Source organism: Ruegeria sp. HKCCA5463 (genome assembly GCF_013034175.1).
In the GTDB taxonomy this organism is placed as follows: Bacteria; Pseudomonadota; Alphaproteobacteria; order Rhodobacterales; family Rhodobacteraceae; genus Ruegeria.
Genome location: NZ_WQFL01000015.1, coordinates 1 through 43,674 on the forward strand (window position 1 = coordinate 1; position 43,674 = coordinate 43,674).

The 43,674-nt window shown below is 56.3% G+C and carries 43 protein-coding genes, 1 tRNA gene and 1 pseudogene; 31 read left to right on the forward strand and 14 right to left on the reverse strand.

Features of this window, described 5'->3' with window-relative positions:
• Window positions 1-144 precede the first annotated feature (144 nt).
• Both GOW09_RS21120 and GOW09_RS22440 read left to right on the forward strand, forming a co-directional pair.
• Complete coding sequence (locus GOW09_RS21120) at window positions 145-348, forward strand: hypothetical protein (RefSeq protein ID WP_171120730.1); 204 nt, start codon at window positions 145-147, stop codon at window positions 346-348.
• Between the two features lie 619 nt (window positions 349-967).
• Entirely contained in the window at window positions 968-1,219 is a 252-nt protein-coding gene (locus GOW09_RS22440; RefSeq protein WP_217360300.1) for a hypothetical protein, read from the forward strand.
• A 20-nt stretch (window positions 1,220-1,239) separates the two neighbouring features.
• Here the strand turns inward: GOW09_RS22440 and GOW09_RS21125 are convergent, their stop codons facing one another.
• The 3 genes from GOW09_RS21125 to GOW09_RS21135 form a co-directional block, all read right to left on the reverse strand.
• The gene (locus tag GOW09_RS21125) at window positions 1,240-2,301 is read right to left on the reverse strand and encodes a YeeE/YedE family protein (RefSeq protein ID WP_171120733.1); all 1,062 of its coding nucleotides are present in this window, start codon (window positions 2,299-2,301) and stop codon (window positions 1,240-1,242) included.
• A gap of 41 nt (window positions 2,302-2,342) precedes the next feature.
• Window positions 2,343-2,651 carry a metalloregulator ArsR/SmtB family transcription factor gene (locus GOW09_RS21130; RefSeq protein ID WP_152459831.1) on the reverse strand — a complete coding sequence of 103 codons (309 nt, stop codon included), beginning with the start codon at window positions 2,649-2,651 and terminating at the stop codon, window positions 2,343-2,345.
• Between the two features lie 100 nt (window positions 2,652-2,751).
• Window positions 2,752-3,126 carry a hypothetical protein gene (locus GOW09_RS21135; RefSeq protein WP_171120735.1) on the reverse strand — a complete coding sequence of 125 codons (375 nt, stop codon included), beginning with the start codon at window positions 3,124-3,126 and terminating at the stop codon, window positions 2,752-2,754.
• A gap of 80 nt (window positions 3,127-3,206) precedes the next feature.
• On the opposite strand from GOW09_RS21135, the gene GOW09_RS21140 reads away from it, so the two are divergent.
• The 14 genes from GOW09_RS21140 to GOW09_RS21205 all read left to right on the forward strand — a co-directional run bounded on the left by GOW09_RS21140 (window position 3,207) and on the right by GOW09_RS21205 (window position 16,129).
• The gene (locus GOW09_RS21140; protein WP_171120736.1) at window positions 3,207-3,947 is read left to right on the forward strand and encodes a cytochrome c biogenesis CcdA family protein; all 741 of its coding nucleotides are present in this window, start codon (window positions 3,207-3,209) and stop codon (window positions 3,945-3,947) included.
• A 14-nt stretch (window positions 3,948-3,961) separates the two neighbouring features.
• Window positions 3,962-4,540, forward strand: coding sequence for a thioredoxin family protein (locus tag GOW09_RS21145; RefSeq protein ID WP_171120738.1), 579 nt, complete (start codon window positions 3,962-3,964; stop codon window positions 4,538-4,540).
• 131 nt (window positions 4,541-4,671) lie between these two features.
• Entirely contained in the window at window positions 4,672-5,148 is a 477-nt protein-coding gene (gene soxX / locus GOW09_RS21150) for a sulfur oxidation c-type cytochrome SoxX (RefSeq protein ID WP_171120740.1), read from the forward strand.
• A gap of 46 nt (window positions 5,149-5,194) precedes the next feature.
• A complete protein-coding gene (gene soxY / locus GOW09_RS21155) occupies window positions 5,195-5,611 on the forward strand; it encodes a thiosulfate oxidation carrier protein SoxY (RefSeq protein ID WP_171120742.1) in 417 nt (138 codons plus the stop codon).
• Window positions 5,612-5,647: 36 nt separating this feature from the next.
• Window positions 5,648-5,977, forward strand: a complete 330-nt coding sequence (gene soxZ / locus GOW09_RS21160; protein WP_152457371.1) for a thiosulfate oxidation carrier complex protein SoxZ — start codon at window positions 5,648-5,650, stop codon at window positions 5,975-5,977.
• A 70-nt stretch (window positions 5,978-6,047) separates the two neighbouring features.
• Window positions 6,048-6,893 carry a sulfur oxidation c-type cytochrome SoxA gene (gene soxA, locus GOW09_RS21165; RefSeq protein WP_171120744.1) on the forward strand — a complete coding sequence of 282 codons (846 nt, stop codon included), beginning with the start codon at window positions 6,048-6,050 and terminating at the stop codon, window positions 6,891-6,893.
• 87 nt (window positions 6,894-6,980) lie between these two features.
• The gene (soxB, locus tag GOW09_RS21170) at window positions 6,981-8,678 is read left to right on the forward strand and encodes a thiosulfohydrolase SoxB (RefSeq protein WP_171120746.1); all 1,698 of its coding nucleotides are present in this window, start codon (window positions 6,981-6,983) and stop codon (window positions 8,676-8,678) included.
• A 24-nt stretch (window positions 8,679-8,702) separates the two neighbouring features.
• A complete protein-coding gene (gene soxC, locus GOW09_RS21175) occupies window positions 8,703-9,965 on the forward strand; it encodes a sulfite dehydrogenase (protein WP_171120748.1) in 1,263 nt (420 codons plus the stop codon).
• Window positions 9,949-11,274: a c-type cytochrome gene (locus GOW09_RS21180; protein WP_171120750.1), complete on the forward strand. Its 1,326-nt coding sequence runs from the start codon at window positions 9,949-9,951 to the stop codon at window positions 11,272-11,274. Before soxC ends, GOW09_RS21180 begins: the two co-directional genes overlap by 17 nt.
• 2 nt (window positions 11,275-11,276) lie before the next feature.
• Window positions 11,277-11,984: a c-type cytochrome gene (locus tag GOW09_RS21185; RefSeq protein WP_371808065.1), complete on the forward strand. Its 708-nt coding sequence runs from the start codon at window positions 11,277-11,279 to the stop codon at window positions 11,982-11,984.
• A 24-nt stretch (window positions 11,985-12,008) separates the two neighbouring features.
• Entirely contained in the window at window positions 12,009-13,271 is a 1,263-nt protein-coding gene (locus tag GOW09_RS21190; protein ID WP_171120752.1) for an NAD(P)/FAD-dependent oxidoreductase, read from the forward strand.
• Between the two features lie 81 nt (window positions 13,272-13,352).
• Window positions 13,353-13,787, forward strand: coding sequence for a DUF302 domain-containing protein (locus GOW09_RS21195; protein WP_171120755.1), 435 nt, complete (start codon window positions 13,353-13,355; stop codon window positions 13,785-13,787).
• A 1-nt stretch (window position 13,788) separates the two neighbouring features.
• A complete protein-coding gene (hemA, locus tag GOW09_RS21200) occupies window positions 13,789-15,012 on the forward strand; it encodes a 5-aminolevulinate synthase (protein ID WP_171120757.1) in 1,224 nt (407 codons plus the stop codon).
• Between the two features lie 58 nt (window positions 15,013-15,070).
• Complete coding sequence (locus GOW09_RS21205; protein WP_171120759.1) at window positions 15,071-16,129, forward strand: YeeE/YedE family protein; 1,059 nt, start codon at window positions 15,071-15,073, stop codon at window positions 16,127-16,129.
• Window position 16,130: 1 nt separating this feature from the next.
• Here GOW09_RS21205 and GOW09_RS21210 read toward each other — a convergent pair whose 3' ends face one another.
• Window positions 16,131-17,075, reverse strand: a complete 945-nt coding sequence (locus GOW09_RS21210) for an MBL fold metallo-hydrolase (RefSeq protein ID WP_171120761.1) — start codon at window positions 17,073-17,075, stop codon at window positions 16,131-16,133.
• The gene (locus tag GOW09_RS21215; protein WP_171120763.1) at window positions 17,072-17,998 is read right to left on the reverse strand and encodes an MBL fold metallo-hydrolase; all 927 of its coding nucleotides are present in this window, start codon (window positions 17,996-17,998) and stop codon (window positions 17,072-17,074) included. Before GOW09_RS21215 ends, GOW09_RS21210 begins: the two co-directional genes overlap by 4 nt.
• 386 nt (window positions 17,999-18,384) lie before the next feature.
• Between GOW09_RS21215 and GOW09_RS21220 the strand changes: the two genes are divergently transcribed.
• Together GOW09_RS21220 and GOW09_RS21225 are read left to right on the forward strand one after the other, a co-directional pair.
• Window positions 18,385-18,470: transfer RNA gene (locus tag GOW09_RS21220), tRNA-Leu, on the forward strand.
• Window positions 18,471-18,818: 348 nt separating this feature from the next.
• Window positions 18,819-19,610, forward strand: a complete 792-nt coding sequence (locus GOW09_RS21225; RefSeq protein ID WP_171120765.1) for an inositol monophosphatase family protein — start codon at window positions 18,819-18,821, stop codon at window positions 19,608-19,610.
• 3 nt (window positions 19,611-19,613) lie between these two features.
• Here GOW09_RS21225 and GOW09_RS21230 read toward each other — a convergent pair whose 3' ends face one another.
• The 5 genes from GOW09_RS21230 to GOW09_RS21250 are packed head-to-tail and all read right to left on the reverse strand — an operon-like array spanning window position 19,614 to window position 24,971.
• Window positions 19,614-20,180 carry a histidine phosphatase family protein gene (locus GOW09_RS21230; RefSeq protein WP_171120767.1) on the reverse strand — a complete coding sequence of 189 codons (567 nt, stop codon included), beginning with the start codon at window positions 20,178-20,180 and terminating at the stop codon, window positions 19,614-19,616.
• Window positions 20,181-21,251: an ABC transporter ATP-binding protein gene (locus GOW09_RS21235; protein WP_171120769.1), complete on the reverse strand. Its 1,071-nt coding sequence runs from the start codon at window positions 21,249-21,251 to the stop codon at window positions 20,181-20,183.
• Window positions 21,248-23,464 (reverse strand): iron ABC transporter permease, encoded by a 2,217-nt coding sequence (locus GOW09_RS21240; protein WP_171120771.1) that lies wholly within the window; start codon window positions 23,462-23,464, stop codon window positions 21,248-21,250. Before GOW09_RS21240 ends, GOW09_RS21235 begins: the two co-directional genes overlap by 4 nt.
• Window positions 23,465-24,490: an ABC transporter substrate-binding protein gene (locus GOW09_RS21245; RefSeq protein WP_171120773.1), complete on the reverse strand. Its 1,026-nt coding sequence runs from the start codon at window positions 24,488-24,490 to the stop codon at window positions 23,465-23,467.
• Window positions 24,491-24,548: 58 nt separating this feature from the next.
• The gene (locus GOW09_RS21250; RefSeq protein ID WP_253283925.1) at window positions 24,549-24,971 is read right to left on the reverse strand and encodes an NUDIX hydrolase; all 423 of its coding nucleotides are present in this window, start codon (window positions 24,969-24,971) and stop codon (window positions 24,549-24,551) included.
• Window positions 24,972-25,257: 286 nt separating this feature from the next.
• On the opposite strand from GOW09_RS21250, the gene GOW09_RS21255 reads away from it, so the two are divergent.
• The 6 genes from GOW09_RS21255 to GOW09_RS21280 are packed head-to-tail and all read left to right on the forward strand — an operon-like array spanning window position 25,258 to window position 30,484.
• The gene (locus tag GOW09_RS21255; protein WP_171120777.1) at window positions 25,258-26,067 is read left to right on the forward strand and encodes a DeoR/GlpR family DNA-binding transcription regulator; all 810 of its coding nucleotides are present in this window, start codon (window positions 25,258-25,260) and stop codon (window positions 26,065-26,067) included.
• Window positions 26,068-26,125: 58 nt separating this feature from the next.
• A complete protein-coding gene (phnD, locus tag GOW09_RS21260; protein ID WP_152457390.1) occupies window positions 26,126-27,100 on the forward strand; it encodes a phosphate/phosphite/phosphonate ABC transporter substrate-binding protein in 975 nt (324 codons plus the stop codon).
• Between the two features lie 60 nt (window positions 27,101-27,160).
• On the forward strand, window positions 27,161-27,955 hold the full coding sequence (phnC, locus tag GOW09_RS21265; protein ID WP_171120780.1) for a phosphonate ABC transporter ATP-binding protein: 795 nt from the start codon (window positions 27,161-27,163) through the stop codon (window positions 27,953-27,955).
• Window positions 27,952-28,767 (forward strand): phosphonate ABC transporter, permease protein PhnE, encoded by an 816-nt coding sequence (gene phnE, locus GOW09_RS21270; RefSeq protein WP_171120782.1) that lies wholly within the window; start codon window positions 27,952-27,954, stop codon window positions 28,765-28,767. Before phnC ends, phnE (GOW09_RS21270) begins: the two co-directional genes overlap by 4 nt.
• A complete protein-coding gene (gene phnE, locus GOW09_RS21275; protein ID WP_171120783.1) occupies window positions 28,767-29,582 on the forward strand; it encodes a phosphonate ABC transporter, permease protein PhnE in 816 nt (271 codons plus the stop codon). The genes phnE (GOW09_RS21270) and phnE (GOW09_RS21275) overlap by 1 nt, the downstream gene beginning before the upstream one ends.
• Complete coding sequence (locus GOW09_RS21280) at window positions 29,546-30,484, forward strand: HAD family hydrolase (protein ID WP_171120785.1); 939 nt, start codon at window positions 29,546-29,548, stop codon at window positions 30,482-30,484. Before phnE (GOW09_RS21275) ends, GOW09_RS21280 begins: the two co-directional genes overlap by 37 nt.
• Window positions 30,485-31,457: 973 nt before the next feature.
• Here GOW09_RS21280 and GOW09_RS21285 read toward each other — a convergent pair.
• On the reverse strand, window positions 31,458-31,955 hold the full coding sequence (locus tag GOW09_RS21285; protein ID WP_152457395.1) for a hypothetical protein: 498 nt from the start codon (window positions 31,953-31,955) through the stop codon (window positions 31,458-31,460).
• Window positions 31,948-32,538 carry a response regulator transcription factor gene (locus tag GOW09_RS21290; protein ID WP_171120789.1) on the reverse strand — a complete coding sequence of 197 codons (591 nt, stop codon included), beginning with the start codon at window positions 32,536-32,538 and terminating at the stop codon, window positions 31,948-31,950. Before GOW09_RS21290 ends, GOW09_RS21285 begins: the two co-directional genes overlap by 8 nt.
• A 764-nt stretch (window positions 32,539-33,302) precedes the next feature.
• Between GOW09_RS21290 and GOW09_RS21295 the strand changes: the two genes are divergently transcribed.
• The 6 genes from GOW09_RS21295 (at window position 33,303) to GOW09_RS21320 (ending at window position 42,004) form a co-directional block, all read left to right on the forward strand.
• Window positions 33,303-35,585 carry a hypothetical protein gene (locus GOW09_RS21295; RefSeq protein ID WP_171120791.1) on the forward strand — a complete coding sequence of 761 codons (2,283 nt, stop codon included), beginning with the start codon at window positions 33,303-33,305 and terminating at the stop codon, window positions 35,583-35,585.
• A gap of 131 nt (window positions 35,586-35,716) precedes the next feature.
• Entirely contained in the window at window positions 35,717-37,657 is a 1,941-nt protein-coding gene (locus GOW09_RS21300) for a type I secretion protein (protein ID WP_171120792.1), read from the forward strand.
• Between the two features lie 39 nt (window positions 37,658-37,696).
• Window positions 37,697-39,913, forward strand: a complete 2,217-nt coding sequence (locus GOW09_RS21305; protein WP_171120794.1) for a type I secretion system permease/ATPase — start codon at window positions 37,697-37,699, stop codon at window positions 39,911-39,913.
• A 2-nt stretch (window positions 39,914-39,915) separates the two neighbouring features.
• The gene (locus GOW09_RS21310; RefSeq protein ID WP_171120796.1) at window positions 39,916-41,268 is read left to right on the forward strand and encodes an HlyD family type I secretion periplasmic adaptor subunit; all 1,353 of its coding nucleotides are present in this window, start codon (window positions 39,916-39,918) and stop codon (window positions 41,266-41,268) included.
• Between the two features lie 79 nt (window positions 41,269-41,347).
• Window positions 41,348-41,725: a rhodanese-like domain-containing protein gene (locus GOW09_RS21315; RefSeq protein ID WP_171120798.1), complete on the forward strand. Its 378-nt coding sequence runs from the start codon at window positions 41,348-41,350 to the stop codon at window positions 41,723-41,725.
• Between the two features lie 93 nt (window positions 41,726-41,818).
• A complete protein-coding gene (locus tag GOW09_RS21320) occupies window positions 41,819-42,004 on the forward strand; it encodes a hypothetical protein (protein ID WP_171120800.1) in 186 nt (61 codons plus the stop codon).
• Here GOW09_RS21320 and GOW09_RS21325 read toward each other — a convergent pair whose 3' ends face one another.
• On the reverse strand, window positions 42,005-42,763 hold the full coding sequence (locus GOW09_RS21325; RefSeq protein ID WP_171120802.1) for an alpha/beta fold hydrolase: 759 nt from the start codon (window positions 42,761-42,763) through the stop codon (window positions 42,005-42,007).
• Window positions 42,764-42,854: 91 nt separating this feature from the next.
• Here GOW09_RS21325 and GOW09_RS21330 point away from each other — a divergent pair, with 91 nt between their 5' ends.
• A complete protein-coding gene (locus GOW09_RS21330; protein ID WP_171120804.1) occupies window positions 42,855-43,229 on the forward strand; it encodes a hypothetical protein in 375 nt (124 codons plus the stop codon).
• Window positions 43,230-43,504: 275 nt separating this feature from the next.
• On the opposite strand, the pseudogene glyA reads toward GOW09_RS21330, so the two are convergent.
• Window positions 43,505-43,674, reverse strand: a pseudogene (gene glyA, locus GOW09_RS22730) (serine hydroxymethyltransferase); the annotation flags it as partial.

Consider the following 43,674-nt stretch of genomic DNA (forward strand, 5'->3'; position numbering starts at 1 on the left):
ATCAGTGGACGACTTTTGCTCCGCCCCATGGCAGGTTTTTACGCCGCCGTTGACACTCTGCATTGGGGAAAAGCCGCAATTTCTACACCTGAGATTAATTTTTGGCGTGCGATAGTTAACCGATATTCAACATGAGGATTTAGCATGAAAAAACTTGCAACCATCGACCTGCCAAGAACAAATACTAACGCCCTTGAAGTGCTAGCATGCTGCCAGGCCGCAGCCGAGAGAGCCGGAGCCGAGCAAGCCAAAATTCAGACCTTTTTGGAGGATGCCGTACAGGGTGACTTTGAGCACTTGTTGCGTGTGGTGAACACCCACTTTGAGATCTCTATCGCAGGGTCTTGATTGGAGAGGACCTGGCATGCCGCCACGAGACCATGAACCAGCAATTGAACGGCGCATTTAGTCGTCTTTTATTTCGGATGCGCAGGTAAATAATACGAGGCCTCAGACAACAGCGATGCCAGATCACTCAGTTTTACCAGTACACCAGGTGTCCTGGCGTCATCTTACCTTCCATTTGGCACCATGTGTCTCAAGTCTGCAAGTCAGCTATGATGCGGTCGCGAACCGATTCAAAGCTGGCGCAAGTAATGGAAATAGCTACGACTCGGATTGTTAGCCAACATAATAAGGAAGCCTTGGGCATGAACTAAGGCAGGTTCTTGGCCAAGCGCCAATTCAGTCAAGCTGACGAAAGCTTTGCGAAGAAAAGCGTGTCACTGGCCAAGGCTGCAACATGTACAGCCAGACAGGGCGGAGATTTCAAAAATCGCAGACTTGGCTGGCTGTCCGGTGATTGCTTTTTTGCCTCGGTGGCCTTGTGGGATTGCAGGGTCCTTGCTGACGACCAAATCTCGTTTTCGCTGGCAGGTCTTCAATGTGTCAGAAAGCCGAAACTGCGGTTGCTGAAGTCCTTGTTGCCTTTTTTGATAGTTTATCCGAGGCAAGACCTGCCTCGTGATTGCCTGAAGGCTTGCGGCTCAAAGGCTGGGTTCTTTTGGCATTGAAGATCGTTGAAGATTCCTGTTCCGCCTTTTGCGGAGTGACGCATGCGATTGGGCTGTGCAGAATTCTCGACCGACCCTGGGACATTGCGGGTGCGAGCGCCGCAAACCATTCTTTAGATCAACCAAAAGACCAGTCATGTACCAACCAACAAAGCCTGACCACTCAAGTGGGGCTACTCGGCGCGACCGACACCTTTTTGGCATAAGGCATGGTGGTGTTAAGAACTCAGCGCTCGGTAATGAAGGACAGCCCGGACACGAGTTGTCTCAGTCCAAGCGCCGCGCCTGCAAAGATCGCGGCGAATGTCACAGGCGCGCTGTAGGCCAGAAGTGAGAAGGCAGATATGCCTTGTCCGACGCTGCAACCTACTGCAATGATCGCTCCGGGGCCCATGATCGCCGCGCCCAGCATCTGCCGTTTCAATTCGCGCGGATCTTCGCAGGCTTCCCAGCGAAAATGACCCTTTGACCAGGACCCCAAAAACGCGCCGATCAGAACGCCCGAGACTGATCCGACGGCAAAAGACAAAGTGTTTCCGGACGCTGTCATCAAATAGAATATCGTGTCACCCAAGGGTGCCGCGAAGGTATGGGTTTGCACCGGCTCACCGTCAAAACCGTGGGTTGTTACCCAGTTTGTGCCAAGCCAGCCCGAGACGATCGCCAGTCCAACCACAGATCCCCAGAACACCTGCGCTGGCGTGCGGCGGAACTGCTGGTTCGCCAAAGCGAAGACCACCAAAACGACACCGACGGCAGAACCGACGAACCACGCCGGAACAGAGGTCAACCGTTCAGCTAGAAAGCTGACGCTTTGGGGCGCGCTGATATCCATTTCCACTGGAAACAGCCAAACCCGCAGATATGCCAGGGGGCCGGACATTACGACATACGCCGAAAGGCCCATGATCAGGACGATGACGAAGGATCGAAGGTCGCCACCTCCCAGCCTTGCCAGCGCCCCATAGCCGCAGTTCCCGCTGATGGCCATTCCATAACCGAACATGAGGCCGCCCACGATCGAACCGATCGGGTTCCAGGTCTGGGCAAGGTAGCGTGTTCCTACAGGGTCAAGCCACCCGAACGCCATGGCGGCATGGCTTCCAACAATCGCGACGCCAATCGCAACCGCCCACATGCGAAGTCGCCGATCATCGCCTGCGTAAAGGAAGTCTTCGATTGCACCCAACGTGCAAAAGCGACCGATGCGCGCAGCCAGCCCCAAAGCGATGCCCCCAATCAAACCGATCAGAGCAACGGCATTTGCGTCTCCCAATGCTTCGAACATTGCCAGTCTCCTCCCAAAGCTGGCGGCGTCTTGACCGGCTTCTACGTCTCCCGGCAGAAAAGATCGTAAACGACTTCCAGTATTTGCGTCGAACGATCATCAGCCAATCTGTAATAAATTGTCTTACCCTCGCGCCGTGTTTTGACCAAGCCTTCAAAGCGCAGTCGGGATAATTGTTGGGATACGGCGGCCTGTCTCGCCGACAGCATCTCTTCCATCTGGGTGACGGACTTTTCACCCGATGACAGATAGCACAAGATCATCAGACGCCCCTCGTGGCTGATGGCCTTCAGGAAGTTTGATGCCGTCTGGGCATTCTCCATCATTCGGTCCAGATCTTCCGCACACATGTCCTTTGTGAACACCGGCAGTTTCGATGGTTTGTCCAAAAGGATCGCCTCGCTTTCTCAGCTTCACGCATTCAAAACAGTTTATGTAATTTGCCGCCGATTAGCCAGAGGTCTCAACCTGTACCCCTGCGTCACGCAGCATCACGCCCAACAACCCCCAGAAAAAGTCTTCGCCGGGGTAGCCTTCGATCCGGCCGACTTCGTGGCCGTTGTCCAGCAAAACAAAGGTCGGAGTGTAGTAGAGAGGTCGTTTTAGGCTGATTCCATCCGGCAGGGTTTCATGGATGTCGACACGCCGAAGCGGGGCGGCAACTCCTTCTTGTGTTTTCGGGTAGATCCCCGAGATTTCGGAATCCCATCGGGCACACCACATGCACCCATCTTCTTCGGCCATCAGAAGCGCCATTTCCGCCCGTAAAGCCAGGGGCGAAATAAGCAACGTGACCGCAAGCACAAGCAGGAAAAGGTGGCGCATCTCAAGCTCCGATTGACCGCAGCGTCATATCTTTATTACTTTGAATGTATGAATGATAGCGTGCCAGGACGGGTTTGACCATGCTCGACATCACATTTGCAGGGGCTTTGGTCGCAGGGCTGTTGTCATTTCTGTCCCCGTGCATCCTGCCGATTGTGCCGTTTTACCTCAGCTACCTGGCGGGTGTCGGGATGGAGCAGATTTCTGCCAGATCAGTCATTTCCGGCAACGTTCGCCGCAGGGCAACGCTTTCTGCAATCGCTTTTGCAGCAGGGATCATAACGATATTTATGGCGCTTGGGGCCACGGCTTCGATATTCGGTCAAATGATCCGCGAATACTTCGATATCCTTCGTTGGATTGCCGCGGCCATCATCATGGCGATGGGCTTGCATTTCCTGGGGCTGATTCGCATCGGATTCCTGTATCGCCAGTTTCGGGCAGATGTCGGTGAAACATCAAACCCGAGCCTGATTGGTGCGTATGTTCTGGGACTGGCATTTGCTTTTGGCTGGACGCCCTGTGTCGGGCCCGTGCTTGCTGCAATCCTGTTTACGGCGGCCGGAACCGAGACGGCTTGGCGCGGTGCGATGCTTCTATTCGTTTACGGGGTGGGAATGACCGCCCCCTTTGTTCTGGCGGCCTTTTTGGTGCGCCCCTTCATGCAGTGGATGGCGCGGTTCAGAAAGCATTTGCCTCTGATCGAGAAGGCCATGGGCTGTCTGTTGATTCTGTTCGGCGCTCTGATCGCAACCAACTCGATCAATCGCGTGGCTCAATGGATGCTGGACCATATGCCCTGGCTTGCGACCATCGGATAATACGGGAGGACAACATGAAGCGAACATTGTCAGTTTTGATGGCGTGCTTAGTGGGCGTAGCGGTTTCCGCCGCCGAGCTTGGCGACGACGGGTTGCATAAAACACCGTGGATGCGCGACACGTTCAAAGACCTTCGCGAGGATCTTGACGAGGCGTCAGATGAAGGCAAGCGCCTAGTTTTGTTTATCGAGCAACAGGGCTGCATCTATTGCAAGAAAATGCATGAAGAGGTTTTCCCCCAGCCCGACCTGGCGGCGTACATTGAAGATAACTTCTTTGTCGTCCAACTGGATCTGCACGGAAGCACCACGGCCACCGACTTTGACGGGGAAGAGAGTGAGCAAAGAGCGCTGATGCGCAAATGGGGGATTCTGTTTACGCCGACCCTTGTATTTCTGCCGGAAGAGGTTCCCGAGGACGCCACCGCCATTGATGCAGCGGTTGCAGTCATGCCGGGGGCGTTTTCGAAAGGAACAACCTTGGATCTGTTCACCTGGGTCTTCGAAAAGCGGTACGAACTTGAAAATGGTGAAGATTTTCAGCGTTACCACGCACGGCGCATTCAGGAGCGAAACAATGTTTCGCAAGACTGAGGTCGGGGGATATAAATAAAAAAATTCATTGTAATGAATTTAATGTTGCGACAGACCGCCCTCGTCGACTACGGTACACAAATGCTTTGGGTCGCAAAGCGCCGTCGGCGTGTTAGCAAATGGGAGGGATCATGAAGCTGAGACTCTTAACATTGGTCTGCGCAATGACAGGGGGTGCCGCGTTTGCCGCGGATACCGACCCGAAAAACGTAACCTATGGTGAATATGGTGCCGTAGAGGTCTCGTTGACCGGCGCGGCCGGTGACGCGGCAAATGGCGCGCTTATCGTTGGCGACAAGTCAAAAGGCAATTGCGTGGCGTGCCATGCGGTCTCGGCTTTGGCCGATATTCCGTTCCATGGCGAGGTTGGCCCGGCGCTGGATGGTGCCGGTGATCGTTGGTCCGAGGCCGAGCTTCGCGGATTGGTTGCAAACGCGAAAATGACGTTCGAAGGCACGGTGATGCCGGCATTCTACAAGGATGACGGCTATATCCGACCAGGCGACGCCTATACCGGCAAAGCCCCGACCGAGCCTTTGACGCCGATCCTGACAGCGCAGGACATCGAAGACGTGGTCGCGTTTCTTGCGACCCTGAAAGAGCAATAATCGCGCTTCGCTAGTGTGATTGTCGAAGATTCAAAGGAGATTGAAAATGGAACTCTCTCGCCGCGAAACTCTGGCCCTTGGGCTGGGCGCCGCGTTCCTGACAATGATGCCGTTTCGTGCAAATGCGGCCGCTGAGGATGCGATTGCCGCGTTTACCGGTGGGGCGGATGTGGCTGACGGCGGTGTTACACTGACGGCACCTGAAATCGCCGAAAACGGAAACACCGTTCCGATCGAAGTAAGCGCCCCGGGTGCGGAGTCGATTCTGATCGTTGCAGCAGGCAACCCCGAACCGGGCGTCGCAACGTTCAACTTCGGCCCGTTGGCCGCTGAACAGGCTGCTTCAACCCGTATCCGCCTTGCCGGAACGCAGGATGTCATTGCCGTGGCGAAGATGGCAGATGGCAGCTTTGCCAAGGCATCCGCGACCGTAAAAGTGACAATCGGCGGCTGCGGCGGCTGATAGCCACGCGCGCCTCGAAGAACAGGAGACTAACCAATGGCATCCGGTGTGAAACCCCGCGTCAAGGTTCCGAAGAAAGCCGCAGCTGGCGAAACCGTCACGATCAAGACATTGATCAGCCACAAGATGGAAAGCGGACAGCGCAAGGACAAAGAAGGCAACGTCATACCTCGGTCGATCATCAACCGTTTCACCTGTGAGTTTAACGGCGAAATGGTGATCGATGTGACGATGGAGCCGGCAATCTCAACCAACCCGTATTTCCAGTTTGAGGCAACCGTGCCCGAGGCAGGTGAGTTCGTGTTCACCTGGTACGATGACGACGGCTCTGTCTACGACGAGAAGAAATCGATCGAGATCGCCTGACGGCTCGACCACTAAGGCAGATCAGCGCCGGGCATGACGTTTGGCGCTGGTCCACCAAGGGAGGAACGTAATGAATACAAAGGCATTAACGGCGATCGCGGCAGTTCTGGTTTTCCCAGTGGCAGCAATGGCCGGACCTGACGAAGACAATCTTGTGATCAATGACGAGCTGGACATGACCTCGGTCACCGAAGCGCCGGCGCATTTGGAAAACCTGGACACGATCTATTCCGGTTGGCATTTCCGTACGGATGAAACCCAGGCCCTTCAGATTGATGATTTCGACAATCCGGCGATGATCTTCGTCGACCAGGCTGCCGACCTTTTTGAGACGGTCGATGGGGCTGCCGGCAAAAGCTGTGCCTCGTGCCACGACGGGGTGGAAAGCTTCAAGGGATTGCAGGCTTCCATGCCGAAAGTTGATGCCGAAACCGGCAAGCTGGTGGTCATGGAAGATCTGATCAACGCGTGCCGGACCGAGCACATGGAGGCCGATGCCTGGAAATGGTCCGGCGGCGATATGCAGGGCATGGTCGCTTTGATCGGACTACAGTCACGCGGGATGCCCATGAACGTTGCCATCGACGGTGATGCCGCCCCGTATTGGGAACAGGGCAAGGAAATGTACTATACGCGCTATGGCCAGCTGGAGCTGAGCTGTGCCAACTGTCATGAAGACAATTGGGGCAACATGATCCGGGCAGATCACCTGAGCCAGGGAATGATCAACGGGTTCCCGACGTATCGCTTGAAACAGGCCAAGCTGATTTCGCGACACAATCGTTTCCGCGGTTGTATTCGTGATACGCGGGCGGAAACCTTTGCCGAAGGTTCAGACGAATTCCGTGCGCTGGAGCTTTATGTTGCCTCGCGTGGCAACGGGCTTTCAGTCGAAACCCCGGCCGTGCGCCAATAACGAACGACCCGCGCCGGCTATGTCCGACGCGGGTTTTTCAAGAATATAACATTCACACATTAATATGTGTAATAGGAAAGCCGAAAGATGATTTCTCGACGTGACTTCTTACAGGTTTCAATGGCGGCATCGGCTCTGTACGGAGCGTCCGGGTTTGGCAATTGGGCCAGGCTTTCCGCGCAGCAAAGTCTGACGCAGGATCAGCTGCTGGAGTTTCAGACCTTTGGCAATATCAGCCTGATCCATGTAACTGACATCCACGCGCAACTCAAACCGATTTACTTCCGTGAACCCGAGATAAACCTGGGTATCGGCGAGGCGAAAGGGCAGATGCCGCACGTCACGGGGGCCGCATTCCGCAAGGCCTACGGGATCGAGGATGGCAGCCCGTCCGCCTATGCGCTGACATACGACGACTTTGCGGCCCTGGCAAAGACCTACGGTCGGGTCGGTGGTTTGGACCGGGTCTCGACGGTGATAAATGCCATCCGTGCGGACCGGCCCGATGCCCTGCTTTTGGATGGCGGCGATACCTGGCACGGGTCTTACACCTGTTTTCAGACGGCCGGTCAGGACATGGTCAATGTCATGAACGCGCTGAAACCTGATGCAATGACCTTTCATTGGGAGTTCACGCTGGGCAGCGACAGAGTCAACGAAATCGTCGAAGGGCTGCCCTTTGCCGCCTTGGGTCAGAACATTTTTGATGCCGAGTGGGATGAACCAGCGGAATTGTTCAAGCCCTACAAGTTCTTTGACCGGGGCGGTGCAAAGGTTGCCGTGATCGGGCAGGCGTTCCCTTACATGCCAATTGCGAATCCGAGTTGGATGTTCCCTGAATACTCTTTCGGCATTCGGGATGAGAACATGCAGGCAATGGTCGACGAGGTTCGCGATGCCGGTGCCGATGTCGTCGTCGCCCTCAGCCATAACGGCTTTGACGTGGACAAGAAAATGGCCGGCCGGGTGCAGGGGATCGACGTGATCCTCAGTGGCCACACCCACGATGCGCTGCCCGAGCCGGTTCTGGTGGGCAAAACGCATATCATCGCGTCAGGCTCGAACGGCAAATTCGTCAGCCGCGTGGATCTGGATGTGCGGGATGGGCAGTTGATGGGGTTGAAGCACAAGCTGATCCCGATCTTCTCTGATGTTATCGCTCCGGATCCTGCGATCACCGCCCTGATAGATGAGCAGCGCGCGCCCTATGAGGAGACGCTCAGCGAAGTGATCGGCAGAACGGACTCGTTGCTCTATCGTCGCGGCAATTTCAACGGAACCTGGGATGACCTGATCTGTGATGCCCTGCTTAAGGAGCGGGAGGCAGACATTGCCATGTCCCCCGGTGTTCGTTGGGGGCCGTCGATCCTGCCGGGGCAGGAGATCACGCGCGAGGACATCTGGAACGTCACTTCGATGTCATATCCGAATGCCTATCGCACGGAAATGACGGGTGAGTTCATCCATGTGATCCTCGAGGATGTTGGCGACAACCTGTTCAACCCTGATCCCTACTACCAGCAAGGCGGCGACATGGTCCGTGTCGGTGGGCTGGGCTACCGCATCGATGTGACCAAGCCGCAAGGACAGCGGATCAGCGAGATGACCCTGCTCAAGACAGGTGAAGCGATTGATCCGTCGAAAACCTATGTCGTGGCCGGCTGGGCCAGCGTCAACGAAGGCACCGAGGGTCCGCCGATCTGGGATGTCGTCGAAAACCACATTCGCAACCTTGGAACCGTAACGGTGCAAGAGAACACCAGCGTCGATGTCGTCGGCGCCTAAGAAACAGATGGAGACCTAAGAGATATGGATGACGCGTTCAAACCATCCCGCCGGGCCTTCCTGAAAGGCAGTGCCGCGGTCGCCGCGGGGTCAGTTGCAGGTGCGGCAGTGGCAGAAACGCCCGACCCCCTGATAACAGAGCTTCAGGATTGGGCATCGTACACGGGTGCAGGCGTTGACGAGACACCTTATGGCATGCCGATCAGCTATGAATCCCATGTCGTGCGCCGCAATGTGGAATGGCTGACCGCCTCTCCGGTTTCGTCGATCAACTTCACGCCGATCCACGCGCTTGATGGTACCATCACACCCCAGGGCTGCGCCTTTGAACGGCACCACTCGGGCGCAATCGAACTGCGCAAGGAAGACTATCGGCTGATGATCAACGGGCTGGTCGATCGCCCGCTTGTCTTTACGTATGACGACATCGAACGTTTCCCGCGCGAAAACCACGTGTACTTCTGCGAATGCGCGGCGAACACCGGGATGGAGTGGGCGGGTGCGCAGCTCAACGGCGTGCAATTCACCCATGGTATGATCCACAACATGGAATACACCGGTGTTCCGCTGCGCACACTGTTGCAAGAGGCCGGCGCCGATATCTCGCCCGACAAATGGGTCTATGTCGAGGGCGCGGACGCGTCGTCCAATGGCCGCTCCATTCCGATGGAAAAAGCGCTGGATGATGTGTTGGTGGCCTTCAAGGCAAATGGCGAGGCCCTGCGGATGGAACATGGCTATCCTGTGCGCCTGGTCGTGCCAGGCTGGGAAGGCAACATGTGGGTCAAATGGCTGCGCCGGATCGAGGTCGTCGACAGGGCGGTCGAAAGCCGCGAAGAAACATCAAAGTACACCGATGTCTATTCCGATGGCACGGCCCAGAAATGGACTTGGGTGATGGATGCGAAATCCGTCATAACCTCGCCCAGCCCGCAAATGCCGATCAAACATGGGCCCGGGCCGCTGGTGATTTCAGGGCTTGCATGGTCAGGCCACGGACAGATTACCCGTGTCGATGTATCCAAGGACGGCGGCATCACTTGGGAGACGGCACGCCTTGGCAAGCAGGGCGACACCAAGGCTTTGACACGTTTCTATCTCGACACGAATTGGGACGGGGCGCCCATGCTCCTACAGGCCCGAGCAATGGATGAGACCGGCTATGTACAGCCAACCAAAGACCAGCTGCGCGAAAAGCGCGGCGAGAACTCGGTCTATCACAATAACTGTATCCAGTCGTGGTACGTAAGCGCAGAGGGGATCGCCGAGAATGTCGAAGTCTCTTAGTCATGTTTTCCTGCCCGTATTTGGCGGCACGGCGTTGGTGCTTGCGGGGGCGTTGGTGTTCGCCAACCGAAGCTTCGGCCAATCGAAGATCGAAATTTTGGAAACCCGGATTGGTCAGGTTGAGGCCCACGCAGCAGCCGCACAGGAAAAAGCGAAGACAGAAGCCGAACGAGCAGCCCAGCTTGAGCTCAAAGTCCAGGAAATTCAGGCCGCCGCAGCGGAACGGGTTGCGAATGGCGCGAACCTGACCTCACCTGCGCCCAGCCACGAGGGCACCTATGGGCTTGGACGGCCTGCGCTGGAGGAAGAGATCGCGGCGTGGGACGTTGACGTTTTGCCGGACGGGCGGGGCTTGCCTGTCGGATCGGGCGACGTTTGGACCGGGGAAGAAGTGTTTGCCGACCGCTGCGCGTCATGTCACGGAGAGTTCGCGGAAGGTGTGGACAACTGGCCCGTTCTTGCCGGTGGGTTCGATACGCTTGCAAACGAAGATCCCGTGAAGACCGTGGGGTCATACTGGCCGCATTTGTCTACTGCCTGGGATTACATTTCCCGATCCATGCCATTTGGCGAGGCGGGCACTTTGACCGCGGATGAGACCTATGCGATTGTTGCCTACATCCTTTATTCAAATGATTTGGTGGATGACGATTTCGAACTGGGCAACGAAAACTTCGCCGAATTCGAGATGTACAATAAGGACGGTTTTGTCGTCGATACACGACCCGAGACCGAGTACGCCGAATGGCGCAAAGAGCCTTGCATGGAAAACTGCAAGGCAGAGTCCGCTGTCACGATGCGTTCCGTTTTTCTGGTCGAGACGCCGCCCGAAGGTGGGTCGAACTCGGTGATGAATGATGCCACCGTTGAGGGGTTGCCGACATTCACTGCGGACGGCCCGTCGTTCATTCCGGCAGCGGCACCCAAGCCCGAGGAAGAAGCCGCTGCGGAGCCAGCCGTTCAAGAGGCCGAAGAGACCGACGAAGCAACGGAACTGGTTGCCGCCGGAGCGAAAGTCTTCAAGAAGTGCAAAGCCTGCCATCAGGTGGGTGAAGGTGCAAAGCACGGTACCGGGCCGGCGTTGAACGGAATAGTCGGGGCCAATGCAGGATCGGTCGAGGGGTTCAAATACTCCAAGGCGATGAAAGCCGCATCCGAAGCCGGCCTTGTTTGGACGGATGAGGAAATGGCGGCCTTCCTGACGAAACCCAAGGATTACATGAAGGGCACGCGAATGTCTTTTGCAGGGCTCCGGAAGCCAGACGACGTTGAGGCCGTGATTGTCTACCTCAAATCGTTCGGAAGCTGATCGTGCGGTGGTCGGGCATAGTGGCGTGTGCGGCGGTTGTGGCGGCTTTCGCCACATCGACCTACGCAACCGAAGACCTTGGTGATGCCGAGGCCGGGAAAACAGTGTTCGCCAAATGCAAAGGCTGCCATCAGGTTGGCGAAGGCGCGGAAAACAAAATCGGTCCGCATCTGAATGGTGTCTTTGGGCGCAAGGCCGCAGGTCTCGATGATTTCAATTATTCCAAAAGCCTTATGCGCGCGGGAAATTCGGGTTTGGAATGGCACGCTGACACCTTGTCAGCCTATATCGAAAATCCCCGTGCATTCGCCTCGGGCACAAGGATGAGCTTTCGCGGTCTGAAAGACCCGGAAGACCGGGCCAATGTGATTGCCTATTTGCGGGGGTTTTCAGACAACCCTCGGGACATTCCCGAAGCGGACCCAACCGCGAAAGGCACGGACCATTCCGTCGATCCAGCGATCCTGGCGATTCAGGGAGATCCCGAATACGGCGCATATCTCAGCAGCGAATGCACGACGTGCCATCAGATCGAGGGAAGTGACGAGGGTATCCCGTCGATCGTGTATTGGCCCGACGAGGATTTTGTCGTCGCCATGCACGCATACAAGGACAAAAAGCGGCCACACCCGGTTATGCAAATGATCGCCGGAAGGCTGAGCAATGACGAGATTGCGGCGTTGGCCGCATATTTCAATAACCCAGAGTAATTGTGCCTAAGGGGAGGAAACGCGATGACACTCAATAGACGTACATTTCTAGGAGCCGCCGGGGTGGCGGCAGCCGGATTGTCTGCACCGATGGTTCTGGCTCAGGGCAGGCCCCGGGTCGTTGTTGTCGGCGGCGGTGCAGGCGGCGCTACGGCTGCCCGTTATATTGCGAAGGACAGCAAAGGTGAGATCGACGTGACGCTGATCGAGCCGTCGCGGACTTACTACACCTGCTTCTTCTCGAACCTGTATCTTGGAGGGTTCCAGGAACTTTCGGATATCGCGCACAGCTATGGAACGCTTGCTGCCGATTATGGGATAAACGTGGTCCACGATTGGGCCATCGGTGTTGACCGCGATGCCAAGACTGTATCCTTGGCCGGGGGTGGCTCGGTCCCGTATGACAAGCTGATCCTCAGCCCGGGTATCGATTTTGTTGACGGGGCTGTTGAAGGCTGGGACGTCTCGGCGCAAAACAAGATGCCGCATGCGTACAAGGCCGGCTCGCAGACAGAGCTTCTGAAAGCTCAGATCATGGCGATGCCCGAAGGCGGTACCTTTGCGATGGTTGCACCACCAAACCCGTACCGCTGCCCGCCCGGACCCTATGAGCGGGTCTCGATGGTTGCGCATGTTCTGAAAGCAAACAATCCCACCGCGAAAATCATCGTGGCGGATCCGAAGCCGAAGTTTTCGAAGATGGCATTGTTCCAGGAAGGCTGGGCAAACCATTACGAAGGCATGGTCGACTGGATCGGTGAAGACTTTGGTGGTGGAAATGTCTCGGTAAACCTGGACGCGATGACGGTGACCATCGACGGAGAAGAGACCAAAGTCGACGTCTGCAACGTGATCCCGGCGATGAAAGCCGGACGCATTGCCGAAATGGCCGGAGTGACCGAAGGCAACTGGGCGCCGGTGAACGCCGCGGACATGTCCTCCAAGGCGGATCCGGACATCTATGTCCTGGGCGATGCCAGCCAGCAGGGTGACATGCCGAAATCGGGTTTCTCGGCCAACAGTCAGGCGAAAGTGTGCGCGAATGCCGTGCGGGGTGCGTTGACCGGATCCAAGGTGTTCCCGGCCAAGTTCTCCAACACCTGCTGGTCGCTGATCGACACGGATGATGGCGTGAAGGTTGGCGCAACCTACGAGGCGACGCCGGAAAAAATCGCCAAGGTGGACGGCTTCATCAGCCAGACCGGCGAAGATGCCGATCTGAGAAAAGCAACGTATGAAGAGTCGCTGGGTTGGTATGCCGGTATCACCTCGGACATGTTTGGATAGAAGTTCTCGGGGGTTTTGACACGGGTCAAAGCCCCCGAAGCTCAATCTGAGAAACTGCGGCTCAGGAGGAGGATCAAGATCATGAAGCACTTAATCACCACGGCCGCGTTTTTTGCGGTCTCTGCCAGTCAAGGGCTTGCCGAGGATATCATCACGACCCCCTTTGATGGAAGTTTTGATGATGCCACCTTTGCGGTCGAATCCGCAATTGTCGGGCAGGGGCTGGTCATCGACTATGTGAGCCACGTTGGCGAAATGTTGAACCGAACGGGCGCTGATGTCGGCAGCGACAAACAGATATTCGCGGCGGCGGACATCTTTATTTTTTGCTCGGCAAAGATTTCGCGAGAGGTGATGGAAGCTGATCCGATGAATATCGGCTATTGCCCATACGGGATTTTCGTGGCCGAGGACGATGACGGGGTGAAGGTCGGATACCGAAGCTATCCGGACGGCTCAATGCAAAAGGTCCAGACCCTTTTGTCCGGAATCGTGGAAGAGGCTGTCGGGGATTGAAATGAACTACCGGCAGTATTTTCGAGATCAACTTGATCAACTGAAACAGGAAGGAAACTACCGGGTTTTTGCAGACCTCGAACGTCAGTGCGGCGCGTTTCCTAAGGCGCGCAGTTACGCAGGGGGTGGTCCCGAAAAAGTCACTGTCTGGTGCTCGAACGACTATCTTGGAATGGGACAGCATCCCAAGGTTATTGCGGCCATGCACGAGGCGATCGACAAATGCGGTGCAGGTGCCGGTGGGACGCGGAATATCTCGGGGACCACGCACGAACATGTGCTGTTGGAGCAGGAGCTTGCGGACCTTCACGGCAAGGACGCAGCATTGCTGTTCACGTCCGGCTATGTATCCAATTGGGCTGCGTTGGGAACCTTGGCGTCCCGCATCCCCGGCATCACGGTTCTGTCCGACGAATTGAACCATGCCTCGATGATCGAGGGGATTCGTCACAGCCGTTGTCAAAAGCGGATCTGGAAGCACAACGATCTTGAAGACCTTGAAAGGCAACTTGCGGACTTGCCTGCAAATGCGCCCAAGCTGATCGCGTTTGAAAGCGTCTATTCCATGGATGGCGATATTGCACCGATTGCCGAGATCTGTGATCTGGCGGACCGATATGGCGCGATGACCTATCTGGATGAGGTTCACGCGGTCGGGCTGTACGGTCCGCGCGGCGGTGGCATCGCCGAGCGCGAGGGCCTGATGGACCGCCTGACCGTGATCGAAGGGACTTTGGGCAAGGCGTTCGGCGTGGTCGGTGGGTACATCGCGGCGTCGAAAGAGCTTGTCGACTTTGTCCGATCCTTTGCCAGCGGATTTATTTTCACCACTGCTTTGCCTCCGGCCGTGGCGGCAGGAGCTGCGGCTTCGGTGAAGCACCTGAAGCAAAGCAATGCAGAGCGGCAACAGCACAATAAGCGCGTGCGCGAAGTCCGGGACAGGCTGGACGATCTGGGTATTCCCCATACACCGAACCCAAGCCACATCATTCCGGTCATGGTCGGCGATCCGGTCAAGTGTCGCTTCATTTCGGATGTGCTGATGCGTGACTATGGGATCTACATTCAGCCCATCAACTATCCAACTGTCCCCAAAGGAACGGAACGTCTGCGGATTACGCCGTCGCCGGTGCACACCTGTGAAGATGTCGACCGGCTGGTATCCGCATTGGGTGAGTTATGGACGCAATGCCAATTGGCGCGCAGGCCGATGGCCGCGCAATGACGATGACGAATTGATCAAAGGCAAGGACACATACGCAACGAAGTGAGAGTTTCTGCCCATGGAGAGGCTCATCGATCTGCTGGGAGACCCGGGCGCCTTGGCATTTGCCGGAGTGCTCGTCGGTATCTTGTTCGGCGTGACGGCTCAGAAGTCCCATTTTTGTTTGCGCGCGTCGACTGTCGAAGTCGCCGAAGGTAAGCTTGGCCCCCGTTTGGCGGTTTGGCTGATCGCCTTTACCGCGGCACTGACGCTGGTCCAGGCGCTTGTCTCGCTTGAATTGCTGGACCTTTCAGAAGCACGCGCCATCGCGTCAACTGGCAGCCTTAGCGGTGCGGTTATTGGTGGGGCGATGTTTGGCATAGGCATGGTTCTTGCGCGCGGATGCGCATCTCGCCTGCTGGTCTTGGCCTCGTGCGGCAACCTGCGTGCACTTGTGACAGGATTGATTTTGACCTTGGTGGCCCAGGCAGCCTACACAGGAGTACTCAGCCCGGCCCGTGAAGCGATTTCCGGTCTGTGGACCATCTCAGGAGGCGCACAGCGCGATCTTTCAGCAATAATCGGGCTTTCACCACCGGCCTATACAGCCGTTGCCGCAATTGGATTTGTTCTGGCAATTGTGTTTGCTTTTCATAGAAATGTCGCACCTGCAAAGATCGTGACAGCCGCAGGCGTGGGCGGGGCAGTGGCGCTTGGGTGGTTCATGACATATTCCATCGCGCAAGCTTCTTTCGAAGTCGTGCCTGTGTCTTCAGTGACGTTTACCGGCCCGGCCACAGACACGCTGATGGCGTTGGTTGCAGAGCGAAATGTGGTGCTGTCTTTCGGCATCGGCCTTGTTCCCGGCGTGGCCATTGGCGCAGCAGGATCTGCCATCATTTCCGGCGAGTGGAAGATCGAACGTTTTGGCTCGGATACCCCGATGGAACGTTACCTGGTCGGAGCTGTCCTCATGGGGTTCGGAGCGATGCTTGCCGGAGGTTGCGCCGTGGGCGCCGGGCTTTCAGGCGGGTCCGCCCTGTCATTGACAGCCTGGCTTGCCGTTTTCTTCATGTGGGTTGGGGCGATAGGCACGCACAGGTTTTTGATGCGTCTACCGGTACTACAGCATTCCTGACTTACTCGAACTCCATCTGTTCGAAAACGCGCCCGGCATTCTTGGTTGCCAGTTCCTCGTACGTGTCCAGATGGGCATAGGGGGACTGATCGACATAGTAGGCTTCGGTCAGATCGCCGCCTGCATCCATATGCTCTTGAATCCTGGTTCGCAGGTACACCAGGTAATCGCGTGTATAGCGGCGCACCTGATCCATATTCGTGGGATGACCGTGCCCGGGAATGACATATGTGGCATTCAAAGCCTCGAACTCGTTGTCCCAGGTTTCCAGCCATTCCGCGGTATAGGTATCCTGAAAGATCGGCAGCATGCGCTCGTGGAATGCCATGTCACCCGCGATGACAAGGCTTTGGTTCGGCAGCCAGATCGAGATATCGCCGGGGCTGTGGGCCGGTCCGAGGTATTTTGCTTCGATCCGGAAGTCGCCCATCTCAACCACGTATTCATCATCGAATGTCTCGGTTGGGCCTGCCAGAAACGTCCCCTCTGCCTTGTCCTGATTGTATCGTTTCATTCCTTCCAGAATCTGAGGGCCATACTCCTCGAACTCAGCTGCTGCATCCGAATGGGCGACGATTGGAACACCGATTTCTGACCAGTAGGCATTGCCAAGCATCGCGTGCCCCTGACCGTTTTCGTTGAAGACAAGCGTGACCGGCTGATCCGTAACCGCCTGAATTTCCTTGTGAAGTGCCTCGGCAAGGACATAGGCGGCACCGCCGTTGACAACGACCACGCCCTCACCTGTTACGATGAAGCTCAGGTTGTTGTTGTGACCAGAGTTTTCGTAGGTCGGCGGAGCGGTTGCGCCAATGGCGGAATAGACGCCAGGGATGAATTCGACCGGCTTGGAATACAGAACGCTTTGCGGATACTGGTCTGCAATATCCTCGCTTGCCCAAGCTGGTGTGACGAAAGCAACCGCAATCATGAGTGATCGTATCATGACGCCTCTCCAATGAACCTGTAGGCCGAACCGGTCTTTTCGACGCGGCCAATTCCTCCGTTCGGCAGGTGGAAGCCAATCATTCTCATTTTCTCTTCGGAAATCTGATCCAGAAGTGAGTAACGCGCAGCTGCGGCGACCTGGGGGTCCTGATCCGTTCCACTGTGCCAATCGGGGTGTTCAAAGGCCACGTGCGGATTTCCGAGCGCGTCGCCTACGACCATCACGGACTCATTCCCATTTCGAAGCTCAAAAGCCATGTGACCGGGCGTGTGCCCAAAGCTTGCCCGTGCCGCAATGCCCGGAAGTATCTCTTGCCCATCCTCGAAGAACGCGACCTGATCCTCGATTGCTTCCAATCGCCGCTTGGCACCGGCCGCGAACGCGGTGCGATCTTCGCCTATCGTGTCCACCGTTGAGGGGTTCCACCAGTAATCCCATTCTTTGCGTCCAATGAGGTGCGTCGCATTTGGGAAAAGCAGGTCGTCGAAATCATCCAGAACACCCCAGATATGATCCGGGTGCGCGTGGGTGAAAACCACATGCGTGACACTTTCGGGCGACAGGCCGATTGTTTCAAAAGTTTCCATAAGTTTGCCCGATGTGGGCATGAAGTCCGGCCCCGCTCCAGCATCGAACAGCACGGTGTTTTCATCATCTCGATAAAGCGTGACGTTGCACTCTGGCTCGTACTTGGTCGCGTCCGCTTGAGTGCGGGTCAGAAATTGCTCGACCTCCTCTTTGGGCATGGCTCCGAAAACAACATCAGGTGGCAATGACAGGTATCCGTCTGACACGGTCGTAATTCGGGCTGAAGGACCGAGCCGCAGCTCTGCTTGCACGATCCTGGCTTGAGCTCCAAGTGCCGCAAGACACGTGGCATTGAACAGGAAGCTGCGTCGGGACAAAGAAATTCCACTCATACGAAATCATTAAAATGAATATTATTATTTGTAAACGATGGAAGTACCAACAAAGGATCATTCCAAGACGTCGGAAAACCGGTCGGGTCTTCTTTGTGATTGGGCGAAGAACGGTTTTCAGTGGTGGCAAATGAACACGACACCAAGGTCATGCGCAAAGTGAACGCGCAGCGCAATCCGCGCGAAGATGGATTGCCGAGGAAGGGATGATGTCGGAAAGGCGATTGTTACGTGACCTCGAAACAGGGGAGGGACCCAGCCGCAGAACGACGGCGATGGCAGAACCAGCTTTCCACCGAAAAATCCCGGTTCATCTGCGTCAAAGCGCATTGTTCTCATCCCGCTGCGCTTGTAAGGAAATTGCACGGCCCCAGTGGCTGCGCCGTGCGGGCGTGATGGAATGGTAGACATATCAGACTTAAAATCTGAAGGGCGTATGCCCGTGTGGGTTCGAGTCCCACCGCCCGCACCAAAAAACCGTATAAGCGTTTTTGAGAAAACAAATAAAATATGGCAACTTTCGTGCCCCACATTCTGCGCCACACTTGTTGAGGTATGCTTGCCAATCAGGCGGCCTTTTCTTCCATTAGACTTTCCAGTTCAGCAACCTTCGCCAGATTGACGCCTGTGCCCTGGTGAATCATCCATTTGCTGTCTTTCTCTGTGCACAAGAACGATTGATCCGATCGAAATGGCGTGTAGACCATTCACTAATTTTCCAGGGAGGACCCCACAGGCTCTGAAACTCGATCAGTCTGGAGCCTGGTCTTCGCTTGGCCTACAGTGTTGCTGGGCCTCTCCAACCGAAAAAGGAGCTCCTATGTCCCGACTTTCAGAACGCACAGACTTTGCCACCGAAATCTGCAAGCAGGCTGGGGTAGTGGCCAAAAAGTTCTTTGCAGATCGGGTCAATCTTGTCGTTGATCAAAAAGGCGCTCAGGACTGGGTTAGCGAAGCGGACAGGAGCGTTGAGACTTTCATTCGTCAAAAGATCGCGGAAACTTGGCCCAAAGATGGCGTTTACGGTGAAGAACATGGCGCGGTAGCGGGAGAGAGTGGCTTTGACTGGGTTATTGATCCAATTGATGGAACCACGAATTTCGTGAACGGTATTCCAGCATGGACCATTGTTCTGGCTGGTGTCACCAACGGCCAAACGGAGATTGGCGTGATCCATGATCCAAACGTGGATGAAACATTTGTCGCAACGCGCGGAGAAACAGCGACACTTAACGGATCACCGATACGCGTCGCTTCAGGAGTGCCGTTGCGCGACGGAACTGTGGCCGTAGGATACTCGAACCGGATTGAAAGCCGTCATGTTTTACCCGTGATCGAGGATCTGATCGAGCACGGGGCGATGTTTCACAGAAATGCCAGCGGAGCGCTTTCGTTGGCCTACGTCGCTGCCGGACGCCTTTTGGGTTACGTCGAGGAACACATGAATGCTTGGGATTGTCTGGCTGGGCAATTGCTGGTCGCGGAAGCGGGCGGTATTGTCGAGGATCAGAACGCCGATGCGATGATCCGAGACGGCGGGCGCGTGATCGCAGGCACGCCAGATGTGTTCGAGACGTTGCGTGAGATCGCAGAAAACGCTTGGAGCGCTTAACGTCTAAGTAAAAGAGACCCAACCTGAATCAGGTTTGAGTGTCGCTAGATCAGCCTGCCAGAAATGGCCTTGCGAGGGCTGGTCATACTTGCGGTCTATCGAACAATCCGAAAGTGCGCACCAAAGCAATGTGCCTACTGCCCCGTGTGTCGCGATTGCAAGATCCCCGGCATGATGCGTCTGGATTATCTCTGTTACTGCGCGATGAATGCGTTTCTGCGCCTCGACAGCTGTTTCCCAACCGCGATAGCTCGTATACGGCTGAGCAAAGAAAGCATCGGCCGCGGCCTCGAATTCGTCCCGAGGCAAGTAACCGGTTGCGCTGCGGTCGTTCTCACCAAGACTCAAGTTGCAATTCACGGGTAGCGCTCGTGGTGCAGCAAGAATCTCACCTGTTTCGCGGGCCTTCCGCTCGCCACTGGTCCAGATCTGCGTCACGTTGGACAAGACTTCACTGGATGCAAATTCAGTAGCGCGTTTGCGGCCCACAGCATTCAAGCCCCACTCAGTTATCGGGACGGCCGGATCGACAGAAACCTCGGGGTGCGAGATGATAATGAGTTTCGGCATTTAACCCGGCAAAAGAACGGGGCCTTTGTCAGCAAAGCCCATTTTGATTTCGGTGCCGGGATCAAGCGGCGCATCGACGTCATCGTGTACGGCAAAAACCTGACCGAATTCACCGGTCAGCGTGTATTCCATCCGAACGCCGACATAGGTCGCCTTGGTCACCGTGGCTGGAATGCCTTTGTCTGAGCCGATGACCAGACGTGAGGGTCGCACGGCGATGGTCGCAGGTCCTTCGGACAAACCTCGACGTGGTAGCGTGTGGCGATACCCTTCTATTTCTATCGTTGCCGCGTCGCCATTGATTTCGACGATTTGGCACTCCAAAAGGTTTGCCTCGCCTATGAAATCAGCGACAAATCGGTCGTTCGGGGCATCGTAAAGCTGGCGTGGGGTGCCCATTTGGGCGATTGCTGCATTGCGCATGACAACAATCTCATCCGAGACCGCCAGTGCCTCCTCCTGATCGTGGGTCACGTAGACAACTGTCAAACCAAGATCTTGCTGGATTGCCCGAATATCCTCTCGCACCTGACGGCGAAGCTTGGCATCGAGGTTGGACAGCGGCTCGTCGAACAGCAGAACCTGCGGCTCAAGAACCAGCGCGCGGGCGACTGCAACACGCTGTTGTTGACCCCCTGACAGTTCAGAGGGAAGACGGCTGTCGAACCCCTGAAGCCCAACCAGTTCCAGCCCATTCAGAGCGCGGCTGCGGGCTTCATCCTTTGCATAGCCCGAGAATGTGAGGCCATACATCACGTTTTCCAGCACGCTCATGTGAGGGAAAAGCGCGTATGACTGGAACACCATGGATACGTCACGGTCGGTTGCGGGCAATTTGGTCACGTCTCGATCTCCGATCAGGATCTTGCCCGAGCTTGCCATTTCCAATCCGGCAATCATGCGCAGAGTCGTTGTTTTCCCACAGCCTGACGGGCCAAGCAGTGTGACGAGCTTTCCCGCCTCGACGTTCAGGTTGATGTTGTCGACGGCAACGACATCCTTGCCGAACACTTTCGACACGTTCTCAAAGCGTACCGGGGCGGCCTTGGAACCGATTTTGGTGTCGGTCATGGCGATGTCTCCGTAGCGTGCTGCGTGCGTCGGCCAATCTGGACCCGACCGACGAGAAGTTGCAATAAGCCGACCGCCGCGAGCATCACGAAGATCAGCGTCGTCGAATAGGCGATCGCAAGGCCATAGTCGTTGTTCTCGACTCGACCGATGATGTAGCTGGTCGCCATGTCATATTCTGCGCTGACCAGAAAGATGACGGCCGAGATCGCCGTCATGGCGCGCACAAAGCTGTATACAAGCGCGGCAAGTATCGCAGGGCGCAACAGCGGCAGAATGATATTTCGGAACGTCTGCCACGAGTTTGCACCAAGGGTCAGCGAGGATTCATCAAGGCTGCGGTCAAGCTGCGACATGCTCGCGATCCCCGCACGAACGCCGACCGGCATATTGCGGAAGATGAAGCTGACAACGAGAATGACACCCGTACCCGTGATTTCAATTGGCGGAACGTTGAAGGCCAGGATGTAGCTGACGCCGATCACTGTCCCGGGGATAGCGAAGGACAGCATTGTTCCAAATTCGAAAGCGTTCTTGCCTGCAAAACTTTGTCTTGTCAGCAGATAGGCGGTCACCAGGCCAACGGCGGCAGTCAATGGCGCAGCAATGGCCGCGATGGTTATGGTGGTCCAGAAACTGTCCCAAGCTGCCCCGGTCCAGCGAATACCCTCTTCTTCGAAGCGGACCGAGAATGCAGTGATATAGTGTTTGATCGTCAGCGAGTTATCGACGCCCCACAGCTCGACAACACTGCCGTAAATGATCATCGCGTAGACAACAATTGTGAACAGCGCCCAGCCCAGAGCGATGAGCAGCACCGGAACAGAAAGGCCAGTGGGCATCAGTGGATGAACGCCGGCATCCCCTTTGCCAGTGACGGTTGTATAGCTTTTCTTGCCAAGCCAGACACGCTGCGCGTAGAAGGCGGAAAGAGTAAAGAACAGCAGCACCATGGCCAGAACCGCGGCCCTGCCCTGATCGTACTGAGCGCCGACGATGGCAAAGAATATCTCGGTCGAAAGCACGTCGAAATTCCCGCCCAATACAAGCGGATTTCCGAAATCGGCCATGCTTTCGATGAAGCCCAGAAGAAATGCGTTCGCAAGACCAGGCCGCATCAGGGGCAAGGAAACCGTCTTGAATGTCTGCCATCTGCTGGCGCGGAGCGTTTGCGCCGCTTCTTCCATCGACGGAGAGACACCTTCAACCACACCGATCAGAACAAGAAACGCAATTGGCGTAAACGCGAGTGTCTGCGCGATCAGGATGCCCGGCATTCCGTAAAGCCAGCGTGTCGGTTGCGTGCCGAACAGTTCGGCAAAGAACCGGGTGACAGAGCCGGACAGGCCAAAAAGCAGGATCAGCGCCAGTCCGATCACGAATGGCGGGGTGATTATTGGCAGAACGGTCAGAGCCCGCAGCGCGCGCTTGTAGCGAAAGCCCGAGCGCGTCACGACAAGTGCAAAGCAAAGACCCAGGACCGTGGTGATGACACCAACGAGGATGGCGAGGAACAGTGAATTCCAGGCTGCGCCACAACGCGCGCCCTGAAAACACCCCAGACCCCACAGTCGATCATCGAAAAACTTCGAGAAGAAGACCGCGATGGAATACGCGCCGTCTTCGGTGATGAAGGCAGCGAAAAGCATCTTCGCGATGGGAAAAAAGACAAACGCGGTGACAATTGTAATAACGCCCCCGATGGCGCTTACGACAAAGACGTCACCGTTAATGGCACCCCTTGCCGCGATCCCCTGAGTAAGCAGGAACAGAAAGCTCGAGGCGCATATCATCGCGCCATAGCCCATGCCGAACTGACGGTCGCCAAGTTCGCCAAACATCGCCTCCAGCCAATTGAAGTTGAAACCTCTGATACCAATGCTGAACCCCTGAGCGATCAGCCAGCCAAAGCCAAGCGCCCCTGACAGGATCAGTATGCGGGCGTAAACTGGATCAGATTTGGTGCGCTTCAACACCAGAAGCGGCAGGGCCAGTGCGATCAAAAGCGGAGCGAGCCAAAGTTTTTCACCTTGCCCAATCAGAAACGCAGCGGGGGCGTAACCCTCATCGAATGGATAGCCGTCCAAAAGCCACTCGAACGACCAAAGGCCACCGTCGACCATGTACCAAGGTAACAGGCAGAATCCGACCCACCCGGCCGTGATCCAGAAGATCAGGACCGGATGGGTCGTTTTTGAAGTCTGGTCAGTCATTTACTGCGGCAGAGTCGAAACCTCTTCGTCCCATTTCTGCAACAGACGCTTCCGTTCGTCCGAGGACCCATACTTTTTGAAGTCATAATCAATCAGCTTGATCTGACTCATGTCTGGCGCGCTCTCCGAAGTTTTTGCGTTCTTGTTCGACGGTACCTGAAACGCGTTGACCTGAAGAGCAAGATTCTGAGCTTCTGGAGACAGCGCCCAGTCATAGAACTTTTTCGCCTCTTCTACGTTGCGCGCCCCTTCAATAATCGACATCGAGCCGATTTCGTATCCCGTGCCCTCGCACGGCGCGACGACCTTAATCGGGAATCCTGAAACGGCCTGCTTCACGGCGTCATGCATGAAGACGATACCAATGGTGTTCTCACCTCGACCGGCGGCCTTGATGGGCGCGGACCCGGACTTGGTATATTGGTTGATGTTCGAATGCAGACCCTTCATGAACTCAAAGCCTTCGTCCTCGCCAAAGATCTGAACCATCGACGCCAGCGTGGTATAGGCCGTACCTGATGAGTTCGGATTCGCCATCTGAACGTGGCCCTTGTATTCGGGCTTCAGCAGGTCTTTCCAACAGGCCGGTTCGGGCAGGTTGTTTGCAGCGATAAGATCGGAATTGTAGCCGTAGCCGAGTGCGCCTGAATAGATGCCGATCGTCTTGTTGCCCGCGCTTTCTGCCTGGGATATCGCCCAATCATGAAGCTGGTCGCGCATCGGCGAAATGTATTCCATCGTCAGGCCCTCTTCGGCGGCCTGCAAATGCGGATCACCCGTACCGCCCCACCAAACGTCTCCTTTCGGGTTCGAGCTTTCGGCGCGTATTTGTGCAAAGGTTTCCCCTGACGACTTCCGGGTCATGTTGACGTCGATGCCCGTCGCATCTTCAAAGCTGCGCGCCATCAGTTGGCACCAGTCTTCTTGCGCCGAACAATAAAGTGTCAGCTTGTCGGCCTGTGCCGCCGACAGTGACGCAGCCAGGGCGATCACCGGTCCAACCGTGGTGGATATCAATTTCCTCATTTTCTTCCTCCCTTTGAGCTTGATGCGTCCGGGTTTCCCGGTTCTTTCATGCCCTTCCTCATGCAGCCTGTCGAAGTTTCTTTATGACAATTTTGACTTCTGGATTGTCTGTCAGATTGTTCAGCAAATCTGACAGGTCGCTTTCTTGAACCAACTTTGCGGCCTTTGCCGGTGAAAACCAGTGACGCGTACGTTCACCTTTTTCCTTCCAGCGTCGCTTCAGCTTTTCGACGACCATCGGATAAAGGGTGACGCGGCAGCGAACGCTGCTTTGCCCCTCGTATCGTTTATCATAGAAAAAATGACCGATTGGCCGTTTCGAAATGGTGCCGACAGCGCCTGCTTCTTCTTGCGCTTCGATTTCAGCAGCTTGCCATGGTTTTTTGCCGTCCATTAGCCAGCCCTTCGGGATAACCCACCGGCCGGTGTCCCGCGAAGTGACCATAAGAACGCGCAACTTGCCAGTCTTGTCCCAGCGCATCGGAAGCGCCGCAATCTGATCTGCCGTTTCGCTGTCGCTCATGCCGCCTCTCAATGCCACACGATCAAGAACCAAAAGGAAGCTGTCTTGTTGGCAAGTTGGCCGGTCAACGCTTTGCCTTGGCTCGTATTCTGAATTTGATCAGCCTGTGCATCTTTGCTTTGCGCTTCGAAATACTTGTGTTCGCTCGAATTCTCACAACCTTCCGAGGGTTATGCAACAAAAAATATTGCATTATGACCGAAAGCCCACAAAAGTGGATTTCGAAACCTAGTCGGGTCGTCGGATGTCCAAAACTAAAACGCGCGGCAAAATGTCTGAAAAGAACCACAGCCGGGTAAAGAAATCCGACCGGCGCCAGCAGATATTGCTGGAACTGAAGCTGCGCCCGCACGTTCGCATCAACGAACTGGCGCAGCGGTTCAACGTCTCCACCGAGACGGTTCGCAGAGACTTCGATGCTCTGTCGAATGATGGCTTGATAGCGCGGGCACACGGGGGAGCATCGGCCGCCGCGCAAGGGCACTATCCGGGTTTGGATGAGCGAACAAACGCACAGGTTGAGGAACGCGAACGGATAGGTGCCACAGCGGCAGAACTGATCCAGAGCGGTGAAACGGTCATGATCGATTCCGGCTCGACCACAATCGAAATGGCACGTGCACTGGCTTATATTGGCACATCCTGCACCGTAATCACCAATTCCATTCCCGTAGCCATGACCCTTGGCCATGGGGCTGCACAAGTGCTGTTATGCCCGGGGGAATACTTGGCAACTGAGTCTGCAACGATCGGAACCGAGACGCTGGAGTTTCTGTCCCGTTTCAACGTCGACAGGTGCATGATCGGTTCCTCGGGGTTTTCGACCGATGGACCTTCAGAAACAGTGCGCGGCTTTGCGGCAATAAAGAGGGCAATGCTGTCGCGCGCCCAGAAACGGCACCTTCTTGTTGATTCCGGGAAATTCGGCCGGAAAGGCCTGTCTCAAGTGGGGGGCCTTGACGACCTGCATTCAATAATCACCGACAAAAAACCAACAGGAGAATTGCATAACGCCATTGAAGGCGCCCGGGTCGACGTTCTCGTCGCCGGGTAGATATGAAATGACTGATTAACGGCGGATAAAAAGCACCGCACTTGACTGGGAGGAAAACATGAAGATCGATATCAAACTATTGCTTGGGGCATCTGCAATCGCGCTCATGTCGATAAGTGGAACGGCGTCGGCGCAGGATTGTCCACGCGGTGACTTGGACGAGCGTTTTTGTGATGCCGACGGTGATTTGATCGCGGATATCCCCACAGACCCTTCCGAGCAGATAGATCCGGACACTTTGATTTTTGCCTATACGCCGGTTGAAGATCCCGCCGTATACAAAACCGCGTGGTCAGATTTTCTTGACCATTTGAAAGCGGAAACTGGCAAGGACGTCGTCTTTTTCCCTGTTCAAAACAACGCGGCCCAGATCGAGGCGATGCGTTCGGGGCGTTTGCACATTGCAGGCTTCAATACCGGTTCCAACCCACTGGCGGTAAACTGCGCCGGGTTCCGCCCCTTCACGATCATGGCTTCGAAGGACGGAAATTTTGGTTACGAGATGGAGATCATCACCTATCCAGGTTCGGGCATCGAAAAGGTCGAAGACATCAAGGGGAAGCAACTGGCTTTCACATCGCCTACATCCAACTCGGGATTCAAAGCGCCCTCGGCGATCCTGAAAAGCGATTTTGATCTTCTGCCAGAACGCGATTTCGAACCTGTCTACTCGGGCAAGCACGACAACTCGATCCTGGGTGTCGCCAACAAGGATTACCTGGCGGCTTCGATCGCGAATTCGGTAAAATCCCGGATGATCTCGCGCGATGTGATCAAGGAAGATGATGTCGTTACGATCTACAAGTCGCAGACCTTCCCGACCACAGGGTTTGGGACCGTTTACAACCTGACGCCCGAGTTGCAGGAAAAAATCCGCAACGCGTTTTTCAATTTCGAATGGGAAGGCACGACACTGGAGGCGGAGTTCTCGAAATCGAACGAAGGCCAATTCCTCGAGATGACCTATCAGGAATTTTGGGACGTCATTCGTAAAATTGACGCGGCAAATGGCGTCTCTTACGCCTGCCAGTAATTTTTGGCTCAACCGGCGGGCCTGAAAGGGCCCGCTGTTCACCCTAATCTGGGGCATTTCATGCTGCGTCTTCAAAAGCTGACGAAAACATACAAGACCGGAGATCAGGCGCTGAAGGCCATCGATCTTGAGGTTCCAAAAGGACAGGTTCTGGCGTTGATCGGGCCCTCGGGCGCGGGCAAATCTACCATGATCCGTTGCATCAACCGCTTGGTTGAACCTTCAAGTGGCGGTGTCCTTCTGGATGACGTTGACGTGACCAAGCTCGGATCGGGCGCGCTGCGGAAAGCACGCCGCGAAATGGGTATGATCTTTCAGGAATATGCTTTGGTTGAACGCCTCACTGTGATGGAAAACGTATTGTCCGGCAGGTTGGGATACGTGGGATTCTGGCGCAGCTTCCTAAGACGGTATCCGCAATCGGATGTGGACGAAGCCTTCCGCTTGCTCGATCGGGTGGGGCTGTTGCACATGGCGGACAAACGGGCGGATGAACTGTCAGGTGGTCAACGCCAAAGGGTGGGCATCTGCCGCGCCTTGATTCAAAACCCGAAACTGTTGCTGGTTGATGAGCCAACTGCGTCGCTGGACCCCAAAACCAGCCGTCAGATAATGCGGCTGATCACCGAGTTATGTCAGGAACGCGGATTGGCAGCCATCATCAATATCCATGATGTGGCGCTCGCTCAGATGTTTGTTCCGCGCGTCGTGGGGCTCCGATTTGGCGAAATTGTGTATGATGGGCTTCCCTTCGGCCTTACCCCTGAGAAGCTGACCGAGATCTATGGGGAAGAAGACTGGGAAGCAACCATCGAAAAAGTGGACGAAGATGAAGATGTCGAGGCCGCAGAATGAGCCATCGAGAACTGGACGACATGCTGGGAAAAGGCTGGCGTAAACCTGCCTTTGTCAAGAACCCAGTGCTCCGCTGGGCATTGCTCCTTGGATTTTTCGCCTACCTGATCGCAGCCTTTATGACCATCGAAGTCGATTGGGGTCGTGTCTATGAAGGGCTGGATCGCGGCTGGGCGTTTGTGCTTGCATTCACCAGCCCAGACTTCATTTCACGGTGGTCAGATATTTGGAGCGGCCTTCTGGAGAGTATCGTGATGACCGTGGCCGCGTCGGTCGTGGGTATCCTGATATCGATCCCGATTGGGCTGGGGGCTGCACGCAACATCGCGCCATTGCCAGTCTATATGATTTGCCGAGGCATTGTTGCGATAAGCCGGGCATTGCAAGAGATCATCGTTGCCATATTGCTTGTGGCGATCTTCGGCTTTGGCCCGTTGGCCGGATTTCTGACGCTTTCCTTCGCCACCATAGGGTTTCTTTCGAAACTTCTGGCCGAAGATATCGAAGCCATGGACAAGGTTCAGGCCGAGGCGATCAAGGCCTCTGGAGCGCGTTGGCCACAATGGATCAACTATGGAGTTCAGCCGCAAGTGATGCCGCGACTTGTGGGCCTTTCCATGTATCGGATCGACATCAACTTCCGGGAAAGCGCGATCCTCGGGCTCGTGGGGGCTGGCGGAATTGGTGCGACTTTGAACACCGCATTCGACCGCTATGAATACGACACCGCGGCGGCCATTCTCATTCTGATCATCGGCATCGTGATGGCTCTGGAATACCTTTCGGGAATTATTCGAGCGAGGGTTCAGTGATGCCGATACTTGAACGCGACGATGCGCAAATCTGGCGTCGCCGGACAACAGGTCAGAGCTTGGTTCGTTGGTTCGGCTGGCTGTTGGGCGTGGCGATCTTTGTGTACTGCTGGCAGCTGATTTCGGAATCGACCACTTGGTTTTTCGTCTGGGACGCGCCCCGCATCGCCAATGATATCTGGACCCGGGCAACGCCTCCCAAATGGGAGTACATCACCCAACTGGGCCGCCCGATTTGGGACACTCTGAACATTGCCACCCTGGGAACAATCATCGCCCTATGCATGGCAGTGCCCGTTGCCTTTTTGGCGGCCCGCAACACCACGCCGTCGGCTTTGTTCATACGGCCGATTGCCCTGTTGGTCATTGTCTCGACTCGCTCTATCAACTCGTTGATCTGGGCGCTTCTTCTGATCGCGATTATTGGTCCCGGAGTGTTCGCCGGTGTCATAGCAATTGCCATTCGTTCAATCGGGTTTTGCGCAAAGCTTCTTTACGAAGCGATTGAGGAGATTGATCACACGCAGGTCGAAGCAATAACGGCAACCGGTGCTTCACGCTGGCAGGTCATGGCCTATGGGATCGTACCGCAAATCCTGCCCGCGTTTGCAGGCATTGCCGTTTTTCGATGGGATATAAACATCCGCGAATCCACGGTGCTCGGGCTGGTTGGTGCTGGTGGCATTGGGTTGCAATTATCGGCTTCGCTCAACGTTCTGGCTTGGCCACAAGTCAGCCTGATCCTGATTGTCATTCTCGTCGCGGTTATGATCAGCGAATGGGTTTCGGCGAAAGTACGAGGGGCCATCATTTGACCGGTTTCTCTGTGCAAGAAGCTTTTGACGCCTACGAGGCTGTGCGACATCGCCTGCCGCAAACCAGATCTACTGAATTGAACTATCGCCAGGCGGACACGCTGGAGGACATAGCTCATGAGTTTGACGTGTTCCTCCTCGATGCTTTCGGGGTTCTCAATATTGGCGATACGGCAATCCCGGATACGCCAGAACGGGTCAGGTCGCTGACAGCCGCTGGCAAACGTGTTCTGATCGTGTCGAATGCCGCCGGGTTTCCCCACGCAACTCTTATGGAGAAGTACAATAGGCTTGGTTACGATTTCGCACCACAAGACGTGATCACCAGCCGGGCCACGTTGTTGTCTGAACTGAACGGCCAAAGTGATTTGCAGTGGGGGTTGATGGCGGCTCCCAGTGCCGGCCTTCGCGATCTGGAGGGGCTGAAACTGTCCTATCTGGAGGATGACCCGAAGCCCTACGAAACCGTCGACGGGTTCTTGTTGATCGGGTCAGCGGTTTGGACTGAAGCACGACAAGCCATGTTGGAGGCCACTTTGCAAGAGCGTCCCCGCCCGGTATTGGTCGGCAACCCTGACATTGTCGCTCCGCGCGAGTACGGTTTTTCCAAGGAACCCGGTCTTTACGCGCACCGGCTAGCAGACCGGACAGGCGTCGCCCCTCAGTTCTTTGGAAAGCCTTTTGCCAATATCTATGATCTTGCTTTCCAATGTCTCGGGCACATCGACAAGTCTCGGGTTCTGATGGTGGGCGACAGCCTGCACACCGACATACTGGGCGCACGAGAAGCAGGCATAGCTTCCGCCCTCATCTCGGGATACGGTTTCTTCGCAGGGCATGATGTTAAAGCAGCGATCATAAAGGCAGGGATAGTCCCAAACTTTGTCGTAAGCCGGCCTTGATTCTAAGGCGTCACCCTTAGATGCGTTTTCCTGTTAACGCTTACTCGTATGTCGGCTGACACCGCGTGGCAAACATGCCGACCATATACATGCAGTGCCACGTGTGAGCGGCGGCTTTGGAAAACTTCTCCGCAACCACAGAACTCTGAACTCATGTCTGGATTGGACTGTTATCACACATCCCAACAAACTGACGTATCGGCCGCTTTGACCGCAATTCGCAGCATATCTCAATCAGGTTCACGGCCTCAGTCCACAGCGGGTTTCAGAAACCGTGTACTTTTTCCATTAGCTTTTTATGGGTTCTTTCGGGACCGTTCACAAGTCGCCGTCTATCTCATCGAATCAAGTCCCCGAACCAGCGACCGCGCGCACCGTCGCCGCGCAGCCGTTTCTTGAACCGATCAAACGCGATGAGCACCATGTCCTCAAATGTCGGGTCGTTCGGGTTGTTTTCTGCATCAAGACGCCGGAGCTCAAGTTCCGCAATCGGATCGTCGTCGCGTTCCGTATTAGAGGACCATTTTTTCGTTCTGTGCGCGCATCAAACAGGGACATGTCAGGGAAAGATCCAATCCCCCATCCTGGCGCTTGCCGTTGTCTTAGAACCGATAGAACCAGCGACTGCCGTTCTGCGACTTCTTGAGAAAGAGCCCGCCACCGTATTGAACAACGATACAAAGCGCGGCATTTATTACCTGCGCTGCTGATAGTCGGTTTACGTCTCTTGCTTTAACTGCCCCACACTTGCGGCGCGGTGCTTTCCCAAATTCTGTTGCAGTGTCCTGCAGGTGACGGACTAATTTAATAGTAATATTAATGTTTTAGGGTCTATATGCAGCATGTTGTACAAGCCGCATCGTGCTCACCGCCCGTACCAAAAAGAATAAGAAAAATGCCGTGACTTATGTGTGCGTGGCAGAACGCACGGGAGCTGCAAAGCCCCCCATAATACTCTGCTGTGCAACTATGCTTAAACCGGAAACCCCAATTGTCGGATCAGTTTCCAAATGTCCCTGTTCGCGGCTGACAGCTGATCAACGACTGCTTCGATCTGGAGCAGCGCGTTGTCGTCCACGGTATCTTCGCGGCCGAGTTTTATGTCGGTTTTGCGGTCAGCGATCCGCATAAGGATCGTTTTCGGGTTTCCGCTTTCAGGGTCGAAGGAATAGATGCAATGGTTGTACTTGTTGCGGATGCCAGAAAGCTTGGCCAGCCTTTGCGTATGTTCAAGGATCGGATCTCGGAGCTGGGCAGGGCGCCCTTCCATTTTTGCAAGTCTTTCAACCAGATCTATTCGCGCGCGGGTGGTGTTCAAAGTCAGAAAGATGATTACGGCCACGTCCTTGGACGTTCCAGTCAGGCCGGCGATCAGATGGATCAGCAGGCTCTCGGTGTTTGTCCACATGTAGTTCAGCCTGCCGACCAAAAGGATCAGGCGGTCGAACCGGGCTTCAAAGGGATCAGTCAAGGGCGGTCTGCTGCGCCTCATGAGGCGCAACCTCGAAATAGAAATGAGCAGCCGCCGTCCGGTTGCTGACACCGATCTTTCCGACAACGTTATGCATGTGCAGCTTGACCGTGTGTTCCGTGATGCCCAGCTTGGCCGCAATCAATTTGTTGCTTTTGCCTTCTGAGACCAGTTGCAAAACCTGTTTTTCGCGGCGTGTCAGCTTGGAGTACTGTGCGTGCCGATCCGCGCCGTTGGATGTAATGGCTTCCCGTTGCCGTGGTCTCTCGGGCGCGCGCTGACAGGGGGTTGAAACACAGTCAGCCAGAAAGCTGGGAAGATAAAGTTCCTCGTGCATCAGCAGTCTGAGGATGGCGCGCCACGCGTCCGGTGCCACGTTCATCGGTAGAAAGCCGACATCTCCAAACTGCAGGCGGTTCCAGCCTTCGAACAGGTGCCGGGCCGATTCCTCTTTGCGATAGGCGAAGGCAAGACAGCCGGAACCTGCACTTTTGGTGTATGCATCTGGGCGCGCCAACAGGTCTTCGATCAACATTTGATCCACGACGACGATCTTGCCGCTGTCCGGAACACTTGTACGCATCGCCTCGAGTGTTTCGAAGCGAAAAGCGCGGACACCAAATTCGGTTTGAACGCTTCTTAGGGTTTGATTTGAATAGAATAGTTCTTTCCCGAGGAAGACAATCGAAAAATCTTCTGAATAAAGACTCTGATTGCCAGATTCATTGTTCAAAGACTCACTCATTATATTCCCTCACAAAACGGGGTTAACCGGAAATGGCTTTATCGAAATGGAATTACCGGTGTAAAAGTAGTTAACTAATCAAAGAATTACGTGAGGTTTATTGTAGCTGAGAACGTGATTTTCTACAACCAGACGGTATAGTTCAAGTGCCTTAGATATAGAACTATTGTTTAGGTTTTTCGGTGTGGCATTGTGTAACCAGCGGAAACAATTGCATTATTTTTTTATTGCTTTCTTAATTTAGAACTTTTTGATCCAGCCCGGCGAAAGTTCCGGAATATTCTTAAAATAATAATAAAAACCAACATCTTATTCTCATCAGAACTTTCAGTTAGCTAGTCGCACGCGTGCGTCGCTGCGAACATGGACAGGCTTTAATTGTGAAAGCGTCTGTCCCTGCCGCGCCCGTTCCTTGCGCATTTCAGCATCGATTGTGAACGGCCGCGTATTCGGCTTAGCCGGGAAAGGAGGTGGCCTCAGAAAAACTACCGTGAACCGCATTCAGCGTGCTTGAACGCTGTGCGGGTATTTCAGTTTCAATCACGCCCGTTGCCGCTTTGTAGATGAATGGCGGTCAGGCGTTCCATAAATGGGAATTTGTTATGAGACGTAACGTAAACAATACAAACGTAACGACCGTTGATGAAATCGTTGTCGAAAACCTGGATGCTCCGGTGGATGTTGAAATTCAGGTTGATGAGGCTCTTGTCGAAGCCGATGTGACTGCGCAGCAACAGCAGCAGGACCAGAATGTAGAGAACGCCAACGAACAGGGTCAGGATCAGGGTCAGGACCAAGGCCAGGATCAAGACCAGGGTCAGGATCAGGACCAAGGTCAGGATCAGGACCAGGGTCAGGATCAAGACCAGACGCTTAATGCCGGCGACAACACCAACGACAACTCCAACAGCAACTCAATCAATATCGATTTCGGCGGCGGTGAGTGGATTCCGCGCGACGATGATCAGGTTGATCTGGACCTCGGCGATTCGGCGACAGTGGGTGACGTGATCACTGCTGGTCGCGATCTGACCTATGATCCAGGCGATGACATGAATCTGGATATCTCGATGGACGGCGCCGGAACGGCAATGTCATCCGTGAACAGCCAGGTCGCCAGCCTGAGCGACGACGACACGCTTGATTCACCGACCGTATCCAACAACGCCGACTTCACCCAGAACGGCGATGCCAATGGTGGCACGGCAACTGCGGCTGAAGGTATCAGCTCGGATGCCGGCGGTGGAAAATCGGGCGACGGTGGAACCAGCTACGGTGGCGCGGCCGATTCATCAACCTTGGGCAGCCACGCGTGGGCTGACGGTGGCGATACCGGCAGTGCGGATGCCGATTCCAGCGCTGGTCGGGGCGGATCGACCGGTGACGCAAGCAATGCCAGCAATGGTGTTGGTATGGCGGGCGCGGGATCCGACGGTGACAGTGCCGGTGGAGATGGCGGTGCCGCAGATGGCTCAGCCTCGTCCGACAATGATGGCAGCACAAGTGCCGATGGCAGCGGAACCGGTGGAGCCGGCGGCAGCGCGGATTCGTTTGGTTTGGGTCTGGGCCTTGGTCTGTCCGGTTCGAACGCAGCCGGTAACGCAAACGGCGGCGACAGCGATTCCGACTCGACCGGAACCGGGACCGGAACGGCGGACAACGCTGCGGATGCGTCTGGTGCGGACGGTGGCGACGGTAATGCTGCGGCAGATGGTTCGGCTTCGAACACAAGCGACAGCAACACTGATGCAAATGATGCCACTGCGGGTGACAACACTGCGGACGGCTCTGCTGACAGCGGGGCAGACAGCTCGGCTGACGGCTCTGGCGGAACCGGAACCGGTGGTGACGGATCCGGCGGTGACGGCACTGGTGGTGACGGCACCGGTGGCGACGGCACCGGCGGCGACGGCGAAGGCGGATTCGGCGCGATGGTCGAAGCTGCAATCATGGCTCTGCAGGAAGAGCTGGGCATGATTGACGCCGAAGCGGGCGAAGGCGGCGACGGAACCGGCGGTGACGGCACCGGTGGCGACGGCACGGCCGGCGACGGTTCAGGTGGCGACGGCTCGGGCGGCGACGGCTCCGGTGGGACCGCTGACGCGGATTCCGATGCTCAGGGTGTTGGCGATCAGTCGGCAAGCGGGCCGGATATCGACCAGAGCCCGGGCGACGTGAACGGCGCGGCCAGCAACTCGCAAGACACCGACGGCAGCGGCGGTGACGGCGGGTCGAACGCAGCAGATGGCGCAGCGGATGCGGCCGGTACCGGAACATCGGCTGCCGACGGTGACGGCGGCGCGGGCGGTAGCACAACGCCAACATCATCGTCTACCGGCAACGGAGCCGGGTCTGCCGACGCGGCCAATACCGCAGGCAACGGCGGAGCTGCCGACATCTTCGGAGACGCCGACACAAACGGTGCGGCTGACAGCTTGGCCGAAGCAATTGCCGGATACGGCGGCGAAGGCAGTTCCGACAATGATGCCACATCGACTGGGTCGGGCGACGCAGCTGGTGCGGCTGACTCGGGCAACGGTGGTGCCGGTGGCGCATCCGCCGCGAACGGTGGAACCAGCGGAGCTTCGATGGGCACTGCAACGTCAGGCGATACCATGGGTGGCATGATCACCGGTGGTAACGGTGGCGGCGCCTATTCAGGTGACGGTGGTGCCGGCGGCAATGGTGGTGCCTGGGGCGCGAACAATGGTGGCGATGGCATCGTGACCGGTGAGTCCTATGCATCGGCGGCAGCTGTCGTTGATACGTCTGCGTTCAACCAGTCGATCATTATGGGCGCCAACGTCCTGGGCAACACGGTCGATACGACCATGGTGGGTGGTTCGATGAACATGTCCCACGCCAGCGACGACACGGACGTTTAAGTCAAAAGGCGGGGCTCGCATTTTCGGGCCTTGCTACCTTTCGAAAATGCCGGGGCCGCAAAACGCGGCCCCGGCCCAACTGAACCCAAAGCGGAAATTTCGAGCCGCCGCGGGCAAAAAGGATAACCGACATGGCACTTGACGGTATTACGGAAACGATAGCGCATTTTGTTGGAACTTTTGAGCTTACGATAGAACAAGCCCGCCTGAGGGATCAGTACGAAGAATTCAGCGCCCTGAGGCGTAAAGCCGAAATAGACGGGCTTGACGAGCCTACCTCGATCAACATCAAAGCTGATCTGGATGTCCCGGCGGGCGAATACAAAGCCCTGCCATTCAATTTTCTTCCCTCTCAACCAGAACTTCCGTTGCCGAAGGCTCCTGTCGGGCCGGTGCATGAGTCGGTCATCATCCTCAATGGTGACAGCGCGGAATCCACGCGATTTGTTCCAGACAGCGTATCCGGCCCGTCTTCTGCACCGGAACTGATTATTCTGCGACCGGATACGGTGCCGCTGGGTTCGGCAATGACGTTCACCGTGCAAAAGGTGGTCATGCGCGACAACGACACGGTGGGGGAAGGGGACTTTCGCGATACCGAGGCGCTGATCGCCCAGGGCGAAGAGATGATGGACATGGCGCTGTCGCTTCATGCCATGGCAGCCCCTTCGCTTTCGCTCGCGGATTACAAGTCGACCGAAATGCTCGAGGCGCTGGCCGAACAGATGTTGGCCCCGGCAAACGCGAATATCGACGGGGTCACGGTACATCAGTTTCATGGCAATGATGCGTTGGGGGTGATCGTAAACGGTAAGTACGTTGACGAAGCACCGGTATGGACAGACATCCTGCCTGCGTTCCATCAGCCGGATGAAGCCGGAGAGGATGAGGCAGAGGCCATGCTTCCGGCCGAGTGGGATCAGTCGAAAGATCCTGACTTTGACGACGGACACCTGGTCGTGACCGGAGGGAACCTTGCGATCAATGCTGTCTCGGCATCTGTAGGTTGGGTTGATGCCCCCTATATCGCCGTCGGAGGGCAGGCGATCAGCCTGACCGCCATCAGCCAGGTTGCGCTTGTGTCAGATTGGGATGTGGGGGCACCGGGAACGGGCAGCGGCACCAATGTGATTCAGTCCTCGAAGATCGAAGTCGAAGGCCGAGATGCCCCCTGGCTGGACAATGGCGCCGGAACAACCGGACAGCCTGACTTCATCGTTGTGGATTGGGTCCACGGTGATCTGGTTGTGGCCAACTTCGTCAAGCAAGTTATCGACGCCACGGATATCGACAACATACAGACCGAGATTTCGGCCGCATCGACCTTGTACGCGCTGGGCGACAACGAAATGTTCAATGTCACCGACATCGTGCAGCTGGGCAGTTTTTACGACCTGATCATGATCGACGGGAATATGATTTCCGTGGACATGTTGTACCAGACCAACGCCCTGATGGATGACGATATCATCAGCGGCGGTATGCCCGGCGCAATGGCCGGAGATGATGAAAACGTGATCATGAATGACGCGTCGGTCAAAACGGTAGGCGCAGATACTCATCAGGATTTGCAGCAGAACCTGTCCGACGCCATGGCGCTTGATCAAACGGATATCGATGCGTTGGAGAACGCGCTGCTCAACGATCCCTTGTTTGCAGGGATGGAGCAGTTGCGCGTGCTCAAGATCGACGGAGACTTGTTGCAGGTGAACATCGTTGAACAGGTCACCATGATGCTGGATCAGGATCAAATTGACCTGTCCGGTCCCAGTGCCGCCGATACCGATGTCGTCGCAGGCAGCAACGCCCTTTTGAACTCCGTCAATCTGACCAAAACGGGTGTGGATTCGACGGTCATGGCCGCTGACGGATCTTATTCTGACCTGCTGCTTCATCAGGCCAGCCTGATTGACGTGCCGGACAACCAGGAAATCACAGATATGACCAACGAGGCGATCGCCGCAATCATGGCGGACATGTCTGTGCCGCAACCGGATGCCGCCCTGGCACTGCACGCACAATCCACTGACACAACGACACCAGATGACGGCCTGCAATCCATGCTGGCCTGACCCCCCCAAGTTTTTATCGAGTGACCAGAAGGTTTGTATATGTCGATTGTTTTTTCGTCGCGCCGCCCACTCTTATCCAGTCCCCTGGACAGGCAGGGCGGTTTGGGCCCGAAGCGCCAGCGCGCAGACGGTGGGGCAGATCCAGCGACACGACGGGCCAAAGCCCGGTTGCACCTGACGCAGGAGATGCGCGTGTCGGTGTCAGATCCAGATTCGCCGGTTGAAACCGAACTACCACAGCAATCCGAAGACCAAAAACGCTCACGCGAACAACGGCGCGCTGATCCTCCCCGTCAGCGTGCGCAGCCGCAACCCGCGCAAGATGAAGAGCCGGCGGGTGGCGGCAATGGGGTGGCCGACGCCGACGGCCCGGATCCGGCATCCGCCGGGGACTCGACTGCGCGCAAGACCCCCTCTGCACGCGCATCCGGTGAGAACGGCATAGGCACCACGATCGAGGCCAAGGCAAACCAGCCACTGTTGCAAACGAATTCCGGCGGCGGTGATGGGAACGGGCCACCCCAAACCTTCCACAAACGCACCCCGCCCGAAGATTTCCAGCGCACGTTGCGCGTTTCGATGCGGGCGATCCGGCGCAATCTTGCGTTTGTTCTGGTCCTGACCTGCGCCACGAACATCCTGATCCTGGCGATCCCGATCTATCTGTTCCAGATCAGTGACCGTGTTCTGACCAGCCGGTCGCTGGACACGCTGATCATGCTGACGGCCATCGTTGCAGGGGCGGTGATCTTCCAGTCTGCTTTTGATGCGGTGCGGCGGTTCATGCTCATGCGGACCGGGGTCGAAGTGGCGGCCCGGCTGGGCGCACCGGTTCTGAGCGCGGCGGCCCATGCGTCGCTGCACGGAAACGGGCGCGAGTATCAGACATTGGGCGATCTGCAACAGCTTCGTGGTTTTCTGGTCTCGGGCACGCTGCTTTCATTTCTGGACGTGCCGTTTGCACCGCTGTTCATTCTGATGATCTTCCTTGTGCATCCGCAACTGGGCATGATCGTGGTGGTTACTGCGTTGATTCTTATGACGATTGCACTGATCAACCAGAAAACGACTGCCAAGCCGTTTGCCGAGGCCAACAAGGCACAGTCCATGGCGAACCTGCATCTGGATTCGATGTCTCGCAACAGTCAGATTATTAATGCTCTGGCAATGATCCCCGAGGCCGTGCGGATCTGGGGGCGGGATACTGCCCAATCCCTGACCTGGCAGGTGCGGGCACAGGACCGCAACGTGATCTTCGCTGCAATCTCGCGCGCCGTTCGCCTTTTGACGCAGATCGGAATTCTGGGTTGGGGCGCGTTTCTGGCGCTGCAAGGAGAGATCACAGGCGGTATGGTGATTGCGGCCTCGATCATCGCCGGGCGTGCCTTTGCGCCGATTGAAGGTTCGATTGAAGGATGGAACAGCTATCTGCTGACGCGCGGAGCCTACGGCCGGATCAAGGCGCTGCTGTCGACCTCGGCCCTGCAATACGAAAAACTGCGCTTGCCACGGCCCGAAGGTCGTCTGGATGTCGAACGTCTGCTCTATGTACCGGGCGGAACCAAACGCGTGGTTCTGAACGGCATCACGTTCTCGCTGGTTCCCGGCGAAACTTTGGCCATCATCGGCAATTCCGGTGCCGGGAAAACCACGCTTGGGAAAACTCTGGTGGGATCCATTCTGCCCACATCGGGCAGCGTCAGGCTTGACTTGATGGACATCCGAAACTGGGACCCGCGCCAGTTTGGCGAAAGCATCGGCTACCTGCCGCAGGATGTTCAGCTGTTCCCGGGCACGATCAAGGACAATATCGGCCGGATGCGGGCGGATGCCACTGACGAACAGATCCACGATGCCGCCGTTCTGGCCGATGTTCATAACATGATTGCAACGTTGCCGCAGGGATATGAGACCGTGGTGGCGGCTGATGGCTCGCCTTTGTCCGGTGGTCAGAAGCAGCGTATCGCACTGGCACGGGCGTTCTTCGGCAACCCCAGAATGGTTGTGCTGGATGAACCGAATTCAAATCTCGACGTCGCGGGCGACAAGGCGCTGGCATGTGCAATCGAACAGGCACGTCAAAGCAAGATCACCGTTGTCGTCATTACGCAGAAGCCAACGTTGTTGAATGTTGTCGACAAGATCATGCTGCTGACGGATGGGCGTGTGGCCCTGTTCGGTCAGCGTGATCAGGTTCTTCAGCAGATCAACGGGCCGCGCAAGCAGACTGGAATTGAAGGCCAGCAGGGGGGCTGACCATGAATGACCTCGTACCTGTGAACAACTCATCCAATGAACCAGAAGTCTGGTATGCTGAGGTTCCGCGCTCGATCAACAGGTTGATAGTGATCGGGGTGGTCTTGCTTGTCGTTTGCTTCGGCGGTTTCGGGGTCTGGTCGTTCAGTGCCCCGCTGGCCGCAGCGGTCATCGCGCAAGGCAGCTTTGTGGCCACGGGCCGAAACAAGATTGTCCAACATCTTGAAGGTGGTATCATCGAAGACATCAAGGTTGTGGAAGGTCAGGCGGTTCAGGCAGGTCAGGTGTTGATGACCCTGGACCAGACCTCGGCCCAGGCCAATGAGCGTGAATTGCATATTCGCAAGCTGCGCCTTCAGGCCATGACCGAGCGGTTGCTGGCCGAGTACGGGGAACGCGACCGCCTCGTGTTTTCGCAGGCGCTTGTCGAAGCATCCGAAGATCCTGAAATAATGGCCATTCTGGATGGTCAAAAGCTCAGCTTTGATGTGTCGCGCAAGACGCTGCTGAATGACTTGGCTTTGCTGGAGCGCAATATGGAAGCGCTGAAAATCCGATCCAGCGGATTTGAGGCGCAACTGGACAGCATGGCCCGGCGCGCCGAGATATTGCAGGAGGAATTTGAGGCCAAAAGCCAGCTGTTCGAAAAGGGCCTTGTCCGCAAAGGGGAGTTGAACACGATCCGTCGTGTTCAGGCCGAAGCCGAAGGTCAGCAGGCCCGGTTGCAGGCGGAAGCCGCTGAAATCAACCAGATGCTGCTGAAATATGACGAACAGATCGCGCGTACGCGGTCCGCCTATCGTGAGGCCGCACTGGATGAACTGGGCGCGATCGAAGCCGATCTGGAAAGCGTGCGTGAAAAATCCCGACAGGCGCGCAGTGTTCTTGACCGGGCCGTGGTGCGTGCGCCGGTAACCGGAACGGTGGTGCGATTGCATTATCACACGCCGGGCGGTGTGATTGAGACCGGGGAACCGATAGCTGAAATCCTGCCCGCAGATGCGCCCCTGATCATTGAGGCACAGATTCCGCGTACCGAGATTGACAGTGTCGTCACGGGGCAGACCGCCACAGTCCGCCTGATCGCGTTGAACCAACGCACGACGCCTGTTTTGTATGGCGAGGTTTTCTATATCTCGGCCGATGCGCTGCTTGAGGATTCGACCGGTGTTCCGCAGGAAGTCTATCTGGCACGAGTCTCACTGACCCCGGATGAGTTGCAGCGCGTGCGCGGCTTTGTTCCGACACCGGGGATGCCCGCAGAAATCATGATCCAGACCGAAGAGCGCACCTTTGCGGCCTATATCGCCAAACCGGTATCAGACAGCATGTCGCGCGCGTTTCGCGAGCAGTAACACGCGCGTTTCCTTCCATGTCTACACCTTCCAAAATTCGCATGTTAACCTCTGCGCGGTGACGTGAAGGAGAAATCGCATGCCGGTGACGGTGAAAGAGATGATGGAAGCGGCCAACGCGGTGGTCGAGCGTATCGATGCGGCCAAGGCAAAGGCGATGACCGAACAGGGGGCGCTGCTGTTGGACATTCGCGATGCGAATGAGCTGGAACAGACGGGCCGCGCCGTCGGAGCGCATCATATACCCCGCAGCATGCTGGAGTTTCGGGCAGAGGATGCATTGCAATCACATGACCCTGAACTGCGCAAGGATCGCCCCATCGTGTTGTACTGCGCATCAGGCGGGCGCGCGGCTTTGGCCGGAAAACTCCTGAAGGATATGGGATACCAGAGGGTGTACAATCTTGGTGGATTGACGGACTGGGTGAATGGGGGCGGTGAAATCGCCAAATCCTAGCTTCGGAACCGTCTGAAACTGACACAAATCAAAGTACAACACATTCGAATCGTGAAATATTTGGCCGGAAGCCATCAAAAGGAAAGCCCGGCCATGTTTCGCCTTGCCGCTATGCTGTATTCACTGATTGCAACTGCTCTGTCTGGTTCGGCCGTAATCGCCGTGCTGTCGGCCGGAATGGTGTCCGTCAGCGCAATTGTCGGCGCCGCGGCCGCGGGGGCCGTAATCGCCGCTCCGGCATCCTGGATGGTGGCAAGGCGGCTGTATCAAGGCGTTTGATCAGGCGTTCAGGAAGGTTCTGACGGCAGCTTCGAACTCGCGCGGTTTTTCGGCGTGCAGCCAGTGCCCGGCGCCGGGGATCTTGGCAAATCGCGCGCCGGGGAACAGTGCGCGGATTTTGGCCCGATGTTCCGGCAAGACGTAATCTGACTCGCCCCCCGACAGGAACAGCGCGGCGCCTTGCCACTGGGCGTCCAACTCGGGAAAGCCCATGATATTTGGCATCTGGTCCGCCAACACGTCCAGGTTCAGCAGCCAACGCTTTCCCTTGATGTCCAGCGATTGGGTAAAGAAGCTCTGCAATGCTTTTTCAACGCCTTGCTCGGCCAATTGTTGCTCGGCATCCGAGCGGCGTGCAATGCGCGAGAAGTCCACGGCACGCATGGCCTCGATGAATTGAATTTGGCTGTGCGTGTATTTCACCGGCGCAATATCTGCGACTACCAGTTTGTTCACCAGCGCGCCGTGTTGCAGCGCAAGTGTCATCGCGGCCTTGCCGCCCATTGAATGCCCAAGTACGTCTGCCGTCCCGCCGATCCGTTCGATGACCTCGGCGATATCCTGCGCCAGATGGGGATAGTCATGACAAGCGTCCCACGTGCTGTAGGCGTGGTTACGCATATCGACGGCCACAACCTGCCGCTGGTCTGATAGCCGTCTGGCAATCACGCCCCAGTTTCGGGCCGATCCATACAGGCCGTGGGCAATGACAAGGGGCGGTCGGGCGGTCGGTTCGCCATGTATGATGGTGTTCAGCATGTACCGCGTGATACAAGTCACCGCCGGAAACGACCAGCCCCATTGTAGGTCATAGACGCTGCCGCTAGATTGCCTCGGCAGGAGGCCACCAATGGCGCAGGACCCAGACATTCAGACCCGGATCGCCGAAACGGTTGTGTTGCTGCGCGCAAAGCTCGGGGTGCGCGACAAGACGCTCGAGGCATCAATCCGCAAGGCCAAGCGCCGACTGCCGCGGCGCGTCTACAAGCAGGCCTTGATTCTGGCCCGGGCCGAGGCGATGGCCTCTCATCCCAAATTGAGGCTGGTTCTGGACAACCCCAAGCTGATCGAGGCGTCCGACGTGGTGCAGGAACATCTGGGGTCCATCAATCTTGCGGATCGCAGATGGGGTTGGTTCCTTGGCCTGCTGGGGGGGCTGGCCTTCAACATGCTGGCACTGACGACTCTTTTGCTGGTTTTTCTGTGGTGGCGCGGCTTGATCTGAGCTTGGATTCTGGACAACGCGCCAAGGTCTGAACATGGCGCAAACCCCTGTGTGCGGTGACATCGAATGCACGGATTCGGTGTGACCAGCTGCGCGAAAGGCTGGTCGGGGCGAAAAAAAAGCGCGTATTGACCAGAATGGCTTGGGCGGCCGTGGGGCCCGGGACCTTGCCCAAAACACCGGATTTGCGTTGGGCGAGATCCAGAACGTTTTCAGGGATCTGACGCAAGAAAACGGCGCCTCATGGCGCCGTTCCGTGTTGGAGGATGGACCAGTTACAGGTTCGGATAGATCGGGAAGCGTGCGCAGAGGTCTGCGACTTCGGCTTTGACCTTAGCTTCGACGGCGCCGTTGTCGTCTTCGCCATTGGCAGCCAGGCCGTCGACCACTTCGATGATCCAGTCGGCGATCTGGCGGAATTCGACCTCGCCGAAGCCGCGGGTGG

Bases quoted from the DNA above. Each gene is read 5' to 3' on its own strand.
- GOW09_RS21145 (WP_171120738.1), top strand. From the start codon at position 3,962: ATGAAGCGAACATTGTCAGTTTTGATGGCGTGCTTAGTGGGCGTAGCG.
- GOW09_RS21250 (WP_253283925.1), bottom strand. From the start codon at position 24,971: ATGCGCTGGGACAAGACTGGCAAGTTGCGCGTTCTTATGGTCACTTCG.
- GOW09_RS21210 (WP_171120761.1), bottom strand. From the start codon at position 17,075: ATGATACGATCACTCATGATTGCGGTTGCTTTCGTCACACCAGCTTGG.
- GOW09_RS21310 (WP_171120796.1), top strand. From the start codon at position 39,916: ATGAATGACCTCGTACCTGTGAACAACTCATCCAATGAACCAGAAGTC.
- GOW09_RS21235 (WP_171120769.1), bottom strand. From the start codon at position 21,251: ATGACCGACACCAAAATCGGTTCCAAGGCCGCCCCGGTACGCTTTGAG.
- GOW09_RS21315 (WP_171120798.1), top strand. From the start codon at position 41,348: ATGCCGGTGACGGTGAAAGAGATGATGGAAGCGGCCAACGCGGTGGTC.
- soxX (WP_171120740.1), top strand. From the start codon at position 4,672: ATGAAGCTGAGACTCTTAACATTGGTCTGCGCAATGACAGGGGGTGCC.
- GOW09_RS21295 (WP_171120791.1), top strand. From the start codon at position 33,303: ATGAGACGTAACGTAAACAATACAAACGTAACGACCGTTGATGAAATC.
- GOW09_RS21225 (WP_171120765.1), top strand. From the start codon at position 18,819: ATGTCCCGACTTTCAGAACGCACAGACTTTGCCACCGAAATCTGCAAG.
- GOW09_RS21325 (WP_171120802.1), bottom strand. From the start codon at position 42,763: ATGCTGAACACCATCATACATGGCGAACCGACCGCCCGACCGCCCCTT.
- phnC (WP_171120780.1), top strand. From the start codon at position 27,161: ATGCTGCGTCTTCAAAAGCTGACGAAAACATACAAGACCGGAGATCAG.
- soxA (WP_171120744.1), top strand. From the start codon at position 6,048: ATGAATACAAAGGCATTAACGGCGATCGCGGCAGTTCTGGTTTTCCCA.
- GOW09_RS21245 (WP_171120773.1), bottom strand. From the start codon at position 24,490: ATGAGGAAATTGATATCCACCACGGTTGGACCGGTGATCGCCCTGGCT.
- GOW09_RS21130 (WP_152459831.1), bottom strand. From the start codon at position 2,651: ATGTGTGCGGAAGATCTGGACCGAATGATGGAGAATGCCCAGACGGCA.
- GOW09_RS21180 (WP_171120750.1), top strand. From the start codon at position 9,949: ATGTCGAAGTCTCTTAGTCATGTTTTCCTGCCCGTATTTGGCGGCACG.
- GOW09_RS21190 (WP_171120752.1), top strand. From the start codon at position 12,009: ATGACACTCAATAGACGTACATTTCTAGGAGCCGCCGGGGTGGCGGCA.
- phnE (WP_171120783.1), top strand. From the start codon at position 28,767: ATGCCGATACTTGAACGCGACGATGCGCAAATCTGGCGTCGCCGGACA.
- hemA (WP_171120757.1), top strand. From the start codon at position 13,789: ATGAACTACCGGCAGTATTTTCGAGATCAACTTGATCAACTGAAACAG.
- GOW09_RS21300 (WP_171120792.1), top strand. From the start codon at position 35,717: ATGGCACTTGACGGTATTACGGAAACGATAGCGCATTTTGTTGGAACT.
- GOW09_RS21125 (WP_171120733.1), bottom strand. From the start codon at position 2,301: ATGTTCGAAGCATTGGGAGACGCAAATGCCGTTGCTCTGATCGGTTTG.
- GOW09_RS21135 (WP_171120735.1), bottom strand. From the start codon at position 3,126: ATGCGCCACCTTTTCCTGCTTGTGCTTGCGGTCACGTTGCTTATTTCG.
- GOW09_RS21330 (WP_171120804.1), top strand. From the start codon at position 42,855: ATGGCGCAGGACCCAGACATTCAGACCCGGATCGCCGAAACGGTTGTG.
- GOW09_RS21195 (WP_171120755.1), top strand. From the start codon at position 13,353: ATGAAGCACTTAATCACCACGGCCGCGTTTTTTGCGGTCTCTGCCAGT.
- GOW09_RS21230 (WP_171120767.1), bottom strand. From the start codon at position 20,180: ATGCCGAAACTCATTATCATCTCGCACCCCGAGGTTTCTGTCGATCCG.
- GOW09_RS21290 (WP_171120789.1), bottom strand. From the start codon at position 32,538: ATGCGTACAAGTGTTCCGGACAGCGGCAAGATCGTCGTCGTGGATCAA.
- soxZ (WP_152457371.1), top strand. From the start codon at position 5,648: ATGGCATCCGGTGTGAAACCCCGCGTCAAGGTTCCGAAGAAAGCCGCA.
- GOW09_RS21305 (WP_171120794.1), top strand. From the start codon at position 37,697: ATGTCGATTGTTTTTTCGTCGCGCCGCCCACTCTTATCCAGTCCCCTG.
- GOW09_RS21240 (WP_171120771.1), bottom strand. From the start codon at position 23,464: ATGACTGACCAGACTTCAAAAACGACCCATCCGGTCCTGATCTTCTGG.
- GOW09_RS21280 (WP_171120785.1), top strand. From the start codon at position 29,546: ATGGGTTTCGGCGAAAGTACGAGGGGCCATCATTTGACCGGTTTCTCT.
- soxB (WP_171120746.1), top strand. From the start codon at position 6,981: ATGATTTCTCGACGTGACTTCTTACAGGTTTCAATGGCGGCATCGGCT.
- soxC (WP_171120748.1), top strand. From the start codon at position 8,703: ATGGATGACGCGTTCAAACCATCCCGCCGGGCCTTCCTGAAAGGCAGT.
- GOW09_RS21140 (WP_171120736.1), top strand. From the start codon at position 3,207: ATGCTCGACATCACATTTGCAGGGGCTTTGGTCGCAGGGCTGTTGTCA.
- GOW09_RS21320 (WP_171120800.1), top strand. From the start codon at position 41,819: ATGTTTCGCCTTGCCGCTATGCTGTATTCACTGATTGCAACTGCTCTG.
- GOW09_RS21255 (WP_171120777.1), top strand. From the start codon at position 25,258: ATGTCCAAAACTAAAACGCGCGGCAAAATGTCTGAAAAGAACCACAGC.
- soxY (WP_171120742.1), top strand. From the start codon at position 5,195: ATGGAACTCTCTCGCCGCGAAACTCTGGCCCTTGGGCTGGGCGCCGCG.
- GOW09_RS21205 (WP_171120759.1), top strand. From the start codon at position 15,071: ATGGAGAGGCTCATCGATCTGCTGGGAGACCCGGGCGCCTTGGCATTT.
- GOW09_RS21120 (WP_171120730.1), top strand. From the start codon at position 145: ATGAAAAAACTTGCAACCATCGACCTGCCAAGAACAAATACTAACGCC.
- GOW09_RS21215 (WP_171120763.1), bottom strand. From the start codon at position 17,998: ATGAGTGGAATTTCTTTGTCCCGACGCAGCTTCCTGTTCAATGCCACG.
- phnE (WP_171120782.1), top strand. From the start codon at position 27,952: ATGAGCCATCGAGAACTGGACGACATGCTGGGAAAAGGCTGGCGTAAA.
- phnD (WP_152457390.1), top strand. From the start codon at position 26,126: ATGAAGATCGATATCAAACTATTGCTTGGGGCATCTGCAATCGCGCTC.